Raw genomic sequence first — 44,523 nt, 5'->3', positions numbered from 1 at the left:
GGAGGACCTTGACTACCATGTCGCCGGCTGCAACTGTGGCCCCAGCTGCTCGTTCTTCCCCGCTATCCAGTTTTCCATCCCTGTCATCGTCGTACCAGACGAATCCGTGCACGATGATCGCTTCATCCGCCCAAACAGTGGTAGGTGGCAGGGTGAAGGAGATAACACCAACCAATTGAATCCCCAGTAAAATACTTGCTAGCCTGAGGACTAACCGGTTAGGAAACATATGCGTTCCCCCGCGGAAAGAAGCCCTACAGCACAGCCATCTAATTGGCCCAATCATAGGACTACGGACAGCCAGTGTCCGGCACGTCCTGGATAGGAAAGTAGGTGCGACCATCAGCCCCATGCACCCAGATGTTGGATCTATCGCTCCCGTCTGTGACCTGGAAGAAGTATTTGTTGCGGGGGTCTCTGGCTGCTGAGACATCGATGTTATTGAACTCCCAGACCGGATAGGTGATCCCCCTGGCCATCACGATGCGCTTCTGACCCAGAGCCACGGGCCGCAACGGCTCTTGATTCAAAGCCTGATAGAGCTGTACGGATCGGGCGTCTTCTGGTGACACCGAGATGAGCGTTCCGTGGTGGAAGATGGTGACGCCGATGTTGACCAGGTCCGCCTGGGTCACCGGCACCTCTTTGCCCTGGCGATCATGCGGCCACACAATCTGGATTTTGGGGTCTATCCGGGGTAATGGTCCGGGAGGTGGTGCGGGAGCAGTGCCTATGGGGGTATCTTGAAGGGGGAAGAAGGTGAGGGCGTTTGCCCCGTGAGCCCACACATTGCTCTGGACGTAGAGGGTTGCGCCCACTTTTGGCCCAGGCAAAAGCCCAAACTCGCTCACAATAAAATAGAGCCGATTCTCTGGGTTACGAGCTAGGCTTACATCAACATCATTGAAATCCCAGGCAAAGAAAGATATATTGCCCTGCGTCACCCGGCGAGGTCCGACTATCCCCTGGACGTGGAGAGGTGACGGGACGTCGTTGTTTGTGGCCATCATGAGGTAAAGCCCAATGTCGCTTGTGAAGCAGTAGGCATCTCGGATGCCTCGCTCAAAGAGGTAGACCCTGACATTGGCTCTATCGGCCTGAGTCAACGGCACCGGATTGCCTGCCAGGTCGTGCGGCCAGACGATCTCGATACGGGCGTCAGCCTCGGGGCGAACCTGTGCCTGCTCAATACGGGCGTCAGGTTGAGGGAAAACCTGCGCATGTGAGGACGGTATCGATGCTACAAGAACGGTGATGATAACTACGAAAAGTTTAACGAGGCGCATAGCCCACCCCCTACGGCTGCCATGTTTTGAAACTCTGATACCAGGGTCGTTGGACATCCCGGACCGCCACATGGGGATCGAAGTTCGGATCAAGGGTGCTCAAGAGCCAGACGGCCACGCCACTAGCTGGCGGCAGATTCCCGGCGCGGCTTTGGGTGATGAACCAGATCAAATCCTGCGGGTAGGTGCCTTCAGGGAAGTTCCCGGCCAGAGTAGTATCGTCACACTTGTACTGGTCATAATTCCCTGCCCCGCTATCCCGGTCTCTTCGTTCCCGCGCCACACCGTTGTCCAGTGGCCACCAGCCGCACTCGGTGATGCGGCTGGGGAAGCCCGCCACGTACAAGTCATCCTTGAGCCATTGAGGGAAATAGTTGGCAACGCAGCCTTCGGCGGCATGCCAGGAGAAGAAATAATTATGCCAGGTGAAACGGCCATACAATTCAATGGATTGCTGGAGGTGGGTGTAACCTATGCTACCATCATCTAAAGTACCTGGTTGGGTATCTCCGTTATCGCAGTACCGAATTTTACCCTCCGCTGCGGCGCTCTGAGCCATAGGGGGGTAGTAGAGTTCGATATCAGTCGGTGCCTGACCATTTGCCTTCCTCTTATTAAGCTCATCAATAATCTCCTTATAGTAGGCATTCATAGCCTTGTAGAAATTAGCCTGGTAATGGTTAGTCCAGCTAACTGAGTTACCCGCCGAGTCATGGTAAGTGCCAGACTGTGGCCATTCACCATCTGCGTTTGGCTCGTTGCCCGGGATGATTCGTCGGAAATTCGCTCCCCTTACATTTCGCAGAGCCACGATGTCGTCCATAACCTGAGAAAAGGCCTTCTGGATATAGCTTCCTCCACTGGGTGGCACTGGTCCCGGTCCAGGGTATAACCGGACGAAGAGCTCGGTACCACGGTTATGGGCACCCTCATCGAGGACCTGGATGTCGCTGAGGTTGGGAATGTAGAGGCGCAGGGCCTCGATGAGCTGGGGCTTGTTGAGGACGACCCCTGAGATGCGCAGGGAGGGTAGCGGCCTTGGCTCGAGGGGTGGATTCATCAGCTGCCTCCACTCTTGTTGTTAACATTATATCACTGCTCCCCCCACTTGCCAAGTACTACTGGGCTCTATTTCAGGGTCTTTCGATTATGTTGTCAGGGCAAGAGGCCTAGCAGCTGAAGGGCGGCTGAAGACTGCCAACCGTTGTGGCACACTGCACTCATATCACCATACATTACCAAATCTCACCCATCCTTCGCCAATAATCGAAAGACCCTGGGCTCTAATTCCATCAAGGTTGTCCATCCGCTTAAGCAAAGAGTATAATGCCCCTGACAATCGTGTGAACGACTGAGAACCGGAGCACTCCTTGGAATCAAGATACCTGAAGCCGGTGTATTTAGGATCGCTGTTGGTGGGCTTATTATTCGTCTCTGGTATCCTCTTGGTCATTAGTCGAGGCCATAGCGAAGGCCGCCCAGCCCCACCGGTCCAAGTCACGCCCAGGGTAACCCTCGCGACCAGTACGCCCACGCCGGTCGCTGGACAGCCGACAGCAAGCAAGCCATTGACTCCCTCCCCATCGCCAACCTCTTTCGCCCGCTGTCCTCTAGATGGTGAGGAGATCCAGGATGTTGCTCTGTTGCACCGCCGGCCGCTGGCTGTGAAGATAGATAACGCCCCGGCAGCTAGACCACAGGCAGGGCTCTCGGCCGCCTGTATCGTCTATGAACACCTGACAGAATGGGGGGTCACCCGCTTTACGGCCATTTTCCTCCATAAGGACGTCGACTCAGTCGGTCCCATCCGCAGCGCTCGCCTGGTCGATCTCCAGTTAGCTGCGGAATATAAGGCTATCTTCGCCCACGTCGGAGCCAGTGGCCCCATAATGACCAGGCTCGCTCGCTCAGGCATCCTGGATCTCGATGAATTCCGCTACGGTCAATTCTATCATCGTATCCGGGAGCGTCCCGCTCCGTATAACGTCTACACCAGCAGTAACAGATTGCGCCAGGCAGCGCGGCTCAACGGTTGGGAGGGTGAAGTCTCACTGGATCGCTCCGCTCTCTTCGCGGAGTCGCCAGCCTCGCCGGAGCAGACATCCGGCATCGGCCCGTCTGAACAGGCCCAATATATAGCCATCCCTTACCCGGGCACTTCACGGGTGGAATATCGTTACCAGCCCTCTAGTAAGAGCTACCTGCGCTATCTGAATGGTGAGCCGCAGATCGATGCTAATACAAGTGAGCAGCTGCGAGTGCGAAATGTGATCATCCAGTACGCGAAGACCTGGCCCACAGATATACTGGAAGATATCGTGGGAGGCAAATCGCTTCAAATCGAACTAACCGGTGAGGGCAAGGTCGAGGTCTTTCACAATGGACGGATGATCAGCGGCAAATGGGTACACCGCCGGGCCGACGAGCGGACACAGTTCCTCACAGAAAGTGGCGCTCCACTGGCTCTCATCCCCGGCAACATCTGGGTCTCCCTGGTACCCCCAGACTATATCACCATAAAGCGCTGATACCTTTTCACCGTTGTCGCCTGAACCAGTAGGCAACCAGGGCCACCAGCAGCAAAACGGCGACCGGAAGGGCACGCACCCATCTCCAGGGACTGAGAGCTTCACCACTGCCTCCATTGACCCCGACTCCAGCCACTGGACCTGGCGCGATATCTACGGTCGGTGTGGGACTTGGGATAGGAGTGAGCGTAGGTGTTGCCAGTGGCGATGGCGTCAGCGTAGGGGTTAGTTGGACTATGGCCGTTGGGGTCGGACTCTGTATCAGGGTGGGGGTGGGTGTCACTTGAGGAACAGTCGTCGCTTGGGGCGATGGCGTCGGTGCGACGAGTGGCGTTGCCCGGACAGTAGGCTGGGGAGATGGCGTAACTGGTTGGGCTTGATACTTTGCATAAGTGAAGTAGCGTTGGATGATAGGACTAAGATCGACCCTTGAGAGCGATTGAGCCAAATCGAGGAAGTCAAACGGTGAGGCCAAACGCATTTTATATCTTTGGACGTACTCGTGCAGAAGGGAGAAATAGGCTTGATCGCCCATAGTCCGTTGTAATTCGTCTAAAAATAGGCTGCCTTTGCGGTAGACGATGGCGAAGTAATGGTTCTCGTTAGTGAAATCGTAGATGGAGGAGTTGACCGGACGGTCGCCCCAGGCCTGAACGGCCGCCCGATAGCCTTCCTGAAAACGCTCCCACATCCCCTTATACAGCTCTGGGTAACGGGAGCGATAGAGCTGGTAGGTATTATAGGTAGTCAAGGCCTCGTCCAGCCAGGGGTCGAAAATCTGGTCGTTGCCCACCAGTCCGTAGAACCATTGATGTAAAGTCTCGTGGGCCACCAGATAGCCAAGATAGCTACCGATGCCACCATCATCGGCCGTGGTCAAGCTGCTCACGAAGACGACGTTAGGATACTCCTGTCCAAACCAGCCGGGGTCATTCGTGTAGGCTTCAGCCACCTGTAACGTGGAATAAGGGTAGACGCCAAACAGGGCGTTGCCCCAGCGTAGCGTCTCGGCGGCTGCTTGCAGATACAGTGCTCCACCCTTGGCATGCTCTGGAAGGTAGAAGGCAGTGATGGTGGTTTGGTCAACCGTGACCGATTGGGTCTGGTAGCGGTTGGATATGGCCAGGGCAAAATCTCGCACTGCTTCGGCCTTAAAGACCCACCTGGTGGCTTCGTGGCTGATGGTGCTACCGGTATGGGCGACGACCACCGGCTCGCTGGAGCGCAGAACGACGTCGTAATTAGCTACTTCGGTGAAGAAGGCATCCCCAGTAGGCACATAGGGATGGCGGTCCCAGCCGGCCGGCGCTTGACCGCCACCGAAGCGTCCGACTGGGCGATAGACGGCCATCACCGGATACCAGTTGCCCAGAGCGATGATGCCGTCGCCAGCGCCGAAGCGCAGGTTCCCCGGCCTGGGCACCTTTATCTGAAAATCGAGCTGCAGCCGCGTCGAAGCACCATTGACTAGAGGATGGGACAATGGCACTTCCAGCACAACACCGTTGAGCTGGGGAGTCACCACCTGTTCATCAACGGTACAGGCTGAAAGACGGAAGGCACCGAAGTAGGCAGGGGTCACGTTGAGAACCAAAGAGGTGAGGTCCTGGCCAGTTGCGTTGATATAGGTGATCTCCTCCTTGACAGAGAGAGAGGCTGTCTGGTAATCAAGATCAATGATGAAATTATAGTGAGTTAGGCTGTTGGCTGCTTCAGTGGGATGAATGGGAATGAGCCCGAGAAGACAGAAGAGGAGAATCAATAATATGGCCGTTCTCTTCAATAAGACCCCCATCACTGAACGTACTGGAATGACGGTGGGCACTATAGCACCGCCGAGCGAACGGTGTCAATCATCATGTGCATTGACTTCCAACGACGGCGATATATACTAAGGTCAAGGGAGGGCAAGAACGTCGAAACGCGAAACCAGGCTCGAATTAGGCGTTAGATGACCGGTCGATGCAAACCGGAGTCTGGCTACAAAGTGTCACGTGACAAGCCTTAATCCGTGAAGAAGATGAGCGTATGTGGTGGTCATACGTCATTGGCTACGCTTCCTCAATTGAGACCAAACAATTAACAGCCGGAAATTTAGAAGCAACACCACTGGTCTATGAAGCGATCATGTTAAACAAGAACGAGTTTATCCAACTTTTAGATCAAATTAACGGCTTAAACGATTTAAGTTCTGTTAGGAACAAAACAATTACCTTAAAAAACATTATTGCTCATCGTGAGAATGACCAAGATGGCATATTGAATATCTCCGCTAATGGGGAGACTATTACCTTACGTAAAGACGTGCTAATCTCTGAACTGAACCAGATCTTAGAGGCACAGACGATTGGAAGGGCAAAGTATTATCTCAAAAGGCTAAAAGACGGAGTTCAAAAGATTAAAACTAGCAGGATTAACGATATAAACCTTCTAAGATGGAAAGAGTATGATGAAATTATAACTGATAGCTTATGGATATTAGATAAGAGAGATACTTCCGGTGCCCATTTGGGTTGGTATTGGGGGAACTTTATTCCACAAATTCCACATCAGATGATGTTGAGGTATACCAGGAAAGGTGATTGGATTTTGGATACTTTTGTAGGAAGTGGTACAACCTTGATTGAATGCAGAAGATTGGGACGTAATGGCATCGGAATAGAACTAAATCCTGAGGTAGCACAAAAAGCGAAGGAATTGCTTGAGAGAGAACAGAATGAAAATAATGTAACTACCGAAGTAATTGTTGGCGATAGCAGAACTGTAGACATAAAGGCAGTTTTGGATAGGCACAAAATAAATCAGATACAACTTCTTATCGTGCACCCACCATATCACGACATTATTAAGTTTTCAAAAGATAAGAATGATCTTTCAAATGCAAGAAATACAGAAGAATTTTTGAAGATGTTTGGTGAGGCAGTAGATAACACCGCTCCGTTTTTAGAAAAGGGGCGATACATGGTTTTGGTTATTGGGGATAAATATTCAAAAGGTGAATGGATACCCCTAGGATTCTATTGTATGAATGAGGTTCTAAAGAGGGATTACTTATTAAAAAGTATTATTGTGAAGAACTTTGAGGAGACGAGAGGCAAGAGAAATCAAAAAGAACTTTGGCGATACCGTGCATTGGTTGGCGGATTTTATGTTTTTAAACACGAATATATAGTGCTATCTGAAAAAAAAGGTAAATAATATGCAAACTCACGTTTTTATAGTAAACGATGATATATTTCCAAGCCATCTGAAGTACTTATTTGCAGGCACAGGCGCAGAAGTTTCCTCAACTCCTCTTCTGTGTTATCATATAATCAGTGAGGAGGGTTGAGTTGTGAATGTAATGAGATATACAGTCATCGACTGGCAGGGGGCAGTTAGCTTCGTGGCCGATTGTCAGGCGCTGACTGCTCTAGTGGCCGCTTGTGCTGATGGAGCTGATACCCTGGGAAAACTGCTCGATTTCAGCGCGCGCTATGATCCACAGCTCTGTGAATATGTCACGAGCGGTTTAGCTGTATTTGATGAGCATAATGGGGGGAGCAATTATGAGGCCATCCACCAGGCTCTCCGTTATTGTCGTCCCCATGAGCTCCCGGTATTCCGGGTGGTAGACGACGAGACCAGGAAAGCGAGCCTGCAGTCGGTGAAGGCCGGCGCCATCATTTTCAATCTGCTCGATCGACGTATCGTCCAGATCCAGAACACGTTTGCTGAGGTTAAGCGGACGGGGAAAGTGCGCCTATATGAGGCGGGTATCCTGCATCGTTATGAGCTTCCTCCCTCCTGGTCTGTCGTTCCCGGGAGGGGTTAGAGCAGTAACTAAGTCACTCTCCTGGACAATCCGATCTTGCTCAACAATCGGGTTGGATTCTTAAGGAGTACCTCGTCGAGTTCCTCCGGCAGCAGCCCGGCGCCGCTGGCGACACTGCGAGCAAACGCAGGGGTAAGTAGGTCATCTGGATCGTGGGCGTCGGAATTAACCAGGAGTTTAGCCCCTGCGGCACGGGCGACCTTAACTACATGACCATTTGTTAGAGAGTGTCCCTTACGGGCGCTGATCTCGAGAAAGATGCCATTCCCTGCCGCTAGTTGGGCCTCCTCAGCAGTTATAAACCCGGGATGGGCGAGAATGTCCACCCCAGAGCACTGTACGGCAGCCAGATTCGTGCCTGGCTCAACTGGCTCTACGATCGTCTCCCCATGAACGACAACGATGAGTGCCCCCACCCCCTTGGCTAAATGGGCCACCTCGGCGATAGCCGCGGCTGGAACATGAGTCAATTCAACCCCAGGAATGGCGATAATATCCCAATGGCGCATGCAGATGGTGCAATCCTGGATCAGCTGTTTCAACACCAGCTCACAGTTGCCGCTGCCGACGTGATCGGTCAGAGCGATAGCCTTATATCCTCTAATGATGGCCCGGCGAACGAGTTCGACCGGCGAGAGCGCAGCATCGCTTAAGAACGTTTGGGTATGGAAATCGTATACCACATTAACCTCCTCGTTAAGAAGCGCACCTTCATGGCTGAGCGATGATCAGATTAACGATATCCAGGGCTAAGTTATCAACCCGCTGTATCCGAAGCCCAGCTCGCCGAACGTTATCGACGGTGCGTCGGTTGATGTTGGCACCGTGCAGAAACACCACAAGGGGATTCAGGAGATCCATAAACGGCCCCAGGATCGTCTCACTCCGAACATGCTCCAGAAGAACTAACCGTCCTTCTGGTTTGCAGACGCGCCCCGCCTCCCGTAACCCCAGAATTGGATCCGGAACCGAGCAGAAGACGAAGCTGGTAACGACGCTGTCAAAAGTATCGTCCGGAAACTCCAGACATTGGGCATCCATAAGGCGCAGGTCAACGGTCCTTCCCTCTCGCTGCACTCGTTCCTTAGCCCTGGCCAGCATAGCCGGGCTCAGATCGATGGCCGTTACCTCCGCCCCTGCTGGGTAATAGGGGAAATTCTTGCCGGTACCAACGCCGATCTCTAATATCCTTGATCCACTTACTTCAGCCCACAGCCGTTCATACCATGCAGAAGCACCCTCCAGCCAGGAGCTTAAGAGATCGTAGAATGGGGCGATGCGATCATAGCGCGCCTTTACCCTGGCAGTGAGCTTGGTATCTATAGCGTTTGTTCTATCCTGCGACATATAGCCCTGCTCTCCCTAAACCAACAGCTGAATTGTATCCTGATCTACGGGGAAAGTTGCTGACTTCTCAGGCAGCAAGGAGATGATTAGTATCCTTAAAAAAGCCCTGGCATCCGTTCAACCAGAATACGTCGTCCAGCGAGGTCTATAGACTTGACGACATCTTCGATAGCTGGGAGCAATATTGTACCACGCCGACCCTTGACCACGTAGATATCGTTGCTGCCGGTACGCGTCACCTCAGAGACGAGGCCAAGAAACTCCCCGTCAGTCGTCCAAACCTCGAGTCCCCCAATCTGATACCAATAGTAGTGTCCTTCGGGTAGCTTCACTGCCTGGTCAAGGGGTACCTGTAACAGCTGTCCGCGTAGCTTCTCGGCCATCTCGCGGGTGTCACAACCACGCAGCTTCAATATGATGAAACTCTTGTGGCGCCCGACCCCTTCTACATGGTAAGGCTGTTGCTTTTCACCGACATAAACCACAGTGAGGTTGAAAAATCTATCGGGGAAGTCCGTCAGGATCTCAACCTTGATCTCCCCCTTTAGTCCCCACGGTGCGATTATCCTTCCAATGATCAGATGTGTCACCGCCGCAGTCTTCCCAGCGGGTGGAGGTTCTCGGCGCGCCTGAGACATCCTAGAGGATCTCCAGGATAGCCCGTTTGCCTTCTTTGACTGCGGCAACCCTGAGCAGGGTACGGATGGCGTTGGCTATTCGTCCTTGTTTACCGATAATCTTCCCCATATCCTCGGGAGCCACCCGCAGTTCGATGATGATCGACTGTTCCCCTTCTATTTGCGTAACCTGTACCTTATCAGGATTTTCGACCAGGGCCTTGGCGATGTATTCAACCAATTCCTTCATCGGCGCACTTCCTTGAGTTTCTAGGTGAGTATTCTAAAAGAGGCGAACAACAGTAGGGCAAGTTAATCTATGGTCTCCGACGAATGTTCGGTGCCTAATTCTGCTTCCTCAGTTTTATCTGATAGGCCCTGTTCTGATAACCCCCTTTTTTGCAATAGTTTGGTCACTGCCTCCGTTGGCTGAGCGCCACGTTGCAGCCAAAGGCGAATCCGTTCCTCATCGACCTTAATAGTTGGTGGATCGGTCAAAGGGTTGTAATAGCCAATCGTCTCGATGAAGGCGCCGTTCCGTGGTGCGCGGGAATCGGCTACGACTAGGCGATAGGAGGGCTGTTTCTTAGCACCGACGCGACGTAAACGAATTCTTACAGGCATCTATATTACTCCTTCAAACAAATATCGAGAATCTAACATTTGGATAGCAAGTGGTCAACGTCTCGTTGATGCTTATTATAGCGTCCCTGACCTGAGCAAGCAAACATTAATTGGCAGGTGACTACTCCAGCGGCCGGATCATTGCTTATAACCAATCTGGCGCAGGAATGCTCGGCGGTGTTGAATGTCCTTCTCTGACTCAACGCCTTGGGATGGCAGGCCATCAATGACACCCAAGATGCCTCGTCCCTGTTCCGTCACGGCGATAACCACCTCCACAGGGTTAGCTGTGGCACAGAAGATGAGACACACTTCAGGCACCATTTTGATTGCGTTTAGAACGTTAACAGGGAAGGCGTTCTTTAGGAAGATGATGAAGGCATGTCCGCTAGCCAGGGCAAGGGCGTTCTCCTTGGCCAGGTTGATCATCTCCTCGTCAGTACCGGTATAACGTACCAGGGCAGGTCCCGAGGATTCGCAGAAGGCAACTCCAAACTTGATCCCTGGGACGGTGGTGACCAGGGCTTCATAAAGGTCCTCCACAGTTTTTATGAAGTGAGCCTGTCCTAGAATCAGGTTGACCTCAGCAGGTTTTTGGATCTTTATGGTGGTGAGTTCCATACCAGTCCTCCTATTTGTTTGATGAGGTGGACACCAACGATTCGTCCCCTGGTGGCTTTGGCAGTGGGAGACCGAACCTCTCCCGTATCATCTCGATAGCCCGGCTGATCTGCTTGGTGAGAGGCTTAATCTCGACGCCGACAATTTCCAGGTGGGGCTGATTGATGGGCAGGAGAAGTTTGATGCCTCGCGCTGAAGCCACACTTTCGGCGATGGTTGGGGTGATTTCCCCCATCATCGAGTTGGGGATGACGACACCAATCGGGGCAACGATCGCATCAGCCTGATTTATAGAGATTTTAATGGCGTTCTCCCCAGTGGCGCCACGGCTTGCTCTGACGCGCATCATCTTATCCGTGGCGATGGCGTTGGTGCCCAAGGCCATCACCTCCACCTCCAGGGGCAGCTCCTGGCGCAATTGGGTGACGATCTGCGCCCCTATGCCACCTCCCATCCCGTCGACGACAGCCACGATCATCCCACCCTCCTTTCACCGGCTCTTCCATGGTCGGACATCATCCCTAACAGTTAGGCCGTTTCAAGATCAATACAGGCCATTCCATCTTTGAGACTGCCGTGGAGCATATAGGGTTCTTGGCTGAACCAAAGGGAAACCGCTGGTCCAGCATGGAATCGGAAATTGACCGATCCTACGATGTAGGAAAGCCTTTGACGGCCGCGAAGCGGTGGCGGGAGAGCCTGGCCAAGAGCTGCTCCAGCGGCAGGGTATTGAGGACACTCCTACTATCCACCCAACCACGGCGCGCCGTCGCTATCCCATAACGGGCGAAGCCTAATTGAGAGGTGCTGTGAGCATCGGTGTTGATGACTAATGGTATCCCCAGCTCCACAGCTCGTCGTGCCCCGATGTCGTCCAGGTCCAGGCGGTCAGGAGCAGCATTGATCTCTAAGGCAGTATATGTCTGCGCCGCGGCTTCAAGGACTGCCTCCAGGTCTAACTCATAGGCCTCGCGTTTGCCGATGAGCCGTCCCGTAGGATGACAAATAACGTCCACGTATGGATTCTGAATGGCTCCGATTAGCCTTTGAGTGATCCTCTCTTTCGATTGTCCGAAGCCACTATGGATGGAGGCCGAGACGAGATCAAACGCCTGCAGCACCTCATCGTCATAATCCAGTGTCCCGTCCCCTCGAATGTCCACCTCTATCCCGGCCAGGAGACGGAAGGGGTATAACTTTTTGTTCAGCTCTATGATCGTCTTCCGCTGCTCTCTAACCCTTTCCAGAGAAAGCCCTCTGGCTATTCCCAGCGATTGGGAATGATCGCAGATAGCCAGGTATTCATAACCGCGTGCTCTGGCAGCCAGGGCTATGTCCTCCAGGGAATCTGTCCCATCACTCCAATTACTATGCACATGCAGGTCTCCCCTGAGTTCCCCATAGTCGATGAGCTGCGGGAGGGTGCCCCTCAGAGCAGACTCTATCTCTCCCCGATTCTCGCGCAACTCCGGAGGGATGTAAGACATTCCCAAGAGACGATAGATATCCTCCTCCTTTTCCCCGCCCAAGCGCTTGCCGCTGGCCTCCTCGAAGATGCCATACTCGCTGATCTTAAGCCCCTTTCTTTGCGCCAGCTCTCGCAGAGCGATGTTATGGCTCTTCGACCCGGTGAAATACTGCAGAGCTGCTCCATACGAGTCGGGTTCGACAACCCGAAGGTCTATTTGCAGGTTGTCGTAAGTAAGTATGCTGGACTTGGTTGATCCCCTGGCAATAACCTCCTTGACCATCGGTAAAGAGACAAGGAACTCCATTACCCTCTCTGGCCCCTCGGAGGCAGCTAGGAGATCGATATCGCCGATGGTCTGACGCATACGCCTGATGCTGCCCGCCGGATCAATCTGGCGCACGGCCAGACATCCACGCATGAGGCTGGCCACCTCCTCAGCAGCCGGCAGGGCCACCCCAAGCAGGTAACGTTGCGTCCGCTGCTTCCAGCGCTCTAGCTCGCGCAAGAGGTTTTCCTCGCTTTTCTCCCCCATTCCAGGCAGATGACGAAGGCGGTGCTCCTGGGCAGCCTTCTCCAAGTCCTCCAGTCCAGTGATCCCCAGCTCCTTGTAGAGCAGCTGGGCCTTGCGTGGTCCCAAGCCTGGTACCTGGAGGAGATGGACAAGCCCTTCCGGAATGTCTTTTTTGATATCCTCATAGTATTGACAACGACCAGTAGAGAGATATTCCTCAATCTTAGCGGCGATGGACTCGCCCACACCGGGAATCTTTCGTAGCTTCCCTTCGGTGGTGAGCTTCGCTACATCCTCGATGAGGTTCTCGATGCGCCTGGCCGCTTCCCGGTAGGCGCCGATGCGGAAGGGACTTTCTCCCTTTATCTCCAGGATATCAGCGATATCCTCAAGGATCCGACTGACCTCCTTATTCCTCATCGCCAGACCTCCACCGCGTCTTTACCTAACAGCATGTACCCTCTGATCGAATACGAGTATAATGTTAACGTCGAAAGTAGGCAAGCCTCCCCATATAGCGTTATCGTTTACTACCAGGGGATGTTGGGGGGATTAAGGGGGCATGGAGAGTGCGGAGTCCGCCTTCGGCGGATTCTGCTGGGGCCTGGGGTATCCCCAGCTCTTCCCTCTCCCGCTGGGGGTAATACAGAAGGGGAAGCACCTCCTTCTGGAAGTCCTTCGAGGAAGGATAGGGCTCCGCCCTAGTTTCCATCCCCCCTCTCCCGCTAAACGGGAGAGGGGGATAAAGGGGGTGAGGGCATTTTATGATCGAATCTTACGAATTCGGACGTATAACTATCGCTGGCCGACAATATACCTCGGATATCATCGTCTTTCCTAAACGCGTTCAGGCTAATTGGTGGCGGAAGGAAGGCCATGTGTTACATGTCGAGGACCTGGAGACAGTTCTGCGGGAAAAGCCGGACGTATTGATTGTCGGTACGGGTCGCTTTGGCTTATTAATGGTGCCCCCGGAGACAGCGGCCTACGTAGAGGCTCAGGGAATACGGCTCATCGTGGAACTGACCAGCACGGCCTGCAATATCTATAACGAGCTACACAGTTCTGGCAAGGTCATCGCTGCCCTGCATTTGACCTGCTAAGCATCGCCACACTGAGGAGAGCTATATGGAAAAGATAGGGCTCAGGACGATTGGAGATGTGGCCGTGGAAATACTGGAACAGCTCCGGCAGCCGTTGCAAGAAACCTTCAGCCGGCCCGTGGAAAAGGGAGCCCCTTTACCCCTGCCCAATTACGCCTACGACGCTGGGCGGAGGCAATATCATGCTATGCCCATCTTGCGTGAGTTGGCTGCCAGCCGAACCAGACGTGAGGGGAAGGTGCTGGGCATAGCCGATGTAGACCTCTACGTTCCCCAACTGAATTTCGTCTTCGGACTGGCCGATGCTGTCAGCGGAACCTGCGTCATCTCCATATGTCGCCTCCGCCAGGAATACTATGGGTTACCCAGGGACGATGAGCTCTTTTTGGAGAGGGTACTCAAGGAGTCCATCCATGAGTTAGGACACATCTATGGACTTGGACATTGCACTGAAGCCAAATGCGTGATGTATTTCTCCAACAGTCTGCGTGACACTGATAGAAAGGGAAGGTCCTTCTGTCCGCGCTGTCAGGAAAGGCTGGAAGTACACTCTTAGCCGCCAGCCTACATCCTGCCTCGCGGGAGCAGCCTATTCCTCAGGTGGATCTGCTGCCTCGGCCGCTAATCCAAACCTTCCCACGGCCACCTTCTCTACCTCCCTGGGCACGGTACCGAACAACCTCGGACTCGTCCGCATGGCCAGCCAATCCAAGGAGAGCATTATCGGCACCTCAATAAGTGGGCCGACTACCGTAGCCAGGGCCACGGTGGGAGAGAAAGCCGTGATGGCGATGGCAATGGCGATCTCAAAATCCCGCCCCGTGCTGTTAAAGGCCACGGCCACGGCATCGCGGTAGTTCAGCCCCAGCCTCCAGCCCGTCAGATAGACAACGTTAAATATAACGAAGAAGAAGATGGTCATAGGGATAGCCATCTCCACCACGATGAGGGGGCGTTCCAGGATGAGATCACCCTTGAGGGCAAACATGACTACCAGGGTGAAGAGCAACCCCAGGATGGAAAGGGCGTTCAGAAAGACCTTAAACTGCTCGAAACCCTCCTCACCCACGCGCTTGATGCCGACCTGTCTGGTGAGGAAGCCAAGGAGCAAGGGCAAACCAAGATAAAGAATGACGCTCTCACCCACAACCCGAACATCAAAATGTACCTCTCCAATGAGCACCTTGGCGTAAAGTGGAATGAGGATCATCTGGACGATGGAGTTGAAGGCGACGAGGACCAGGGCTAAAGGCGTGTTGCCCTTGGCCAGGAAGGTGAAGATGATCACCATGGCGATGCACGGAGCGATGCCGTAGAGGACGAGACCAGTCGCCAGCTCCGTGTGGCTGGCGAGGAATATCTTGGCCAGGGCATACATAAAGAAGGGCGCTACAGCATAGTTGAAGAAGGCGACGATGAGTAGTTGCTTGGGGGAACGGAAGGCTTGCCCCAGCTCGTCGAGGCGAACGTTGGTCATGGCCGGGTACATCATCATGAATAGTCCGATGACCACCCCCAAAACCAGGGTGTTGGGTAGACTGAATTCATAAGTGCCCGCAAGGATGGACTTGATGGCCTCGATGGGTGGTGTGAGTTGATAGTCGGAGATGTGGGAGATCTTGCCCAGGGAGATCCCCAGGACCATACTGAGCAGGACGAAGAAGGGTAAAAGCCGGAAATCCTCCAGTTTCTGTAATAAACGCATCAGATGTACCTCCATGGTAGGTTATGGTTTACGAGCCTTGATGAAGGCGCTAGTTACAGTGGCGCCCGCACATCCTTCCTCTGCGGAGAATGATGCATACTGAAAGTCGATGTCTGTAAATCCGACCACCCTGAGCTTTTGAACGTACTCTGTAGTTGTCAGGGCACCAGCGATACAGCGGCACCAGGCCTCTGGATTGCGGCGCAACTCTTCTGGTAGTTCGGAGAGGGCCACCACATCAGAGACGGCCAGGCGACCGCTGGGTCTCAGAACGCGGAAGGCTTCGCGGAGGGCTGCGTCCTTATCTGGAGAGAGATTGATCACGCAGTTGCTTAGGATAACGTCCACACTGGCATCAGGCAAGGGAATAGCTTCCATTTCCCCCTTGATGAATTCGACATTGGTCAGTCCAGTCCTTCGCTGGTTCTCCTGGGCCAAGGCGAGCATATCATCGGTCATGTCCAGTCCAATAGCCTTGCCCTCTGGGCCCACCTGCTGGGCAGCCAGGAGGACATCTATACCCCCTCCACTGCCCAGGTCCAGGACTACCTCTCTCGCCTTAAGTTCAGCCCAGGCCAGAGGGTTGCCACAACCAAGTGAGGCACTGATAGCTGTCGCCGGTAACGTGCTCAGTTCCTGAGGGGAGTAGCCAAGACGAACGGACTTGTTGCCTGTTTCAGCACAGCAGCTGGTGGATTTACTCCTCTGGGCCGCCTTCGTATAGTGCTCCTTGACCACTTTCTTGATGTCGTTATATGTTCGACTCATATCGCTCCCTTTTATATTGATAAATATCGATATATGCACCAAAAAATTTAGAGTACTTCAGCGAGAACCTTTTTAAGCCAGGCTCCCTTTTCTCGGTTGAGGAAATAGTACACCCATGGACCTCGCTTCTGGCCACTAATCAGACCAGCCTCCCGCAAGATCCGCAGATGGTGTGATATAGTGGGCTGCCCCAACGCGAAATTCTCGCCGATTTCACAGACGCAGACCTCCCCCTCGTATTTAGACAGGAGGCTCAGGATGCGCAGCCTGGTTTCATCGGCCAGGGCCTTCAAGAGTCGGGCATACGCTTCAGCCTCGGCCCCACCAAGGCCTGGAGCAACCTTTGCGGCACGACCACAAAGGCGCCGGGCAGACAGCATGGGGCTGTCGCCTCCTCTCTCTTCAATGCACGTATTCGTCGCATTTCGTCTCCCATAAGTAAGATAGCACATATATCGAAGTTTGTCAATATATTTTCGGGCAAAACACCGCACATATTGCCTAGAGACCTGATTGATGCTATACTCCATACGACACTTAGGCTGGAAGGAAGACGAACTAATGGGGAAGGAGGTGAGAGCAATGACTTGGCTGCCGCGCCTGACCTTCACCTGAGCCTGAGCCGCACAGCGGTTTGGTGCGGGTTCCGCATCAGTCATCTGCTCGAAGAACCTCCGTCCCAGACAGGGCTAACTGGCGCCTTAAGTCACGCTATGGCCTGATTCCTTTCTTCTTTGTGAAAGGCCGTAAAGCGATGGTACGGAGCTCTCGAGCGTGCGACCATCGCTTTTTTGTCGCCAAGAACAATCAAGTCAAGAAGGAGGATCAGACAAATGACAACTGATCATAGGCAAATGTGGACCGATCTGGGAATAGACCTTGAACGCCATGATGCGCTTCTGAATGCCCTACCATCGCTCTACGAGGAGATCTACCTCTCCCAAAAGAATCGCCCCATGGGCATGGCGTATTTCGATTTTGTGGTGGGCGATATTCACGGTATCAGGGTGCGGGAGCTGAGGCAGCACGCTATGAACGGTGGTAAGGTAGTTGCCACGTACTGCGTATTCGTTCCTGAGGAGATTGCCCTGGCTGCCGATGCCATCGCAGTGGGGCTATGTGCCGGGACGCAGTTTTCCGTGCCCATAGCTGAGGAGGTCCTTCCTCGCAACACCTGCCCTCTCATTAAATCCTCTTTTGGCTTTAAACTGGGGCGCATCTGTCCCTATGTGCAGACAAGCCATCTCATTGTCGGTGAGACCACCTGCGATGGCAAGAAGAAGATGTTCGAACTCCTTGGGGAATACCAGCCTGTCTACGTTATGGAGGTGCCTAACAAGAAGAATCAGCTGAGCCACAATCTATGGTTGGGCGAGGTGATGACCTTTAAGGAAGTCATCGAGAAGCTGACAGGCAATAAGGTCACCGAGGACACACTGTCCCGATCCACCAAGCTTCTCAATGATCGACGCCGTGCCCTTCAGCGACTCTACAATACCCGCAAGGCTCGCCCAGTTCCCATAAGCGGCAAGGATGCAATGCTGGTGACCCAGGTGTCCTTCTACGATGACGTCCCTCGCTATGTCCAGCAGGTAAAAGCGCTATGCGATGAGGTGGAAAGACGCATCGCTGCTGGGGAAGGGGTCTTCCCACCAGATGCTCCCCGCATCCTGATCTCAGGCAGCCCCATGGCCATCCCTAACTGGAAGCTACATCACATTTTGGAGACAGCTGGAGCTGCCGTCGTCTGTGAGGAGTCATGCACTGGCACTCGAGCCTTCAGCGATCTGGTCCCTGAGAATGGAGGCACGGTGGAGGAGCAATTGCAGGCCATCGCTGATCGCTATATGCAAATCCACTGCGCTTGCTTCACTCCCAACGATGAACGTCTCGATGATATTGTAAGACTTGCCAGAGAGTACCAGGTTGATGGCGTGGTGCACTATAACCTCCAGTTCTGCCACACCTATGCCAATGAAGCCGTAAAAGTGGAGAGGCGTCTAGCTAAGGAAGGTATCCCTCTATTGCGCATCGAAACGGACTATAGCGACGAGGATGCGGGCCAACTAAGGACCAGGGTAGATGCCTTTTTGGAGATAATACGCCGGTGATCTGCGCTGGACTCGACGTCGGTTCGCGAACCATTGGACTCGTACTGTGGGACGGCGGGGTGCTGGACTCCGTTATCCTTGAGACTGGTGTCAACCCTCTTCGGCGATGTCAGGAGCTACTGGCAGGTAGAGAGCATGAGCAACTAATGGTGACAGGCTACGGCCGCTACTTGGTCGCTCAAGCGCTTGATGGCGAAATGGCCTCTGAGATTAAAGCCTATGCCGCTGGAGCGAGATACCTTTATCCAGATTGCTGCACCGTGATCGATATTGGTGGCCAAGACAGCAAAGTAATCCTGCTATCTGCTAACGGGGATGTGCAGAAGTTCGAGATGAATGACCGCTGTGCTGCTGGAACGGGCAAGTTCCTTGAGGTGATGGCAAATACCTTGGAAATCGGCATACACGAGCTGGGTGACCTTGCCTTGAGCGCTTCCAAGGTTGTACACATCAATAGTCTATGCACCGTCTTTGCAGAATCGGAGGTCGTCTCTCTGATATCCCGGGGGGAGGAACGCAATGTCATCGCTTTGGCGCTGCATGAAGCCATCGCCACTCGCATCGTGGTGATGGCGCGCAGGCTTGGGCTCAGGGAAAGAGTCGTCTTTGCCGGAGGGGCAGCGCTGAATAAGTGCTTGCAGCAATTGCTCAGCAAGAAACTAGGCATTGAAATCACAGTCCCTCACGATCCGCAGATCGTTGGTGCCCTTGGTGCAGCGCTTCTAGTAAAACAGTGGGAGAAAGGGCGTAAGCACGGTGCCATGCCGTCCGTTAAGTCAGTTTCAGGCGAAACTTCAACCACAAGGAGAGCAACAGATGGCCAAGGTGATCGATGCCAGGACTCTAGCACGCGCGCAGCCTGTTGTCCTCACCAGGAATGCTTTGGAGGAAGCACATGAGATGATCATGCCTCGTTTTAAGTGTCACCTATCTATCTGAACGGGATCATATGGTTTCAGGGCAAATATCTGAACACGTTGATTGGTATAAACCAGTTGATAAGCCGGATTGTCGCGGAAGAGAGCCGGGTGCAGATAACCTCCGCGAGCTCCAATATAGACGTACCTGATGCCATTTTCCTTCAATAGTGAAGTCAATTCATCAGTGGCCGAACCAGGATTAGAGGCGGCCTGCATAGTTGCCTTGGCCAGGTCATTCACCTTCTGAGCATATTCGTGTGGACCCAAGCCATAGACCAGGGGAGGCATAGTCGTCTGACGCTGGGCCAAAACAGTTATCCAGTAACCTCCATCAGAGCCCATATAGAGTCTAATATCAGGACGCCAGAGGTAGGAATTGATAAGGAACCTGGCCTCCTCAGGTGTATTCCGTTTGATCCAATGTATGGCGGCTAGGTCCTCCTTGAAAGCAAGGATGCAGGTGGGATTGATGATACCCACAAGTCCCGCTGCCCCCCAGAGTCCACTGACCATCAGCGCTATGGCCGCCAGACTTTTAAGTGACCGCGGCCAGGCCTCAAAATGTAGGGTATCGGCCAGGGTGGAGACGAATAACCCAGCCCCAAGGGCCATCGGTAGGAAAAGGGTGATGGCCACGGAGGTGTTGTTGACCATTCCGCTGCCGGGGAGACCGAAAGAACCAGGATTGGCCAGGACAAAGAGGCTGGCTACCCAAAGGATGATGAGGATGGTCGCCCAGCGTTTCTTGAATAAGCCGATAAAGAGGCCGGCCAGGGCGAGGATAAGCAAGTAGCGGTCATAGCCAGCAGCGAAGTATCCCCAGGGGAAGCTGTTGCCCGTCGCATCGACGTAAACCGAGCCACGCCAGAGGAGCAAGAGCAAGGGTTGAGCAATGCGCCATAACCAGACGGCCGTCAGGGCCAGGGTGAGCAGGGCAATGTTTCCGGCAGCCAGCCAATAGCGCCGCATAAGCTCAGGCTGATGGCGATGGAGGATGGTTATGGCTAGTACGTACAGAGCCATAAAACAAAGGAAGAATACAGCTACCCGCGGATGAGTGAAAATCAGACCGGCCGAGAGCAGAGCAGTCAATCCGAGGGAAACGCCACCCGTCTTGAGGGCTTCCTGGCCAAGCGCGACAGCTCCGGGTAAGATCACCAGACCAGCCAGTTGGGTATATCTCCCCCAGCTCAAATAGTACGATGGCATCACTGAGATCAGTCCGACGATGAGGGCACTGACCAGGGCGGCGCGGCGATCTTGGAGCAATCTGTTGGTGAAGAGAAAAGCAGCTGGCACCATCAGACCGTTCAGAATCTGGCCCACAATGAGCACTGAATCAACCGGGCTGCGCCCCGTGAGCCAATGGAAGAAGGCCGCCAGCGCATGGAAGCCGAAATGGTAGGTGAAGGGCACCTCGGGAAGATACGGACGGTATGATTCCGGGATAGCCCCCTGCTCACTAAGCAACTGGGCGATGAGTGTATGATGCACCGCATCACCCCAGGGCGGAACGACCAGATCCCGCACCTGGAGGAAGCGCAGCCCAAGTGAAACGATCAAGATAAGAAAGAAAAAGATAGTGAACGCCGGCCCATCACGTTGGAGGGCACTGTGGACCAGCCCACGCCGCCACGCCGTGTAGAGAGACCATAGCCCGGCCAGCGCAAGTCCACTCAAGAGCAGTATGGCCAAAGGTTGATCAAGTCGAACCCTCAGCAGACTGCTCAGGAAGATGAACACGGGCGCTACGGCGACACTAAGACTGGTGGAGAGAGCTACCATCTCTATGAGGCTGAACCTTGGCCATGGTCTGAGGAAGCTGATAAGGACATAGCCAGGAACCAGCAAGAGAGCGAGGCCTGGGAGAAGCAGCCAACCATTTGTTAGCAGCCCTCTTCGGATGTCGGCGATCAGTGCCTGGGGAGTGTAATCGTAATAGGTTCGGAAGGCCAGGTCACCATCAGTCGGTAGACCATCAATATAGCGCCTACCCTCCGGATAAACATCGAAGGGGCTGGCCCATACCGTCACCTTGCCCTTCCCAGCTGGGGAATCGATCAGCAGATAGTAAGAGCGATTCTCAGAGTCGTCAAGGGCAGGGAAATGGAAACGAAACCAGGCGTTGTGTTGTATGAACCTGGTGGCTACGGTAACTGTCGCCAGGTCCTCCGTGCTGGCCGCATCGCTGCGCAGGTGTATAGAGAGCGTCTCTTCAGGAGGGCGTTTCCCCTGATAAACGATGAAGCGGAGCTCGATAGCCGATAGTCTTGGCTTATGGGAGATAAAGGTCTGGCCGACAGTATGCGGGCCATAGATGGGTCCGGCCGCCTCTACGGTCCGCTCCTGAATGTTCCCCATATCAACCAGGCCGACACATCCTCCTGTCAGCAGGATCAAGGCGACCAGGATCAGCAGTCCGACCGCTCTGTTAATCACACTGCGCTTGCCCCACAGATTACGGCTCTGCGAGATTCGCCTCCATATTTAGGGATACGGCTGTGGCGTTGGTGTCGGCTGGGGCACTGGTGCTGGATAAGCCTCTTCAGCCGGAGGAATCGGCGTCGCCGTGGCCGTCGGTGTGGCTTTACCCGAAATACTGCTGCCTGGCTTGGCCGTGGGGGTCGTTCGAGCTCCCGTGGCCCGAAGCCCGGCTGTAGGCGAAGGGGTGACTGCAGGATGTACTGGTTGAACTGTAGCCGTTTGGGGTGGAGGGGTAGCCGTCGATGTCTCCATAGGAGTAGAGAGACAACCACTGAGCCCCCATCCGCCGAAGGCGGAAACCACCAGGATCAAAACGCTAAAAGCGGAGAGAGAAAGGCGCAAATGCATGGTAGGCTAATGCTCCTTAACTAGAAGATATCGGTTGGATCTTTATTTTAACATGATATTCGGCTCAAACGCTTAATTTCCAGTGGATCAGTTTGCGAATTAGCCGGTGGTTAGTGAGGTCAAGATGAATGGGGGTGACCGAGACCTTGTTTTCGGCGATGGCCTTGAGATCGGTACCCTCATCTTCGATACCGATGGGAACATCTCCACCGATCCAGTAGCGTGTCTGCCCGGCAGTATCTTTCTCTTCGATAAGCACATCACGATAGATACGCTTCCCCAGTCTGGTAATCTCCACACCGGCAATCTGCTCTTTAGGGAGATTTGGTACATTAACGTTGAGCAGCACCTCACTGCTTAGACCATTCTGGGCCATGTGTTGAGCCAACCTGGCCGTGAATTCAGCTGCATAAGAGAAATCCCAATCGTTATATCCAGCTAGAGATACAGCGATGGAGGGGATGGCACAAATAACCCCTTCCATCGCCGCGGCCACCGTACCTGAATAGGTAACGTCATCACCAAGATTAGGGCCTTTATTGATGCCTGAGACAACTAAATCTGGTTGGCGCCTCAATATGCCCAAAACGCCCAATCTGACGCAATCCGTGGGAGTGCCATCGGAAACGAGGGCCATATCACCATCAGCCAGTTTTACCTCGGTTACCCGTAACGGTTTATGTAGAGTCATAGCGTGACCGGTGGTGCTCCAGTTGCGATCTGGGGCGATGATAACCACCTCACCGACCTTGGCCAGGGACCGCTTTAAGGCCAGAATGCCTTCAGAATCAATGCCATCATCGTTTGTCACCAATATATACATCATTGTGCCTCCAATGGGATTTGCCTGTCATCGTTTTGTATTCTAGCCAATTTTACGGTTTGACAGTAACTTCACCTGTTATTATAGTGTAATTGCCCCAAGGGTCGAGTACGGGCAAGGTGAACATCGAGTACGCCGGCGCAGGTGGCAAGTAGCGCAAGCGAGGTGTACCTAGGCGATGCAGAAAGATGTCCGCACCGACGGAAAGACACCTGGGGCAGCCATTCGTTTTAAGATACGCCCTCAAGGAGAGACTCGCTGCTTAAGCTATCGATGATGCCATCGGTAGAGCAAGCACCTTGGTCCAGAATATAGCTGCGGTATACAGCGGAGCGTCAGCTGGGGCTGGTGGGCAAGGAGGGACTCGAACCCTCAAGCCTCAGCGGCAGTGGATTTTAAGTCCACCGTGTTTGCCATTTCACCACTTGCCCGGCATCGGTAGAGAAGGTTGACTTACCGTATTCGACCTTCTATCCTCTATCCACGACAATTCTCTGGTGGGCAATGCAGGATTCGAACCTGCGACCTCACGGATGTAAGCCGTGTGCTCTGACCAGCTGAGCTAATTGCCCCATCGGCTATAAATATAACATCGGTTTTACAATATGTCAAGGAAAATCCGGCTGGGGGGATTGTCGTCCCTCACCTTGATAAAGCAGTAAGATATTTTTAGAGAAGAGGGATCAGATTGCTCCTTAGACACAAGCAGATGGCTCAGTTGGCGGATGGGCTCATCCTGTTCATCATTATGGGCTTGGCGGCCTACACTCATCTGAGCCATATGGATCTGGTGGAATTCAAGGGCGACGAGTCCTTGGTGTGCAACCTGGCGGTTGCCTTTCTTGAGGGCAAGCATCTCCCGCTGATAGGGATACCGTCCTCGGTAGGGATAGCTAATCCACCAGCTTTCGTCTACCTGATGGCCATACCTCTGGCCATAACCCGGGATGCCGCTCTGGCTACGGGGTTCGTTGGATTGCTAAACGTCCTGGCCGTAGGTCTCTGTTACCGCTTCTGTAGCGAGTACTTCGGGCGGCGCATGGCCCAAATCGCCAGTTTATTGTTTGCGGTCAATCCCTCTATTGTGCTTTTTTCACGGAAGATACAGTCCCAGGATGTGCTGGCACTTTTCACACTCCTGTTCATTTCCTCAATATTCGCCTTCGCCGTCAAGGGCCAGTCTCGTGGGTTGATCCTATCCTTTTTCTGGTTAGCCCTGCTTCTCCAGTTACATTTTGCGGCTGTGGGCCTAATTCCGTTGCTCGTTTTAGTACTCTTTCTGTTTCGGGCGAAGATAGCGGCGCTTGTCAGCAGCGCCGCTATCTTCGCCCTAACGTTCTTACCCTACGGCTACTGGCAGCTAACCCACGACTGGCTTGATGTGAAGACGGCCCTTTCCCTGGCCAAATCGCCTGCCCAGGTTGACCTCCAGGCGGCGCGTTGGGCAGTGGGATTGTTGGCCGACCCTGCTTATCACTCCGTGACTGGGGAGTCGTATGAGAAATTCATCGCTCAGATGCCCAACTTCGCCTGGCTATACCGTGGTGAGATGATTTTGTTTTTGGCCGGTCTCGGCTATCTTGGTTACAGATGGTTGAAACGGGACGAGTCCAGAAGGAAGTTTGGGCTCCTCTTATTGTGGGGGATCGTGCCTGTCCTTTTCTTCTCGCGACACTCGATGCCTATCTACCCCCATTATCTCCTTATTGTCTATCCTATGCCGTTCATCGCCATCGGCATTCTGCTTGGGCATATCCTAGAATGGGCCTCTTCGCGCTGGGAGGGGTTCCCATCCCTGCTCGGAATAAAGTCGATCGTCACCAGGTTCAGCACTCGGGCCATTTTGGTTTGCTCGATCCTATTTCTGGTCACTCTGGTGGGGATACAGATATACGCATTCTCCTTCTACATCTCTTTCATCGACCGGGAGAGTACCATAGGAGGTTATGGTATACCCTTGAAATATCTGGTCAATGTATTGCAACAGGCACGTGCCCTTAACGCCACACCCGATGCTCCCCTTTACGTGGCGGCGAGTGGATCGGATCTGCGGGAATCCCTCTCCTTCTTGGCCCAGGGCCGTCCCGCGCTAAGGTGGTTCAACGCCAACTCGGGTTTTCTCTTGCCCCCAGAGGGCTCAGGTGAGACCCTTTACCTGCTCACCGATGAGCAGAGCCGGCTTGCCTCTTTCCTTGAGCGCGGCTTTTCGGACCGGCTGGTAGGGGTTGCTGGCCGTCCGGGTAACCCCACGGCCTTCAAGTTTTATCGTCTCGGTGTAAAGGATGTGTTGAAGCCTGGCAACGATCATTCGCTTTCTCTGACCCTGCCTAATGGGTTGCGGCTCCTGGGCTATCGCTTGGAGAGGCAGGTGCAGGCCGGTGATATTCTACTGTTCGTCCTCTACTGGAAGATAACGCAGACACGCCCTGTATCAAGCGAAGAGTACGTCTTCTTTGCCCACCTGCTTGACACCAAATGGCAGAAATGGGGAGGATACGATGGTCAAGGGTACCCACTGCCGGATTGGCAAAGGGGAGACGTTGTCTTAAGCTGGTTTCCGATCCGGGTGAACCCCGGAGCACTTCTGGGCCAGTATTGGTTACAGTTCGGTATGTATCGATTTCCTGACCTTGTTCGCCTGCCCCTTAGCGATAAGCAAGGCGTAACGGTTGGAACATCGCTAAGACTAGGACCAGTCAAGGTCATACCACAGGGAGCTCCTCAGCAAGGGACACTGCCGGAGCCCCAATATCACCAGCCAGTCGACCTTGAAGGCAAGGTGCGCTTAGTCGGCTATGACCTTGATCCCGTAGAGTTGACGCCAGGGCAGGGCCTTCGCTTGATCCTCTACTGGCAGTCCCAACAGAAAATGAGTGCCAATTATACCGTTTTCACCCATTTGCTTGACGCCGACGGCCGGCTTATCAGCCAGCAGGACAACCAACCCCTTAACGGTACTTATCCAACTTCACTATGGGACGAAGGCGAGTTCGTGCGGGACGAATACCAGTTGGTGATTCCTGCAAACACGCCTCCTGGCCTTTATCATATCGAGGTCGGTATGTATCTCCCAGAAACTGGGCAGCGCCTGAAGATGCCCCAGGGTGATAGCCTGTTGCTCTCCCAAGAGGTCCACGTGCGCCTGCCTAGATGATGGTGAATGAAGAGATGTATCGCTCTTCCTCATGGTGCGATTAGGATGCAATCCCATTCGGAAATTGTTAAAATGAGCCTAGATTTCAGGGCAGGAGGCTGGTATGAACATAATGCGCCTGTTTAGAGATCATCCAATGATTGCTGCCTGGATAGCCCTGGCTATAGGGATGGTAGCGATGCTTTTGTATGCGGCCAAGGATGTGGGACTCTTACCGGGACAGCTGGCCGCTTTGGTAGTGACGACCATACTTTTAGCTGGAGCTTGCATCTGGATCATCACCTGGGATTAGGATGACGAATATGGTGAGAAGCAAAGGACGGATCCCCCAAAATTCCGGGTCGTCAGAACATGAGAAGCTTTGTGCGCTGCTGGAAATTACACGCTCGCTGGCTTCCCAGATCGATCTGGATGACCTGCTTCAACTTATTGTGAAGGAAACCACTAAGCTGCTCAGTGCTGATCGGACCACCCTCTATCTTTTGGATGCTGATAAGAACGAATTATGGTCTAAAATCGCTCAAGGGGCCGAGATAAAAGAGATTAGATTGCCTGTAGGGGTGGGTTTGGCTGGTTACGTAGCCCTAACAGGGGAAACGATCAACCTGGCCGATGCCTACGATGACCCTCGTTTCAACCGAGAAATTGATCGCCTGACTGGTTATCGAACTAAAACGATGTTGACGGCCCCGATGCGGAATCATGTTGGAAAAATCATCGGGGTCATTCAGGTGATAAACAAGCAAGATGGGCTATTCGATGAGGCAGACATTGCTCTGCTCGGCTCATTCTGTTCGTCCGCCGCTGTGGCCGTCGAGAACGCCCAGCTCTATGCCGATATCAACACGATGTTCGACAGCTTTATCCACACGCTGGCGGCCACGATTGATGCCAGGGATCCGGAGACAGCTGGGCATTCTCATAGGGTAGCCATCTATGCCGTTAAGCTGGCTGAATGGCTTGGCCTACCGGCAGAGCAGGCGAAGGGTATTCGCCTGGCGGCCTTGTTGCACGATTATGGCAAGATCGGCGTGCCGGAGGCGATTCTGACCAAGCCAACCAGGCTGACGCCGGAGGAGACTGGTCTGATGCAGCAGCATGTGATAAAGACGAGGGAGATTCTGTCCAACATGTACTTTGCTCGAAATCTACGGAACGTTCCCATCGTTGCTGCGCAGCATCATGAACGACTGGATGGGAAAGGCTACCCCGATGGTTTAAGGGAGGAGCAGATCTCCCTTGAGGGTAAGATTTTGGCCATAGCAGATGTATTCGATGCCATTACCTGGCAAAGACGCTATCGTGAACCGATGTCCCCGGCAGAGGCTCTTTCCTATATGTGTGCCAATGCCAAAGTCTGCTTCGATGCCAGAATAGTAAAGGCGTTAGAGGACATCATCGGATCGCAACAGGACTCGCTACCCCTGGCAAGGAGAGAACAGTGATGGTGTTGACCTTAATCTCTACTATTATGCTGCCCTTAGCTGTCGTCTCAGGGGTCTACGGCATGAACATCGAGATATTACCCATCGCTAAGAGTCAGCACTCGTTTCTCTTCACCATGGGCATAATGATGGTCATCGCCGTGGCCATGCTTGGTTATCTCCGATATCGACGCTGGATCTAGCCTTCGATCTTTTCGATGCGGTAACGTAGCAAGCCAGCGGGCACGGATATTTCGACTGTCTCGCCCTCTGTGTGGTCGAGGAGGGCTTTCCCTAGGGGCGAGGCGATAGAGATCTTACCTGCGCTAGGATCCGTCTCGTTCGGACTTACCAGGGTGTAACGCACCTCCTCTTCATAATAAGTGAGGTCGCGGAGGATAACAGTAGCCCCAATGCGTATTCGCCCGCTTGTTCCTTTATTCTCTTCCAGGATAGTGGCTGATCCCAGGATGCGTTCCAGTTCCCTGATACGGGCTTCAACGTAGGCCTGGTGCTGTTTGGCTGCATCGTAAGGCGCATTCTCGCGAATATCCTTATCCAGTCTTGCCTCCCACAACTCCTGAGCTATCTGGGGACGGACTTCATTGATGAGATACTCTAATTCTTCTTTTAATTTGGCATAGCCCTCAGCGGTCAAATGGGTAGTCTCCTCTTCTTGAGCCTGAACCCTATTGACCGTCTTCTCCTTTGGGCTGGTGCGGCGTTTCACCCTGATGTACTTCGCTAGATTGGCCGGCAGAAATCCCTCCTGGTAAGCATAAGTCAAAAATGACTTGAGTGGCGTAAGGCGACGAAGCGGGTCTGCGCCGCTCGTTTCTACCTGTTCTTGATAAGTCTCAAGGGTGCGCGCAGTTAGTTCGCCTAGTTGGCGATCCGAGCCAAACCACCAGACAAATTTATTCAGTTCCCCCTGGTATGAAGGGCGCTCTTCGCTGGGCAAGGTAGTCAAGAAGATCCGCGCTACCTCCGTTAGCGAAGATATTCTGGCCGACATGCTGTTTCCCTCTTATATTCAAGTAGAACCTTAAGTGGACTAAAGAAGCTTTTCTCGTCTATCTAAGTCAGGATATTACTCAAGATGATATTCTAGCATCCCTCTGCGCTCAAAGCAACGAGCCTCAGTTTTTGCAAGCCTGCTTGTCGTGATTATCGGAGCTGGCTATAATGGGGTGCACAATCAAGTATGCTCAAGGGAGAGGGACTTGCTACTTTCAGTAATTATTCCAACTTACAATGAGCAGGAGACCATAGCCGAAATTTTGCGGCGCGTCAGACTTGCTCCAGTGGGGGATTTGGATAAACAGATCATCGTCGTTGACGACTGCTCTACGGATGGAACGCGCCAAATTCTGGAGCAGGAGAAGGGCACCGATCTCACCATTCTTTATCACCACCGCAATATGGGCAAGGGGGCAGCCGTTCGGACAGGTCTGGAGATGGCCAAGGGTGACATCATCCTCATCCAGGATGCCGATCTAGAATATGATCCGGAAGATTATCCGCAGCTATTGCGGCCTATCCTCAAGGGTAAGGCCAAGGTAGTCTACGGCTCACGTTTCCTGGGTGAGCATAAGGCGATGCTTTTCTGGCACGCCATGGGCAATAACCTACTCACCTTCATCACTAATCTCCTCTACGATACCACCCTGACCGATATGGAAACCTGTTATAAAGTCTTCACAAGGGAGGTGGCCCGCCAGATCAAGCTGCGCTCGCCGCGCTGGGGCTTTGATCCAGAGATTACAGCTAAGATTTTGAAACACGGCTATCGTATCTACGAGGTACCCATCTCTTACTCTGGAAGAGAATACGCTGAGGGCAAGAAGATCACCTGGCGAGATGGGCTCACAGTGCTATGGACGTTACTCAAATACCGTTTTAGCGATTGAATGGAGGAACAGAGTCCGTGATCAGAATAGGGATCCTAACAATCAGCGATAAGGGGGCACGGGGGGAAAGGGAGGACAAGAGCGGAGAAGCGATCAAAGAGGGAATGCAATCCCTCGATCCCGGGGTGGTCGAGTATGCCATTATACCAGACGAACTATTGCTCATCGAGGAAACGTTGCGGCGATGGAGCGACGAACTGCATTTAGACTTGATCCTGACTACCGGTGGTACCGGTTTGACCCCTCGAGATGTGACCCCTGAGGCAACGCGTCTTGTTTTAGATAAGGAGGTGCCAGGGTTGGCTGAGGCGATGCGGGCCGCGGGGTTACAGAAAACACCCTATGCTATGCTCTCCAGGGCTATAGCAGGCGTGCGTCAAGACACGCTGATAATAAACCTGCCCGGGAGCCCCCAGGCTGTACGCGAGGGGCTGGAGGTCATCTTGCCTGTACTCAGACACGCTATTGATCTCATCCATGGTCGGGCAACGGAACATCACCACCGGTTGGGTCAGGGTTAACGCCTATATTCTTCTCTGACCCTCCCAGAAGGGGGTGATCCCCTTCTGGTCTACCCCCACTCCAGCGGGAGGGGGAGTCAGGGGGTGAGGGCATACTATCGACTAAGCCGATTCCTCCTGGACGGCGCTACCAGTGACGGATACGGGACGGTCGCCCCTCGTGAGAAGGAGTGGTCCCGTGCGGCTCAGGATTGTCTCCGCATTTATGATGCACTTTTGAACATCACCCCGCGAAGGTAGCTCGTACATTACATCGAGCAGTACATCCTCGATGATCGTCCGTAGGCCACGAGCGCCAGTCTTGAGGCGCATAGCCTGCGTGGCAGCTGCCTCCAGGGCGTCTGACGTGAAAACTAGCTCAACCTTATCCAGTGCGAAGAACTTCTGATACTGCTTGATGATCGCATTCTTTGGCTCGGTAAGTATCCTAATAAGGGCCTCTTTGTCCAGAGGATCAACGCTGACCACTACCGGGAGGCGACCGACAAACTCGGGAATGAGTCCATACCTTAGTAGATCATCGCCTATGACCTGACGCAGCAGGTTGGCTGATTCCTCCTCTGGCGTTCGCTTAAAAGAGGACTCCGGTCTGAAACCGATCGTTCTCCCACTACCAATGCGTTGGGCCACAATCTTATCCAAACCCTCAAAAGCACCACCACAGATGAAGAGGATATTCATCGTGTTGATCTGGATGAAGTCCTGGTGAGGATGTTTACGACCACCTTGGGGAGGGACGTTGGCCACGGTACCTTCGATGATCTTAAGGAGAGCCTGTTGGACACCTTCGCCAGAAACGTCTCGGGTGATCGAAGGATTATCGCCCTTGCGGGCAATCTTATCGATCTCATCGATGTAAACAATGCCCCGTTCGGCACGAGAGATATCGAAGTCGGCTGCCTGTATGAGGCGGAGAAGAATGTTTTCCACATCCTCGCCGACATATCCAGCCTCCGTCAAGGAGGTCGCATCAGCGATGCTGAAGGGCACGTCCAAGATTCTGGCCAGGGTTTGGGCTAGCAATGTCTTTCCGCACCCGGTTGGTCCAATGAGCAGGATATTGCTTTTCTGTAGCTCAACATCGTCAACCTGCATCCCAGCCATGATGCGCTTATAGTGATTGTAAACCGCTACGGCGAGCACCTTCTTGGCCCGTTCCTGGCCAACGACATATTGATCGAGCAGCTCTCTGATGCGCTTAGGTGTAGGTATCTTCCCAAGGGGGGATTTAGTCTTAGGAACAGCTGTTTGTTCTTCATCAATGATCTCGCGGCAGAGGTCAACACACTCATCACAGATGTAGACTGCTCCCGGCCCGGCAATAAGGCGCCGTACCTGATCTTGTCCTTTACCACAGAATGAGCAGTGATACTGTATTCTGGGTCCCCGCGTGCTACCCATTGCTTTCCCTCCTGCCCTGCGAAGCAGGGAGCATATTTTCCGTTAGCTCTGCGACTTCGTCAAGATTTGATCCACGATACCGTATTCTACAGCCTGTTCAGCGTTCATCCAAAAGTTACGATCAGTATCGTGGATGATCCTTTCCTCATCCTGACCAGTATGCTTGGCCAGGATCTCATTGATTAGGTGGCGCAGGCGCAATACCTCTCTGGCATGAATCTCCAAATCCACTGCCTGTCCAGAGATGCCACTGAGAGGTTGATGGATATGCACGGTGGCATTGGGTAGGGCATAGCGCTTCCCCTTAGTCCCCGCGCAGAGTAGGACGGTCCCCATGCTGGCAGCCAGACCGACGCAGATGGTGGAGATATCCGGGCGTATGAGCTGCATCGCGTCATAGATGGCCAGTCCGGCGGTTATGGAGCCACCAGGCGAATTAATATAGAGGTGGATGTCCTTCTCAGGATCCTCCCGATCGAGATATAACATCTGAGCGATGATCAGATTGGCCACATGATCCTCAATCGGCGACCCCAAGAAGATGATGCGTTCCTTCAGGAGCAGTGAGTAGATGTCGAAGGCACGTTCTGCTCGTCCCGTGCTCTCAATTACCATAGGTATGATGTCGCTTGGCACAATGTTCACCCTTATTCTCCTTATCTAGTCCTGTGGTTGATCCGGATCCCCTTCGGGGGTGACCCTCTCTGCCGCATTTTCGGCGTCAGGTGTCTCCCCACTTGTGGCGATCTGAACCAAACGGTGCAAGGTCTTGCGATAGCGAAGATCAACACCGAGTTCCTTCTTGCTCTCCGCCGTATCGAGGGAAGCGCGTATTCTCGGCTCATCTTTGAAAACGCCGGCGACCCTCTCGATCGTCTCATCAACCTCGCCAGGCTCAACCTCGATCTTCTCCTCTTTCGCTATCTGATCAATTACAAAGAACGTCTTGAGTCGGCGCTTGGCCACCGGTTGCAGCTCTTCCCGTAGATCCGCTTCATTCTTCCCGACGTTAGCCAGGTATTGCGGCAGGGCCATATGCTCACGCTCCAAGCGCTCCTTAAAGTCTTGCCACAGCCCGTCTATTTCACGCTCGATGAGAATCGTGGGCATCTCCACAGTGGCTTGATCAACTACCCTTTCGAGGACAGCTTCCTCAAGGCGGCGTTCGGCCTCATATTCCGCGCGACGTTGGAGCGATCTGCGGACATCCTCCTTAAGCGCTTCTAAACTCTCATATTCTCCGATGGACTTGGCGAATCCATCATTTAGCTCGGGCAGGTGTTTTTCCTTGATCTCGTGAACAGTGACCTGAAAGACAGCCTCCCGAGCGGCCAGGTCAGCCCTGGGCAAGTCTGGGGGGAGGGTGAGTCTGAACTGTTTCATCTCACCCCGCTTCATGCCTACCAGCGCTTCAGCAAAACCTGGAAGGGGGCGGGATGGCTCAGGCTGTACAACATGTTCTACATCCTTGTCATCAAGGAAGACCTCCCCTCTTTCGGTTTCCAGAAGGGGCTCGCCGCTATCAGCATAGAGCAAAGTCGCCCCAGAGATCCGTCCCAACGCGGTGATATTAAGGCGATCTCCTGTGGCTACGGGACGTTGCACTGGTAGCCATTCGCTGTGCTCCTCACGCACCTGAGCTAGAGCGGATTCAACCTGTTGAGCGCTCACCTCGACCCTTTCACGAGATAGGCGGATTTGGTGGTAGTCGCCGAGCTGGACGGTGGGTTGCACCGGCACCGTGGCCTTAAGCACGAGGGGTTCAAGCTGGACGATATCCCATTCTGGCTGGTCTATGGGTTTGATCCCACTCTCTGCCACAGCTTGCCGATAGACCTCCGGCCAGAGGAGCTCAAGTCCCTCTTGCATGAGGGTATCCTGACCAACCAGCCGCTCAACTATATAACGAGGGGCTTTCCCCTTCCGGAAACCAGGGACATTAATGCGATTAACGATACGGCGGTAAGCCTGCTCTAACGAACGGTCGACCGGCTCCCGCTCAACCTCTATATTAAGCAATACACGACTATCTTCGATCTTCTCCGCAGTTACCCGCATCTGATTGGCCAGTGATTTCATCGTCTTTTTAATCCCCTATTACCATTTTATCATCTTAAGCAAAGGGCTCCTTGCCGAGAGTTCCTCTAGTAGTCAAGTATAGCATAAAAAAGGGCTCTTGGTGAAGAGCCCTTTATTGGAGCGGAAGACGAGATTCGAACTCGCGACCCTCTCCTTGGCAAGGAGATGCTCTACCGCTGAGCCACTTCCGCATCCCTTACATCTGACTAGCGCTGATTTTGAGACTTGCCTAGTGGGGAAGGGGAGACTTGAACTCCCACGGACAAGGTCCACATGATCCTAAGTCATGCTCGTCTACCAGTTCCGACACTTCCCCACTGATTTGTATTATAAAGCGGATACGGAGCATTTGTCAATAATTTGTCGTATCGAATCGCTTCAAATTGTGTGGAGAAGAGCGTTGAGTATCCCCCCATCCGCCTTCGGCGGATTCAAGGTAGTCTTTCCTGCGGAAGGAGGGCACATCCGAGAGACCCTTACCAAGCTGTGCCCCCTTGGAACCCCCATTGATCGAAGACGCCAGCTTATCTCACTCCAAATATGCTTATCAAGAGGATAAGGAAGACGAAGGTGGTGATCAGTACATAGAGATAGTCACGTTCCGCTAAGAAGAGGAAGATAGAGGCTCCGACGCGGGCGACCGGTGTAGCAATGAGCAATATTACTCCAAGTTGGATTACGGCAAAGGGTTTCAGGTCCGCAACGCCTTGTACGATGGCCGGGATGGTTGTGGGGAACCCTCCAAGCCTGCTCCGGTAAGCGATCAACTCTTGGAGGTGGAAATGACTACCATAGCCCGATTGCCCTGTGACCAGAAAGAGAAGCGCCCCAATCGATAACACGGCGGCGCTCAGGGTAACACCACCGCGCAGTAACCAGCTGACAAGGTCCTCCATCCCTAGTCCCCCCATTTTTCTTGTCTCGACTAGTTTATCCATGCACGCCTCCTATCCTCTCAGCCCCAATCCACGCAGCAGCATCTCTAGGGCAACAATCAGCAGAACTGGAACGAACACCATACGGATGGCGGCATTACTGACCCGTACCAGGATACGTGTGCCCAGGCCCGCTCCCAGCAACACGCCCAGGGCCACTGGTACAGCGATGAAGGGATTCACATCCCCGCGGGATAGGTAGACCCCCGCGCTGGCCGCTGCTGTGACCCCAATCATAAAGTTGCTAGTTGTGGTCGACACCTTCATCGGTAAGCGCATGGCGTTATCCATGGCCAACACCTTAAAGGTGCCACTGCCGATGCCTAACAGCCCCGAGATTACCCCAGCCAGGCTCATCATCGCAAACCCCCAGGGGACATGCGTAACTTGATAGTCGATCGTCCTCCCCAGGACGGCATCGTGATACTCACCAGACAGCCGCAATTTACTGGCCCACCAATCATTACGAACGCCGCTGGGCAGCTCCTCCGCAAGCCGACGCACCAGGGGAAGGACGGAAATGCCGAGCACAAGCCCAAAGACGATAAACAGCACATCAGTGTGGACAAGCCCAGCCACAATGGCCCCGGCGATGGCCCCCGATGTCGTAGCTATCTCCAGAAACATTCCGACGCGTAGATTAGTGATGCGATCTTTAACATAGGCCGCCGCCGCTCCGCTGGAGGTGGCGATGACCGAGACGATGCTAGCGCCAATAGCATATCTGATGTCCACTCCGAAGCCTATCGTCAACAGAGGCACGATAAGCACGCCACCACCTAGCCCAACAAGGGCGCCGATGGTCCCAGCCATTACAGAACCAAAAAACATAACTACAAGGAAGATAAAAGCATGCATAACACTGTCCTTCTCACGGAAATAGAATGGAACACCTTAAGAGGTGTCATCAAGATGGGGCAGTATAATGATAGGGGTCCCCACTTTGTCTACCGTGATTATACCCTAAGATGCAACCGAGGTAAAGGCAACGACGGTCTCCATTTTTGACACCCCTATCCCTAATAGAGTAATATGATTAGCCAATGAGTCCACATAGTCTCACCCAGAGCTCTTCCATGGAGTAATTTATGTTAAGTACCAAGGAGCAGGCAGCTGCTTTATCGATCATATCCAATACCATTCTCATCCTTCTGAAGCTCAGCGTGGGTCTGGCTATCGGCTCTGTAAGTGTCATCTCGGAGGCGATTCACTCCGGGATCGACCTTCTGGCCGCCGTGATCGCCCTCTTTTCTGTACATATAGCGGACAGGCCAGCTGATGTTTCTCACCCTTATGGACATGGCAAGGTGGAGAATGTATCCGGCACGATTGAGGCGGGGCTGATCTTTCTAGCCGCAATCTTCATCATCTATGAGTCTGTCCGTAGGATCACTCACGGCCTCGAGATTGAATCGGTGAACCTTGGTCTGGCCGTGATGCTGGTCTCCATTATAGTTAATCTCCTGGTCTCACGCCATCTAAGGAGGGTGGCTATGGCCACCGATTCGTTGGCCCTGGAAGCCGATGCCTGGCACTTGAGGACCGACATTTATACCGCCCTGGGAGTACTATTGGGTTTATTCGTCGTCGGTATCAGCGGATGGAAAATTTTGGATCCACTCATCGCTATCGCCGTGGCCCTCTTTATCACCAAAGCGGCCATTCAGATCACGAAAAAGTCCTTCGTAGACCTGTTAGACGCCCGCTTACCTGGCGCTGAACAGGAGCGCATTGCGGCCATCATCAACGATCATTACCGTAGATTTGTAGAGTTTCATGATTTGCGCACGAGGAAGGCCGGCTCCATACACTATGTCGATCTGCATCTGGTGGTCAACCCCTCATTGAGCGTGGAACAAGCTCACGAGTTATGCGATCACCTGGAGCAAGACCTTGAGGCTGCTATCCCTAATTGCAGCGTAACTATTCACGTCGAGCCATCTGCAGCGGACTGAAATAAGCCTTTGAACATAATGAGCCAGAGCGACTCAGATGCAGCCAACATATTGGACCGGAATAGCCCGCTGGGAAAGATAAGTTATCAGCGTATATTGCCACATATGACTCAAATACAAATGCCGAGAATCCGCCGACTGACCAAACATATAACTGTCGTAGCCATCCTGGCCATCATCGCCGCCACCGTGGCCGTTCTCGTCAGCGGTATAGCCATAGATGATTCCTTCGTAACCTACCGTTACGCGCGTAATCTGGCCCAAGGATACGGCTTCGTCTACAACCGAGGCGAGCCGGTGTTGAGTACGACCGCCCCCTTCTACGCCCTTCTCTTGGCTCTTCTGAGCCATGTTAGCGATGCTCTTCCTCGGATCGGCTACTCCCTTAGCCTGGTCAGTCTATTCGCCGCCGCCCTGTTAATCTATCTGATTTGTGCTCGGTTCGAGCGGCCACTGGCTGGGGCTGTGGCCGCCATACTACTTATTCCCACCCCCCTGGCCCTGGCCGCCATCGGTTTGGAGACGTGGTTCTATCTAACCTTAATATTATTAGGCTTCTACTTGTATTTCACTGAGCATATTAATCTTGCTTCCCTCGCCCTGGCCTTGGCCATCGTTACCCGTGCCGATGCCCTGATCCCGACAGCCGTAATCCTTACCCACTATATTCTGACCAAGCGTAGCCTGCCATGGCCACCAATAGCTCTGGGCACAGCCCTCACTGTTTCCTTCTTCGCTTATCTCACCCTCATCTTCGGTTCACCCGTTCCCCTGACCCTAACCGCTAAGATGGCTCAACTGCAAGTCGGCTGGCCTGACTATGTACAAGGATTGGCCCATTGGGTCCAACGTTACTTTCAACAAAGCCCATTGTACGCCCTCATACTGTTATTGGCCATATTGGGACTGACTTCTCTTCCCAAGCAAGGGGGGTGGCTCTCCTTGTTGCTTGGCTGGGCAGTGCTGCACGCTCTGGCTTATCAGCTCTTATCCGTTGCCAGTTACGATTGGTATTACACCCCACTCCTCCCAGCCGCAGCCACCCTTGCCGGGCTCGGCCTGGACCAGGCGATACGGATCGGTGATGCTTCTTGGCCACAGCTCCAACGTGGTCTACCCATCACCAAAACGACATTGGCTGGCTTATTCGTGCTGCCTCTTATCTACGTTCAGTTTGCAAGCCTGATGGCCTTACACAACAGCCTACCCGATCCCAAGGCGAAGATATATCGGGAAGTTGGGCTTTGGTTAAGGCAGAATACTCCCAAGGAAGCCACGATAGGTGTTATGGAGGTGGGCATCATGGGCTATTACGCTGAAAGGCGCATGATTGATTTCCTCGGACTCCTGAGACCGGGGACAACCGCTGCCCTAAAACGCAACGATATTTTCTGGACCATAGCCCACTACGAACCAGATTATCTGGTCCTAACGGGCCTCAACCCCTTATGGGGCCATTCTTTGAAAAACGACGAATGGTTCGAGGCGACCTATCTTCCCATACAACAGTTCGTTAAAAAGGGATATGATGGGAACCCCATAACCGTCTACCGGCGGCTGAGCCAACCCCGGGGAGTTATGGAGGAGAGCGAGACAGCACTAGACTTCGCCCACAAGCTCAAACTGGTCGCTTATGCCATCGACCACCCAAGGGCCGAGCCGGGAGAATTCCTGACCGTTCGTTTAGATTGGCAGAAGATAGGTAGAGTGGATAAGAATTATGCCGTCTTCGTTCATCTGGTCAATCCCAGGGGTCGCCTGCTGAGCCAACAAGATATCAGGACGACCACAAGCCTATGGCCGGAGGATAAGCCCGTGTCATATTATCACCACCTGAAGATCCCCAAAGTTCCCCCAGCCAGCTCTTATCGCCTCGTAGTCGGCGTTTACGATCCAGCAACGCTGGAGAGACTGCCCATTTTAGATGCAGCCGGTGTGGCTTCGGGCACCAGTGCTACCTTGCAGACGATCACCATTGGGGACATCGAACATCTAGCCGATAAAATCCAGCATCACCTTGAAGCCAATTTTGGTGACCAGATCGACCTTCTTGGCTACGACCTTGACCGCCCAGTGGTCTCTCCCGGGGAGAAGATGCGATTGACCATTTACTGGCAAGCTCACCAACCTTTGAAGAAAAACTACAAGGTGTTCGCTCATCTCTTAGATGATACTGGGCATATCGTCGCCCAACACGATAGCGAGCCACAGAATAATGACTACCCAACATCCTTATGGAAGGTGGGTGAGTTGGTTCCAGATAGACACGAGATCGCCATAGGGCCAACTCTACCGCCAGGATATTATGTCCTGGAGTTTGGACTCTATCTACCAGCCAGCGTTGAGCGCTTACCGGTGACCAAGAGGTACGGGCAAGAAGCAACGGACAGCCGCGTCCTTATTGAAGGGATCAGGATCACCGCAAAATAGAGAGCCCTAGTAGGGGCGAGGTGACCTCGCCCCTACTTTCGCAAAGCGGGAGAGGGGAATTAAGGGGGTGAGGGTGCCCCGGAGTAAAAAGCGCAGGGCCGCCTTGAACCCCCTGCGGGGGTTTGGGGGGAGACATTCAATACCCTCTCTCTATCTTGACAAGGTGTATTAAGTCCCTTACGTTATATTATGGATCAATAGTTACCAAACGATGCGAGTCTCGGCGGAGGAAAGAATGGAAGAGCACATAGAATCCCAAGAGGCTGTACCCGAGGAGCAAGAGAAGGCCGAAACAATTGTAACCCCAGAGCAGGACGAGTTAGAAACGCTACGCGCAGAGCTAGAGGAGGCGAACCGTAAAGGAGAGGAATATCTCAAACTCTTGCAGCGGGTACAAGCTGATTTTATCAACTATAAACGACGGGTAGAGCAGGAGAAAGAGGAAGGGCTAAAATTCACCAAGGCAAATATCATCCTGAAGATTTTGCCTGTTCTTGATGACTTTGATCGCGCCCTGGAAGCCACGCCTGAAAACCGGTTTAATAGTAACTGGTTACAGGGCATAGAGCTCATTGAGCGCAAACTACAAAATATATTGGAAAACGAAGGGGTCACCAAGATAGAGGCGATGGGGAAGGACTTTTATCCTTGGGAACACGAGGCTGTGGTTTACGAGGAAAGCGACGAATATGAGGATGGACAGGTCATCGCGGTACTGCAGGAAGGCTACAAACTTTACGATAGAGTCATCCGGCCTGCTCAAGTGAAGGTAGCTAAGCGGAAAAAGGAGTAAGTTATTGATGATTAAGATAGGGGACCTAAAGGAGCTGCTCAAGATGCGCAGCGCTGACCAGCCGGTACTAAGCGTCTACTTAGACGTCGCTCGAGCTATTAACGAACGAAGGGCTTACCGCCTGGTCTTCAAGGATTTGCTGAAGTCATTAAGGAAAAACATTAAAGATCGAAAACTAAGAAAAGCTCTGCGGGAGGAAGCGGCACGGGTCAACTCTTTTCTTGACCTGGAGTATACTCAGCAGGGCCAGGGTTTAGCCATCTTCTCCTGTTCACCTAAGGATTTTTGGCGAGTCTATCACCTGCCTGTCTCCATACCAAACGACGTCCACTTCACGCTACAGCCATATGTTAGCCCACTCGTTGAACTCATTGACGAGTATGAACGTTATGGCGTAGTGCTGGTGGATAAGGAAAAGGCCAGACTGTTCGTCATCTATCTTGGCCAGATCGAGGAGCAAGAAGAGGTCTTTGATCTCGTCCCTGGCAAGCATAAGCAGGGCGGCTGGTCACAAGCTAATTACCAACGCCATCACGAGGCCCACGTGCATTGGCACTTGAAGCACGTTGCTCAGGCGCTGGTGGAGTACTATAAAGGCAAGCCCTTTGACCGCCTGATCATCGGCGCAGCCAACGAGGTGGCCTCCGAATTACCCCACCTGCTTCCTAAAGAGCTGGCTGACCGTATCAGTGGCATCTTTGCCGTTCCTATTACAGCCAGTGCCACCGATATCCTTCAGGAAACCCTGGCCATAGAGCAGGAAATCGAACGACAGCAGGAAGAAAGGCTGGTCGAGAATCTCATTACTTGCGCCAGTAAAGTTGGGCCGGGTGCATTAGGTCTCGATGACACCCTCTTCCTCCTTCAGGAAGGGCGGGTGCGTCAGCTGCTGATCGCCGACGGTTATATAGCCTCCGGCTATGAATGTCTTCGTTGCGGCAATCTTATAGCCCAGACGGTGTCCCGCTGTCCGCTATGTCGAGGGAAGATCGAGAGGACGGATGGCCTGATCGAGAAGGCGGTAGAGATGGCCCTAGCTAAAGATAGCGAGGTAGAGATAGTTAAGGGCAAGGCCAAGGATAGGCTACTGACCCATGGGGGCATTGGAGCATTGCTCCGTTTCTAAGACTGATCCCAACTTATCTAAGCCATAATCCACCCCAAGGTCGCTGGGGTTCCGACAAACTATTACGAGGGGGTGAGGCTCGAAGAGATAGTTTACCCTGATCTGGAATCCCCAAAAGTACACCTTGTGTTAAAGGAGGGAATATGAAAGGTCGCTACCTCATACTCTTGCTTGTTCTGGGTCTAACCATCACCATCATTGCTCCAGCCACCCTTAAGGCCATGCCCAGTGATCAACCCAAGATACCTCACTCGCTGGAGGGACGTGCTGATTGCCTCGCTTGTCACCAAACGGGGGTAGGTGGTGCACCGAAGATACCAGCTGATCACGCCAGCCGCACCAATGCTATGTGTACGGAGTGTCACCAGGTCGCCTTAGCCGCGACCCCAACAGCGGTCCCAGCCACCCCAACCAAGCCGGCGGTTACACCTACGCCTGTTCCACCGGCAGCCACGCCAACACCGCTGCCACCTACACCAACTAAGCCGGCCGCCACGCCCACGCCGACCCTACTCCCAGCCACTCCAACACCAACCGTTCCCGCGGTGAAGCCAACACCGACAGTTGCCCCAACGCCAACGCCGACTCCACCATCACCTCAGCCAGGTATACCGACAATGACCATGTTGGCTATAGCTGTCGTTCTCCTAATCGTCATTGGGGCCGGAATATGGTACTTTAGGCGTCACTCCTGATGGTGCTAACGCCTTGAGATAGAGAATTTGGCATCTGTTCATCTGCCGGTTAGGAATTAAGTGGGGCAGCCCGTAGGCTGCCCCACTTTTATCTTTCAATATTATTTTCAAGAGCGAAACTGAGACCGTCGAACAATGGGGGGTTCCCAGGGGGTGCAGCCCCTTTAGCAGGGGTCTCTCGGATGTGCCCTTCTTCCGCAGAAAGGACTACCTTGAACCCCCTGCGGGGGTTTGGGGGAGATATTCAACGCTCTCAAACGAAGATCGGCTTCTCCTTCCCAGAAATCCTTAAACCCGCGTCCCCGCTTCAGATTTATCTTCCAGAATCTTCTTGAGTGCTTCGATCTCTCGCCGCAGGTCCCGCTCCCGCCAGGCAAGACTCAGCATATAGGTGAAGATAGCCAACCAGATTATGGTGTATGCCGCAAACAGATAAGACAAATCTTGCATCTTACTTTCCCACCCCACAAATATCCGAGACGAATGGAGATTTAGCGCGAAGAAGGGCCTGCGGCCGGCTCATACTTGGAGGGACACTTCGCTAAGATCGTATTCGCCTCGAAGGTTCCACTGGCCGTATATTTACCCTCCAGAACGACGTCAGCCCCATCGGTAAAGGCATCGGGCGGTACCCCTTTATAGACTACAGGTACTTGTTCTCCACCCTCAGCTACCCGAAACTTCACCATAAGATTCTTGGCGTCTCGCTCGATCGTACCATCCACCACCCTACCCAGCAATCTTACCGGCTCACCGTAGATGGAGTGTCCCTTGCTCTTCAGTTCACTAACCGTAATATAGTATGCTGTGCCACCACGCATCGCGGTGAAGATGAGATAGGCGATGGCCAGGGCGATGATCAATCCACCGATGAGGAACTTCCTATTCTTGTTCACAACTCATCTCCATAATATGCTATCTGGACTCGGTCCTAGAGCCCATCTGACCAGGTTGGTCTGTTATGTCCAGATTTTAATCTGGATAAAGACAAAAGGCAAGTAAGCCGACTAATTTCAGAGCGCCAGTTCGGTCCTCAGTCGCTGTTCTCCCCGTAGGAACACTATGGTCACCCGACTCCCCGGCATCAGACTGGCCAGGGCCTTCTCCAAATCCAGGGCATTACCGATAGGACGCAAATTCACTTCCGTGATGATATCACCAGCTTGGATGCCAGCCCGCTGGGCCGGGGAGTGGGGAGATACCTTACCTACAAAGGCTCCCAATATAGGCACGGCTCCATGCTTTAGGGCGATTCGGCTGGCATCGGCTATACTTAGCCCAAAAGAAACGCGACCGGCTTTCTTGTCCTCCAGGAGCCTCTCCAGCCTGGGCCTATCGAAGCCAACGACAACTTGATCGTCGATAGTGATTACTGGAACACCTTGTTGGCCCGATTTCCGCACCATCTCTACAGCTGCGGCTGGATCATTGGCCACATTATATTCTTTGAATGGGATACCACGACGGGAAAGAAACTCTTTCACCTGCTGACAGTATGGTCAGGTGGGGGTGGAATAGACGATGACGTTCACCTCTTCACCTCGCAAGGTACCGCGCTTGATCGGTCCGCTTCGCTACTGATCTCCTCATGGGTAATATTTTAGCACATTCTCTTTGGATGTCCCTGCTACTCCTGCCAGGCGACGTAAAATGGCCAGATTCTCCCGATCAATATCGAGATGAGCGAACCCAGGAACCTCAATAATAAAGGGGAGGTGTTGTACAGCTGGATGGTTCAGTAGATGGGAGAATGCCTCCTCCCCAATATAACCAGCCCCAATCTCGGCGTGCCTATCAATGGCTGAGCCCAAAGGGGTTTTAGAATCATTGGCGTGAACGAGGGCTAATCTAGCCAGGCCAATGTGGCTATCAAAGGCGTCTAGCGCCCGTTGCAGACCATCCTCAGTAGTCCAGTCATAGCCCGACTGAAAGATATGGGCCGTATCCAGACAAACCTGCAAGCGCGGATGATTCCCTGAATTCTTGATCAGCCTGCCGATTTGCTCAAAGCGACTGCCGAGGCTATCCCCCATGCCAGCACTGGTCTCCAAAAGCAAGGGAACTTCGGATACGCTCCCCTGTAACATACGTTCGAGCGCCAGAGAGGCTCTCCTCTCTCCCCAGGCGGCGCCGCTGCCACCGTGGCTACCTAAATGAGTAACCACCCCATCGGCCCCCAATACCTCTGCCCACTCCAGGTAGGACAGGACCGATTGCACTGATTTCTCATGGGTCATAGAGACAGGAGAGCAGAGATTAACCAAGTAGATGGTGTGGACGAAGAGTGGCTCGATGCCCAAGGCCAGGCGCTTGTGCTTGAAAGAGGCGAGAGCAGCCACTTCGTGGCTGGGAGGCGACCATTGCTGTGGCGGGCTCAGGAATATTTGCATACAGTCGGCACCGATGGTCTGCGCTCGCTCCACGGCCATATCAATCCTGCCATTTATCGAGACGTGTGCCCCAAACTTCATAATCTAATAATACACCAACCCCGTCAGAATTGCGCTGCGTGACAAAGAGGTTATCCTGCTTTCGAGCCTCCTTCCGTGGAGGAATGTACCACTAGAGCTCACTTTTCAGGCATGAACAGTTCACTTCCAGCATTAACGGTTCACCTTTCAGTCGTAGATAACATCAGGGAGCCAGCCAGGCATTGACTTGAGCGCTTCTGCATGCTATGCTGCTACGCAGCAAGCGTCCTACCGTGTGATCAGAGGTAACCCTGGCTGCACTGGGCTTGTGGTTGAGGGTCTAGACGCTGCAAACTTCGAGGAGGTTGGTCTATGCAACAGACTGCCTTCCAGCTTCGTGTCGCTCGTGTCCTCATCGTTGTTGCATTCCTGTCGGCAACGCTTCTCCTCCTCCAACAGGGAGGGATATCCTCAGTTCGTGCAGATGCGCCCTTTTCCACGAACATCCAGATAAACAATGACCCGGCGAACACCAGCTCGCAGGAGACGCCAAGCATCGCCGTAGATAAATGGGGGACTGTGCACGCTATTTGGGCTGACGACCGCGA

The 44,523-nt window shown here is 53.3% G+C and carries 46 protein-coding genes, 4 tRNA genes and 2 pseudogenes (1 of these 52 cut by a window edge); 19 read left to right on the top strand and 33 right to left on the bottom strand.

Annotated features, from left to right (window positions below):
- The 3 genes from M1136_10635 to M1136_10625 all read right to left on the bottom strand — a co-directional run.
- The coding region (locus M1136_10635) for a hypothetical protein (protein ID MCL5076082.1) at positions 1-229 on the bottom strand (229 nt) is incomplete at its 3' end.
- A 61-nt stretch (positions 230-290) separates the two neighbouring features.
- Positions 291-1,286 carry a hypothetical protein gene (locus tag M1136_10630; protein ID MCL5076081.1) on the bottom strand — a complete coding sequence of 332 codons (996 nt, stop codon included), beginning with the start codon at positions 1,284-1,286 and terminating at the stop codon, positions 291-293.
- Positions 1,287-1,296: 10 nt separating this feature from the next.
- Positions 1,297-2,346, bottom strand: coding sequence for a hypothetical protein (locus tag M1136_10625; GenBank protein ID MCL5076080.1), 1,050 nt, complete (start codon positions 2,344-2,346; stop codon positions 1,297-1,299).
- Positions 2,347-2,656: 310 nt separating this feature from the next.
- On the opposite strand from M1136_10625, the gene M1136_10620 reads away from it, so the two are divergent.
- Positions 2,657-3,814: a DUF3048 domain-containing protein gene (locus tag M1136_10620; GenBank protein ID MCL5076079.1), complete on the top strand. Its 1,158-nt coding sequence runs from the start codon at positions 2,657-2,659 to the stop codon at positions 3,812-3,814.
- 7 nt (positions 3,815-3,821) lie between these two features.
- Here M1136_10620 and M1136_10615 read toward each other — a convergent pair whose 3' ends face one another.
- Complete coding sequence (locus M1136_10615; GenBank protein MCL5076078.1) at positions 3,822-5,639, bottom strand: hypothetical protein; 1,818 nt, start codon at positions 5,637-5,639, stop codon at positions 3,822-3,824.
- Between the two features lie 203 nt (positions 5,640-5,842).
- Between M1136_10615 and M1136_10610 the strand changes: the two genes are divergently transcribed.
- Both M1136_10610 and M1136_10605 read left to right on the top strand, forming a co-directional pair.
- Positions 5,843-7,012, top strand: a complete 1,170-nt coding sequence (locus M1136_10610) for a DNA methyltransferase (GenBank protein MCL5076077.1) — start codon at positions 5,843-5,845, stop codon at positions 7,010-7,012.
- A 136-nt stretch (positions 7,013-7,148) separates the two neighbouring features.
- Positions 7,149-7,628: a hypothetical protein gene (locus M1136_10605; GenBank protein ID MCL5076076.1), complete on the top strand. Its 480-nt coding sequence runs from the start codon at positions 7,149-7,151 to the stop codon at positions 7,626-7,628.
- 8 nt (positions 7,629-7,636) lie between these two features.
- Here the strand turns inward: M1136_10605 and M1136_10600 are convergent, their stop codons facing one another.
- The 8 genes from M1136_10600 to polX form a co-directional block, all read right to left on the bottom strand.
- A complete protein-coding gene (locus tag M1136_10600; GenBank protein MCL5076075.1) occupies positions 7,637-8,311 on the bottom strand; it encodes a histidinol phosphate phosphatase domain-containing protein in 675 nt (224 codons plus the stop codon).
- 28 nt (positions 8,312-8,339) lie between these two features.
- A complete protein-coding gene (locus M1136_10595; protein ID MCL5076074.1) occupies positions 8,340-8,975 on the bottom strand; it encodes a methyltransferase domain-containing protein in 636 nt (211 codons plus the stop codon).
- Between the two features lie 95 nt (positions 8,976-9,070).
- Positions 9,071-9,613 carry a ribosome maturation factor RimM gene (gene rimM, locus M1136_10590; GenBank protein MCL5076073.1) on the bottom strand — a complete coding sequence of 181 codons (543 nt, stop codon included), beginning with the start codon at positions 9,611-9,613 and terminating at the stop codon, positions 9,071-9,073.
- A gap of 1 nt (position 9,614) precedes the next feature.
- Entirely contained in the window at positions 9,615-9,842 is a 228-nt protein-coding gene (locus M1136_10585) for a KH domain-containing protein (GenBank protein ID MCL5076072.1), read from the bottom strand.
- A 62-nt stretch (positions 9,843-9,904) separates the two neighbouring features.
- Entirely contained in the window at positions 9,905-10,216 is a 312-nt protein-coding gene (gene rpsP, locus M1136_10580) for a 30S ribosomal protein S16 (GenBank protein ID MCL5076071.1), read from the bottom strand.
- A gap of 138 nt (positions 10,217-10,354) precedes the next feature.
- Positions 10,355-10,837 carry an adenosine-specific kinase gene (locus M1136_10575; protein ID MCL5076070.1) on the bottom strand — a complete coding sequence of 161 codons (483 nt, stop codon included), beginning with the start codon at positions 10,835-10,837 and terminating at the stop codon, positions 10,355-10,357.
- Positions 10,838-10,847: 10 nt separating this feature from the next.
- A complete protein-coding gene (locus tag M1136_10570; GenBank protein ID MCL5076069.1) occupies positions 10,848-11,315 on the bottom strand; it encodes a DUF3842 family protein in 468 nt (155 codons plus the stop codon).
- Between the two features lie 172 nt (positions 11,316-11,487).
- A complete protein-coding gene (gene polX / locus M1136_10565) occupies positions 11,488-13,239 on the bottom strand; it encodes a DNA polymerase/3'-5' exonuclease PolX (GenBank protein ID MCL5076068.1) in 1,752 nt (583 codons plus the stop codon).
- Between the two features lie 344 nt (positions 13,240-13,583).
- Between polX and M1136_10560 the strand changes: the two genes are divergently transcribed.
- Together M1136_10560 and M1136_10555 are read left to right on the top strand one after the other, a co-directional pair.
- The gene (locus M1136_10560) at positions 13,584-13,922 is read left to right on the top strand and encodes an MTH938/NDUFAF3 family protein (protein MCL5076067.1); all 339 of its coding nucleotides are present in this window, start codon (positions 13,584-13,586) and stop codon (positions 13,920-13,922) included.
- A 25-nt stretch (positions 13,923-13,947) separates the two neighbouring features.
- Positions 13,948-14,478 carry an archaemetzincin family Zn-dependent metalloprotease gene (locus tag M1136_10555; protein ID MCL5076066.1) on the top strand — a complete coding sequence of 177 codons (531 nt, stop codon included), beginning with the start codon at positions 13,948-13,950 and terminating at the stop codon, positions 14,476-14,478.
- A 33-nt stretch (positions 14,479-14,511) separates the two neighbouring features.
- Here M1136_10555 and M1136_10550 read toward each other — a convergent pair whose 3' ends face one another.
- Genes M1136_10550 through M1136_10540 form a run of 3 tightly spaced genes read right to left on the bottom strand, consistent with a single transcriptional unit; the run spans position 14,512 to position 17,054 of the window.
- A complete protein-coding gene (locus M1136_10550; GenBank protein ID MCL5076065.1) occupies positions 14,512-15,627 on the bottom strand; it encodes a bile acid:sodium symporter in 1,116 nt (371 codons plus the stop codon).
- A 21-nt stretch (positions 15,628-15,648) separates the two neighbouring features.
- Positions 15,649-16,395 (bottom strand): arsenite methyltransferase, encoded by a 747-nt coding sequence (gene arsM, locus M1136_10545; protein ID MCL5076064.1) that lies wholly within the window; start codon positions 16,393-16,395, stop codon positions 15,649-15,651.
- Positions 16,396-16,442: 47 nt separating this feature from the next.
- Complete coding sequence (locus M1136_10540; GenBank protein MCL5076063.1) at positions 16,443-17,054, bottom strand: metalloregulator ArsR/SmtB family transcription factor; 612 nt, start codon at positions 17,052-17,054, stop codon at positions 16,443-16,445.
- A 174-nt stretch (positions 17,055-17,228) separates the two neighbouring features.
- On the opposite strand from M1136_10540, the gene M1136_10535 reads away from it, so the two are divergent.
- A complete protein-coding gene (locus M1136_10535; protein ID MCL5076062.1) occupies positions 17,229-18,506 on the top strand; it encodes a 2-hydroxyacyl-CoA dehydratase family protein in 1,278 nt (425 codons plus the stop codon).
- A pseudogene (locus M1136_10530) lies at positions 18,503-19,231 on the top strand (acyl-CoA dehydratase activase). The gene M1136_10535 and the pseudogene M1136_10530 overlap by 4 nt, the downstream one beginning before the upstream one ends.
- A 198-nt stretch (positions 19,232-19,429) precedes the next feature.
- Here M1136_10530 and M1136_10525 read toward each other — a convergent pair.
- From M1136_10525 to M1136_10505, 5 genes are all read right to left on the bottom strand, one after another.
- Complete coding sequence (locus M1136_10525) at positions 19,430-21,865, bottom strand: hypothetical protein (GenBank protein MCL5076061.1); 2,436 nt, start codon at positions 21,863-21,865, stop codon at positions 19,430-19,432.
- A gap of 48 nt (positions 21,866-21,913) precedes the next feature.
- On the bottom strand, positions 21,914-22,258 hold the full coding sequence (locus tag M1136_10520) for a hypothetical protein (protein MCL5076060.1): 345 nt from the start codon (positions 22,256-22,258) through the stop codon (positions 21,914-21,916).
- A gap of 64 nt (positions 22,259-22,322) precedes the next feature.
- The gene (surE, locus tag M1136_10515; protein MCL5076059.1) at positions 22,323-23,081 is read right to left on the bottom strand and encodes a 5'/3'-nucleotidase SurE; all 759 of its coding nucleotides are present in this window, start codon (positions 23,079-23,081) and stop codon (positions 22,323-22,325) included.
- A 346-nt stretch (positions 23,082-23,427) separates the two neighbouring features.
- A tRNA-Leu gene (locus M1136_10510) sits at positions 23,428-23,512 on the bottom strand.
- A 64-nt stretch (positions 23,513-23,576) separates the two neighbouring features.
- A tRNA-Val gene (locus M1136_10505) sits at positions 23,577-23,653 on the bottom strand.
- Between the two features lie 116 nt (positions 23,654-23,769).
- Here M1136_10505 and M1136_10500 point away from each other — a divergent pair.
- The 4 genes from M1136_10500 to M1136_10485 all read left to right on the top strand — a co-directional run bounded on the left by M1136_10500 (position 23,770) and on the right by M1136_10485 (position 27,862).
- Complete coding sequence (locus M1136_10500) at positions 23,770-26,235, top strand: glycosyltransferase family 39 protein (GenBank protein MCL5076058.1); 2,466 nt, start codon at positions 23,770-23,772, stop codon at positions 26,233-26,235.
- 103 nt (positions 26,236-26,338) lie between these two features.
- On the top strand, positions 26,339-26,527 hold the full coding sequence (locus M1136_10495) for a hypothetical protein (GenBank protein MCL5076057.1): 189 nt from the start codon (positions 26,339-26,341) through the stop codon (positions 26,525-26,527).
- A gap of 10 nt (positions 26,528-26,537) precedes the next feature.
- On the top strand, positions 26,538-27,680 hold the full coding sequence (locus M1136_10490) for a GAF domain-containing protein (GenBank protein MCL5076056.1): 1,143 nt from the start codon (positions 26,538-26,540) through the stop codon (positions 27,678-27,680).
- Positions 27,680-27,862 carry a hypothetical protein gene (locus M1136_10485; GenBank protein ID MCL5076055.1) on the top strand — a complete coding sequence of 61 codons (183 nt, stop codon included), beginning with the start codon at positions 27,680-27,682 and terminating at the stop codon, positions 27,860-27,862. The genes M1136_10490 and M1136_10485 overlap by 1 nt, the downstream gene beginning before the upstream one ends.
- Here the strand turns inward: M1136_10485 and greA are convergent.
- Positions 27,859-28,674, bottom strand: a complete 816-nt coding sequence (greA, locus tag M1136_10480; protein MCL5076054.1) for a transcription elongation factor GreA — start codon at positions 28,672-28,674, stop codon at positions 27,859-27,861. The two genes, M1136_10485 and greA, sit on opposite strands and share 4 nt — an antisense overlap.
- Positions 28,675-28,882: 208 nt before the next feature.
- Here greA and M1136_10475 point away from each other — a divergent pair, with 208 nt between their 5' ends.
- Positions 28,883-29,569, top strand: a complete 687-nt coding sequence (locus M1136_10475) for a glycosyltransferase family 2 protein (GenBank protein ID MCL5076053.1) — start codon at positions 28,883-28,885, stop codon at positions 29,567-29,569.
- Positions 29,570-29,586: 17 nt separating this feature from the next.
- Positions 29,587-30,090 (top strand): MogA/MoaB family molybdenum cofactor biosynthesis protein, encoded by a 504-nt coding sequence (locus tag M1136_10470; protein MCL5076052.1) that lies wholly within the window; start codon positions 29,587-29,589, stop codon positions 30,088-30,090.
- Positions 30,091-30,192: 102 nt separating this feature from the next.
- Here M1136_10470 and clpX read toward each other — a convergent pair whose 3' ends face one another.
- The 7 genes from clpX to M1136_10435 form a co-directional block, all read right to left on the bottom strand.
- Entirely contained in the window at positions 30,193-31,491 is a 1,299-nt protein-coding gene (gene clpX / locus M1136_10465) for an ATP-dependent Clp protease ATP-binding subunit ClpX (protein ID MCL5076051.1), read from the bottom strand.
- Positions 31,492-31,533: 42 nt separating this feature from the next.
- Entirely contained in the window at positions 31,534-32,106 is a 573-nt protein-coding gene (locus M1136_10460) for an ATP-dependent Clp protease proteolytic subunit (GenBank protein MCL5076050.1), read from the bottom strand.
- Positions 32,107-32,151: 45 nt separating this feature from the next.
- Positions 32,152-33,570 (bottom strand): trigger factor, encoded by a 1,419-nt coding sequence (gene tig / locus M1136_10455; protein ID MCL5076049.1) that lies wholly within the window; start codon positions 33,568-33,570, stop codon positions 32,152-32,154.
- 116 nt (positions 33,571-33,686) lie between these two features.
- Positions 33,687-33,761, bottom strand: a tRNA-Gly gene (locus M1136_10450).
- Positions 33,762-33,803: 42 nt separating this feature from the next.
- A tRNA-Leu gene (locus M1136_10445) sits at positions 33,804-33,886 on the bottom strand.
- 208 nt (positions 33,887-34,094) lie between these two features.
- Positions 34,095-34,508, bottom strand: coding sequence for a DUF1634 domain-containing protein (locus M1136_10440; GenBank protein MCL5076048.1), 414 nt, complete (start codon positions 34,506-34,508; stop codon positions 34,095-34,097).
- A gap of 9 nt (positions 34,509-34,517) precedes the next feature.
- A complete protein-coding gene (locus M1136_10435; protein MCL5076047.1) occupies positions 34,518-35,363 on the bottom strand; it encodes a sulfite exporter TauE/SafE family protein in 846 nt (281 codons plus the stop codon).
- Between the two features lie 230 nt (positions 35,364-35,593).
- Between M1136_10435 and M1136_10430 the strand changes: the two genes are divergently transcribed.
- The 5 genes from M1136_10430 to M1136_10410 all read left to right on the top strand — a co-directional run bounded on the left by M1136_10430 (position 35,594) and on the right by M1136_10410 (position 41,504).
- Positions 35,594-36,460: a cation diffusion facilitator family transporter gene (locus tag M1136_10430; GenBank protein ID MCL5076046.1), complete on the top strand. Its 867-nt coding sequence runs from the start codon at positions 35,594-35,596 to the stop codon at positions 36,458-36,460.
- Positions 36,461-36,580: 120 nt separating this feature from the next.
- Positions 36,581-38,890 carry a hypothetical protein gene (locus tag M1136_10425; protein MCL5076045.1) on the top strand — a complete coding sequence of 770 codons (2,310 nt, stop codon included), beginning with the start codon at positions 36,581-36,583 and terminating at the stop codon, positions 38,888-38,890.
- Between the two features lie 235 nt (positions 38,891-39,125).
- A complete protein-coding gene (gene grpE / locus M1136_10420) occupies positions 39,126-39,683 on the top strand; it encodes a nucleotide exchange factor GrpE (protein MCL5076044.1) in 558 nt (185 codons plus the stop codon).
- Between the two features lie 7 nt (positions 39,684-39,690).
- Positions 39,691-40,809 (top strand): hypothetical protein, encoded by a 1,119-nt coding sequence (locus tag M1136_10415; GenBank protein ID MCL5076043.1) that lies wholly within the window; start codon positions 39,691-39,693, stop codon positions 40,807-40,809.
- Between the two features lie 143 nt (positions 40,810-40,952).
- Entirely contained in the window at positions 40,953-41,504 is a 552-nt protein-coding gene (locus M1136_10410) for a hypothetical protein (protein ID MCL5076042.1), read from the top strand.
- Between the two features lie 288 nt (positions 41,505-41,792).
- Here the strand turns inward: M1136_10410 and M1136_10405 are convergent, their stop codons facing one another.
- The 5 genes and pseudogenes from M1136_10405 to M1136_10385 all read right to left on the bottom strand — a co-directional run bounded on the left by M1136_10405 (position 41,793) and on the right by M1136_10385 (position 43,975).
- On the bottom strand, positions 41,793-41,954 hold the full coding sequence (locus tag M1136_10405) for a CcmD family protein (protein ID MCL5076041.1): 162 nt from the start codon (positions 41,952-41,954) through the stop codon (positions 41,793-41,795).
- Positions 41,955-41,995: 41 nt separating this feature from the next.
- On the bottom strand, positions 41,996-42,400 hold the full coding sequence (locus M1136_10400) for a cytochrome c maturation protein CcmE (protein ID MCL5076040.1): 405 nt from the start codon (positions 42,398-42,400) through the stop codon (positions 41,996-41,998).
- Positions 42,401-42,517: 117 nt separating this feature from the next.
- On the bottom strand, positions 42,518-42,757 hold the full coding sequence (locus tag M1136_10395) for a PDZ domain-containing protein (GenBank protein MCL5076039.1): 240 nt from the start codon (positions 42,755-42,757) through the stop codon (positions 42,518-42,520).
- Positions 42,758-42,814: 57 nt separating this feature from the next.
- Positions 42,815-43,036, bottom strand: a pseudogene (locus tag M1136_10390) (glutaredoxin family protein).
- A 54-nt stretch (positions 43,037-43,090) separates the two neighbouring features.
- The gene (locus M1136_10385) at positions 43,091-43,975 is read right to left on the bottom strand and encodes a deoxyribonuclease IV (protein MCL5076038.1); all 885 of its coding nucleotides are present in this window, start codon (positions 43,973-43,975) and stop codon (positions 43,091-43,093) included.
- Positions 43,976-44,287: 312 nt separating this feature from the next.
- Between M1136_10385 and M1136_10380 the strand changes: the two genes are divergently transcribed.
- Positions 44,288-44,523 carry the start of a hypothetical protein gene (locus M1136_10380; GenBank protein MCL5076037.1) on the top strand. 1,129 nt of this gene lie beyond the right edge of the window, so only the first 236 of its 1,365 coding nucleotides appear in the window; its start codon is at positions 44,288-44,290; its stop codon lies off the right edge, out of view.

The sequence above is a fragment of the Chloroflexota bacterium genome (assembly GCA_023475225.1).
GTDB lineage: Bacteria > Chloroflexota > UBA6077 > FW602-bin22 > JAMCVK01 > JAMCVK01.
The sequence above is the reverse complement of the archived record's forward strand: the minus strand, read 5'-3'. Positions and strand labels throughout refer to the sequence as shown.

Bases quoted from the DNA above. Each gene is read 5' to 3' on its own strand.
- M1136_10630 (MCL5076081.1), bottom strand. From the start codon at position 1,286: ATGCGCCTCGTTAAACTTTTCGTAGTTATCATCACCGTTCTTGTAGCA.
- M1136_10625 (MCL5076080.1), bottom strand. From the start codon at position 2,346: ATGAATCCACCCCTCGAGCCAAGGCCGCTACCCTCCCTGCGCATCTCA.
- M1136_10610 (MCL5076077.1), top strand. From the start codon at position 5,843: ATGTGGTGGTCATACGTCATTGGCTACGCTTCCTCAATTGAGACCAAA.
- M1136_10595 (MCL5076074.1), bottom strand. From the start codon at position 8,975: ATGTCGCAGGATAGAACAAACGCTATAGATACCAAGCTCACTGCCAGG.
- rimM (MCL5076073.1), bottom strand. From the start codon at position 9,613: ATGTCTCAGGCGCGCCGAGAACCTCCACCCGCTGGGAAGACTGCGGCG.
- M1136_10585 (MCL5076072.1), bottom strand. From the start codon at position 9,842: ATGAAGGAATTGGTTGAATACATCGCCAAGGCCCTGGTCGAAAATCCT.
- rpsP (MCL5076071.1), bottom strand. From the start codon at position 10,216: ATGCCTGTAAGAATTCGTTTACGTCGCGTCGGTGCTAAGAAACAGCCC.
- M1136_10575 (MCL5076070.1), bottom strand. From the start codon at position 10,837: ATGGAACTCACCACCATAAAGATCCAAAAACCTGCTGAGGTCAACCTG.
- M1136_10570 (MCL5076069.1), bottom strand. From the start codon at position 11,315: ATGATCGTGGCTGTCGTCGACGGGATGGGAGGTGGCATAGGGGCGCAG.
- polX (MCL5076068.1), bottom strand. From the start codon at position 13,239: ATGAGGAATAAGGAGGTCAGTCGGATCCTTGAGGATATCGCTGATATC.
- M1136_10560 (MCL5076067.1), top strand. From the start codon at position 13,584: ATGATCGAATCTTACGAATTCGGACGTATAACTATCGCTGGCCGACAA.
- M1136_10555 (MCL5076066.1), top strand. From the start codon at position 13,948: ATGGAAAAGATAGGGCTCAGGACGATTGGAGATGTGGCCGTGGAAATA.
- M1136_10550 (MCL5076065.1), bottom strand. From the start codon at position 15,627: ATGCGTTTATTACAGAAACTGGAGGATTTCCGGCTTTTACCCTTCTTC.
- arsM (MCL5076064.1), bottom strand. From the start codon at position 16,395: ATGAGTCGAACATATAACGACATCAAGAAAGTGGTCAAGGAGCACTAT.
- M1136_10540 (MCL5076063.1), bottom strand. From the start codon at position 17,054: ATGACTGATGCGGAACCCGCACCAAACCGCTGTGCGGCTCAGGCTCAG.
- M1136_10535 (MCL5076062.1), top strand. From the start codon at position 17,229: ATGACAACTGATCATAGGCAAATGTGGACCGATCTGGGAATAGACCTT.
- M1136_10520 (MCL5076060.1), bottom strand. From the start codon at position 22,258: ATGCATTTGCGCCTTTCTCTCTCCGCTTTTAGCGTTTTGATCCTGGTG.
- surE (MCL5076059.1), bottom strand. From the start codon at position 23,081: ATGTATATATTGGTGACAAACGATGATGGCATTGATTCTGAAGGCATT.
- M1136_10495 (MCL5076057.1), top strand. From the start codon at position 26,339: ATGAACATAATGCGCCTGTTTAGAGATCATCCAATGATTGCTGCCTGG.
- M1136_10490 (MCL5076056.1), top strand. From the start codon at position 26,538: ATGGTGAGAAGCAAAGGACGGATCCCCCAAAATTCCGGGTCGTCAGAA.
- M1136_10485 (MCL5076055.1), top strand. From the start codon at position 27,680: ATGGTGTTGACCTTAATCTCTACTATTATGCTGCCCTTAGCTGTCGTC.
- greA (MCL5076054.1), bottom strand. From the start codon at position 28,674: ATGTCGGCCAGAATATCTTCGCTAACGGAGGTAGCGCGGATCTTCTTG.
- clpX (MCL5076051.1), bottom strand. From the start codon at position 31,491: ATGGGTAGCACGCGGGGACCCAGAATACAGTATCACTGCTCATTCTGT.
- M1136_10460 (MCL5076050.1), bottom strand. From the start codon at position 32,106: ATGGTAATTGAGAGCACGGGACGAGCAGAACGTGCCTTCGACATCTAC.
- tig (MCL5076049.1), bottom strand. From the start codon at position 33,570: ATGAAATCACTGGCCAATCAGATGCGGGTAACTGCGGAGAAGATCGAA.
- M1136_10440 (MCL5076048.1), bottom strand. From the start codon at position 34,508: ATGGATAAACTAGTCGAGACAAGAAAAATGGGGGGACTAGGGATGGAG.
- M1136_10435 (MCL5076047.1), bottom strand. From the start codon at position 35,363: ATGCATGCTTTTATCTTCCTTGTAGTTATGTTTTTTGGTTCTGTAATG.
- M1136_10430 (MCL5076046.1), top strand. From the start codon at position 35,594: ATGTTAAGTACCAAGGAGCAGGCAGCTGCTTTATCGATCATATCCAAT.
- M1136_10425 (MCL5076045.1), top strand. From the start codon at position 36,581: ATGCCGAGAATCCGCCGACTGACCAAACATATAACTGTCGTAGCCATC.
- grpE (MCL5076044.1), top strand. From the start codon at position 39,126: ATGGAAGAGCACATAGAATCCCAAGAGGCTGTACCCGAGGAGCAAGAG.
- M1136_10415 (MCL5076043.1), top strand. From the start codon at position 39,691: ATGATTAAGATAGGGGACCTAAAGGAGCTGCTCAAGATGCGCAGCGCT.
- M1136_10410 (MCL5076042.1), top strand. From the start codon at position 40,953: ATGAAAGGTCGCTACCTCATACTCTTGCTTGTTCTGGGTCTAACCATC.
- M1136_10405 (MCL5076041.1), bottom strand. From the start codon at position 41,954: ATGCAAGATTTGTCTTATCTGTTTGCGGCATACACCATAATCTGGTTG.
- M1136_10385 (MCL5076038.1), bottom strand. From the start codon at position 43,975: ATGAAGTTTGGGGCACACGTCTCGATAAATGGCAGGATTGATATGGCC.